The sequence below is a fragment of the Streptomyces sp. NPDC049837 genome, from assembly GCF_040674455.1.
Taxonomy (GTDB): Bacteria; Actinomycetota; Actinomycetes; order Streptomycetales; family Streptomycetaceae; genus Streptomyces.
In genome coordinates this window covers 506,610-562,245 of sequence record NZ_JBFAMP010000004.1, presented here as the reverse complement: position 1 = coordinate 562,245, position 55,636 = coordinate 506,610, and the positions used below count along the sequence as shown (strand labels likewise).

The 55,636-nt window shown below is 71.8% G+C and carries 55 protein-coding genes (2 of these 55 only partly in view); 17 read left to right on the top strand and 38 right to left on the bottom strand.

The features are described from left to right. The 4 genes from AB0J57_RS14075 to AB0J57_RS14060 all read right to left on the bottom strand — a co-directional run. On the bottom strand, positions 1-592 hold the 5' portion of the coding sequence (locus tag AB0J57_RS14075; protein WP_366128524.1) for a SigE family RNA polymerase sigma factor. Its footprint begins 38 nt before the window's first position; 592 of the gene's 630 nt are visible here — the first part of the coding sequence; its start codon is at positions 590-592; the stop codon falls past the left edge of the window. 394 nt (positions 593-986) lie between these two features. After that, positions 987-2,060, bottom strand: a complete 1,074-nt coding sequence (locus tag AB0J57_RS14070; RefSeq protein ID WP_366128337.1) for an aspartate-semialdehyde dehydrogenase — start codon at positions 2,058-2,060, stop codon at positions 987-989. 7 nt (positions 2,061-2,067) lie between these two features. After that, positions 2,068-3,339, bottom strand: coding sequence for an aspartate kinase (locus AB0J57_RS14065; RefSeq protein WP_126887848.1), 1,272 nt, complete (start codon positions 3,337-3,339; stop codon positions 2,068-2,070). 201 nt (positions 3,340-3,540) lie between these two features. After that, positions 3,541-4,566, bottom strand: a complete 1,026-nt coding sequence (locus AB0J57_RS14060; protein ID WP_366128336.1) for a YncE family protein — start codon at positions 4,564-4,566, stop codon at positions 3,541-3,543. A gap of 125 nt (positions 4,567-4,691) precedes the next feature. Between AB0J57_RS14060 and AB0J57_RS14055 the strand changes: the two genes are divergently transcribed. Continuing rightward, positions 4,692-5,603 carry a LysR family transcriptional regulator gene (locus AB0J57_RS14055; RefSeq protein WP_366128335.1) on the top strand — a complete coding sequence of 304 codons (912 nt, stop codon included), beginning with the start codon at positions 4,692-4,694 and terminating at the stop codon, positions 5,601-5,603. On the opposite strand, the gene AB0J57_RS14050 is transcribed toward AB0J57_RS14055, so the two are convergent. The 3 genes from AB0J57_RS14050 to AB0J57_RS14040 form a co-directional block, all read right to left on the bottom strand. Then, complete coding sequence (locus tag AB0J57_RS14050; RefSeq protein WP_366128334.1) at positions 5,596-6,255, bottom strand: DUF5063 domain-containing protein; 660 nt, start codon at positions 6,253-6,255, stop codon at positions 5,596-5,598. The two genes, AB0J57_RS14055 and AB0J57_RS14050, sit on opposite strands and share 8 nt — an antisense overlap. Then, the gene (gene recR / locus AB0J57_RS14045; RefSeq protein ID WP_064067261.1) at positions 6,248-6,847 is read right to left on the bottom strand and encodes a recombination mediator RecR; all 600 of its coding nucleotides are present in this window, start codon (positions 6,845-6,847) and stop codon (positions 6,248-6,250) included. Before recR ends, AB0J57_RS14050 begins: the two co-directional genes overlap by 8 nt. A gap of 146 nt (positions 6,848-6,993) precedes the next feature. After that, positions 6,994-7,335 carry a YbaB/EbfC family nucleoid-associated protein gene (locus tag AB0J57_RS14040; RefSeq protein WP_079136718.1) on the bottom strand — a complete coding sequence of 114 codons (342 nt, stop codon included), beginning with the start codon at positions 7,333-7,335 and terminating at the stop codon, positions 6,994-6,996. A 273-nt stretch (positions 7,336-7,608) separates the two neighbouring features. On the opposite strand from AB0J57_RS14040, the gene AB0J57_RS14035 reads away from it, so the two are divergent. After that, the gene (locus AB0J57_RS14035; protein WP_366128333.1) at positions 7,609-8,361 is read left to right on the top strand and encodes an SLATT domain-containing protein; all 753 of its coding nucleotides are present in this window, start codon (positions 7,609-7,611) and stop codon (positions 8,359-8,361) included. Positions 8,362-8,491: 130 nt separating this feature from the next. Here AB0J57_RS14035 and AB0J57_RS14030 read toward each other — a convergent pair whose 3' ends face one another. The 3 genes from AB0J57_RS14030 to AB0J57_RS14020 all read right to left on the bottom strand — a co-directional run bounded on the left by AB0J57_RS14030 (position 8,492) and on the right by AB0J57_RS14020 (position 11,398). Further along, on the bottom strand, positions 8,492-9,142 hold the full coding sequence (locus AB0J57_RS14030) for a hypothetical protein (protein WP_366128332.1): 651 nt from the start codon (positions 9,140-9,142) through the stop codon (positions 8,492-8,494). A 126-nt stretch (positions 9,143-9,268) separates the two neighbouring features. Continuing rightward, positions 9,269-9,967: a GntR family transcriptional regulator gene (locus tag AB0J57_RS14025; RefSeq protein WP_366128331.1), complete on the bottom strand. Its 699-nt coding sequence runs from the start codon at positions 9,965-9,967 to the stop codon at positions 9,269-9,271. Between the two features lie 66 nt (positions 9,968-10,033). Continuing rightward, positions 10,034-11,398, bottom strand: a complete 1,365-nt coding sequence (locus AB0J57_RS14020) for an aspartate aminotransferase family protein (protein ID WP_366128330.1) — start codon at positions 11,396-11,398, stop codon at positions 10,034-10,036. Positions 11,399-11,616: 218 nt separating this feature from the next. Between AB0J57_RS14020 and AB0J57_RS14015 the strand changes: the two genes are divergently transcribed. The 4 genes from AB0J57_RS14015 (at position 11,617) to AB0J57_RS14000 (ending at position 14,196) form a co-directional block, all read left to right on the top strand. Then, on the top strand, positions 11,617-12,222 hold the full coding sequence (locus AB0J57_RS14015; protein WP_366128329.1) for a type 1 glutamine amidotransferase family protein: 606 nt from the start codon (positions 11,617-11,619) through the stop codon (positions 12,220-12,222). Continuing rightward, positions 12,219-12,701: a MarR family transcriptional regulator gene (locus AB0J57_RS14010; RefSeq protein WP_366128328.1), complete on the top strand. Its 483-nt coding sequence runs from the start codon at positions 12,219-12,221 to the stop codon at positions 12,699-12,701. Before AB0J57_RS14015 ends, AB0J57_RS14010 begins: the two co-directional genes overlap by 4 nt. Positions 12,702-12,889: 188 nt before the next feature. Beyond that, positions 12,890-13,690 carry a putative protein N(5)-glutamine methyltransferase gene (locus AB0J57_RS14005; protein WP_366128327.1) on the top strand — a complete coding sequence of 267 codons (801 nt, stop codon included), beginning with the start codon at positions 12,890-12,892 and terminating at the stop codon, positions 13,688-13,690. A 59-nt stretch (positions 13,691-13,749) separates the two neighbouring features. Continuing rightward, complete coding sequence (locus AB0J57_RS14000; RefSeq protein WP_366128326.1) at positions 13,750-14,196, top strand: SRPBCC family protein; 447 nt, start codon at positions 13,750-13,752, stop codon at positions 14,194-14,196. Between the two features lie 77 nt (positions 14,197-14,273). On the opposite strand, the gene AB0J57_RS13995 is transcribed toward AB0J57_RS14000, so the two are convergent. Beyond that, positions 14,274-14,942, bottom strand: a complete 669-nt coding sequence (locus AB0J57_RS13995) for a DUF1326 domain-containing protein (protein WP_366128324.1) — start codon at positions 14,940-14,942, stop codon at positions 14,274-14,276. Between the two features lie 154 nt (positions 14,943-15,096). Here AB0J57_RS13995 and AB0J57_RS13990 point away from each other — a divergent pair, with 154 nt between their 5' ends. Continuing rightward, a complete protein-coding gene (locus tag AB0J57_RS13990) occupies positions 15,097-15,897 on the top strand; it encodes a DUF2182 domain-containing protein (protein WP_366128523.1) in 801 nt (266 codons plus the stop codon). Between the two features lie 71 nt (positions 15,898-15,968). Here the strand turns inward: AB0J57_RS13990 and AB0J57_RS13985 are convergent, their stop codons facing one another. Both AB0J57_RS13985 and AB0J57_RS13980 read right to left on the bottom strand, forming a co-directional pair. Further along, positions 15,969-18,977 carry an FG-GAP-like repeat-containing protein gene (locus AB0J57_RS13985; RefSeq protein ID WP_366128323.1) on the bottom strand — a complete coding sequence of 1,003 codons (3,009 nt, stop codon included), beginning with the start codon at positions 18,975-18,977 and terminating at the stop codon, positions 15,969-15,971. 207 nt (positions 18,978-19,184) lie between these two features. Continuing rightward, a complete protein-coding gene (locus tag AB0J57_RS13980; RefSeq protein ID WP_366128322.1) occupies positions 19,185-20,072 on the bottom strand; it encodes a glycoside hydrolase family 19 protein in 888 nt (295 codons plus the stop codon). A gap of 152 nt (positions 20,073-20,224) precedes the next feature. Between AB0J57_RS13980 and AB0J57_RS13975 the strand changes: the two genes are divergently transcribed. Then, on the top strand, positions 20,225-21,754 hold the full coding sequence (locus AB0J57_RS13975) for a substrate-binding domain-containing protein (RefSeq protein ID WP_366128321.1): 1,530 nt from the start codon (positions 20,225-20,227) through the stop codon (positions 21,752-21,754). 31 nt (positions 21,755-21,785) lie between these two features. Further along, positions 21,786-23,597 (top strand): serine/threonine-protein kinase, encoded by a 1,812-nt coding sequence (locus AB0J57_RS13970; protein WP_366128320.1) that lies wholly within the window; start codon positions 21,786-21,788, stop codon positions 23,595-23,597. A gap of 34 nt (positions 23,598-23,631) precedes the next feature. On the opposite strand, the gene AB0J57_RS13965 is transcribed toward AB0J57_RS13970, so the two are convergent. Further along, the gene (locus AB0J57_RS13965) at positions 23,632-24,915 is read right to left on the bottom strand and encodes an adenylosuccinate synthase (RefSeq protein ID WP_366128319.1); all 1,284 of its coding nucleotides are present in this window, start codon (positions 24,913-24,915) and stop codon (positions 23,632-23,634) included. A 175-nt stretch (positions 24,916-25,090) separates the two neighbouring features. Between AB0J57_RS13965 and AB0J57_RS13960 the strand changes: the two genes are divergently transcribed. Further along, positions 25,091-25,906 carry a diacylglycerol kinase gene (locus tag AB0J57_RS13960; RefSeq protein ID WP_366128318.1) on the top strand — a complete coding sequence of 272 codons (816 nt, stop codon included), beginning with the start codon at positions 25,091-25,093 and terminating at the stop codon, positions 25,904-25,906. Between the two features lie 243 nt (positions 25,907-26,149). On the opposite strand, the gene AB0J57_RS13955 is transcribed toward AB0J57_RS13960, so the two are convergent. The 16 genes from AB0J57_RS13955 to AB0J57_RS13880 form a co-directional block, all read right to left on the bottom strand. Further along, positions 26,150-26,401: a hypothetical protein gene (locus AB0J57_RS13955; RefSeq protein ID WP_366128317.1), complete on the bottom strand. Its 252-nt coding sequence runs from the start codon at positions 26,399-26,401 to the stop codon at positions 26,150-26,152. Positions 26,402-26,417: 16 nt separating this feature from the next. Then, positions 26,418-27,617 carry a cytochrome P450 gene (locus AB0J57_RS13950; protein ID WP_366128316.1) on the bottom strand — a complete coding sequence of 400 codons (1,200 nt, stop codon included), beginning with the start codon at positions 27,615-27,617 and terminating at the stop codon, positions 26,418-26,420. A 20-nt stretch (positions 27,618-27,637) separates the two neighbouring features. Continuing rightward, a complete protein-coding gene (locus tag AB0J57_RS13945; RefSeq protein WP_366128315.1) occupies positions 27,638-28,297 on the bottom strand; it encodes a response regulator transcription factor in 660 nt (219 codons plus the stop codon). Then, positions 28,294-29,532, bottom strand: a complete 1,239-nt coding sequence (locus AB0J57_RS13940; RefSeq protein WP_366128522.1) for a histidine kinase — start codon at positions 29,530-29,532, stop codon at positions 28,294-28,296. The genes AB0J57_RS13945 and AB0J57_RS13940 overlap by 4 nt, the downstream gene beginning before the upstream one ends. A gap of 134 nt (positions 29,533-29,666) precedes the next feature. Continuing rightward, the gene (locus AB0J57_RS13935; RefSeq protein ID WP_366128314.1) at positions 29,667-30,509 is read right to left on the bottom strand and encodes an NAD(P)H-binding protein; all 843 of its coding nucleotides are present in this window, start codon (positions 30,507-30,509) and stop codon (positions 29,667-29,669) included. 43 nt (positions 30,510-30,552) lie between these two features. Continuing rightward, complete coding sequence (locus tag AB0J57_RS13930; RefSeq protein ID WP_366128313.1) at positions 30,553-31,428, bottom strand: alpha/beta hydrolase; 876 nt, start codon at positions 31,426-31,428, stop codon at positions 30,553-30,555. Positions 31,429-31,516: 88 nt separating this feature from the next. Beyond that, positions 31,517-32,713 (bottom strand): kynureninase, encoded by a 1,197-nt coding sequence (gene kynU, locus AB0J57_RS13925; protein ID WP_366128312.1) that lies wholly within the window; start codon positions 32,711-32,713, stop codon positions 31,517-31,519. Beyond that, complete coding sequence (locus tag AB0J57_RS13920; RefSeq protein ID WP_366128311.1) at positions 32,706-33,554, bottom strand: tryptophan 2,3-dioxygenase family protein; 849 nt, start codon at positions 33,552-33,554, stop codon at positions 32,706-32,708. Before AB0J57_RS13920 ends, kynU begins: the two co-directional genes overlap by 8 nt. Before the next feature lie 137 nt (positions 33,555-33,691). Next, complete coding sequence (locus AB0J57_RS13915; RefSeq protein WP_366128310.1) at positions 33,692-34,498, bottom strand: DUF3152 domain-containing protein; 807 nt, start codon at positions 34,496-34,498, stop codon at positions 33,692-33,694. Positions 34,499-34,701: 203 nt separating this feature from the next. Then, positions 34,702-35,115 (bottom strand): DUF3151 domain-containing protein, encoded by a 414-nt coding sequence (locus tag AB0J57_RS13910; RefSeq protein ID WP_366128309.1) that lies wholly within the window; start codon positions 35,113-35,115, stop codon positions 34,702-34,704. Between the two features lie 66 nt (positions 35,116-35,181). Then, on the bottom strand, positions 35,182-36,222 hold the full coding sequence (gene fbaA / locus AB0J57_RS13905; RefSeq protein WP_366128521.1) for a class II fructose-bisphosphate aldolase: 1,041 nt from the start codon (positions 36,220-36,222) through the stop codon (positions 35,182-35,184). A 177-nt stretch (positions 36,223-36,399) separates the two neighbouring features. Further along, positions 36,400-36,948 (bottom strand): orotate phosphoribosyltransferase, encoded by a 549-nt coding sequence (pyrE, locus tag AB0J57_RS13900; RefSeq protein ID WP_366128308.1) that lies wholly within the window; start codon positions 36,946-36,948, stop codon positions 36,400-36,402. Positions 36,949-36,982: 34 nt separating this feature from the next. Then, complete coding sequence (locus AB0J57_RS13895; RefSeq protein ID WP_366128307.1) at positions 36,983-37,777, bottom strand: aldose 1-epimerase; 795 nt, start codon at positions 37,775-37,777, stop codon at positions 36,983-36,985. 10 nt (positions 37,778-37,787) lie between these two features. After that, on the bottom strand, positions 37,788-38,711 hold the full coding sequence (locus AB0J57_RS13890; protein ID WP_366128306.1) for an SRPBCC domain-containing protein: 924 nt from the start codon (positions 38,709-38,711) through the stop codon (positions 37,788-37,790). A gap of 61 nt (positions 38,712-38,772) precedes the next feature. Next, positions 38,773-40,329, bottom strand: coding sequence for a polyamine aminopropyltransferase (locus tag AB0J57_RS13885; RefSeq protein ID WP_366128520.1), 1,557 nt, complete (start codon positions 40,327-40,329; stop codon positions 38,773-38,775). 84 nt (positions 40,330-40,413) lie between these two features. Continuing rightward, positions 40,414-40,932 (bottom strand): DUF2617 family protein, encoded by a 519-nt coding sequence (locus AB0J57_RS13880; RefSeq protein WP_366128304.1) that lies wholly within the window; start codon positions 40,930-40,932, stop codon positions 40,414-40,416. Between the two features lie 978 nt (positions 40,933-41,910). Here AB0J57_RS13880 and AB0J57_RS13875 point away from each other — a divergent pair. Together AB0J57_RS13875 and AB0J57_RS13870 are read left to right on the top strand one after the other, a co-directional pair. Continuing rightward, positions 41,911-43,086, top strand: coding sequence for a pyridoxal phosphate-dependent aminotransferase (locus tag AB0J57_RS13875; RefSeq protein WP_366128303.1), 1,176 nt, complete (start codon positions 41,911-41,913; stop codon positions 43,084-43,086). 194 nt (positions 43,087-43,280) lie between these two features. After that, positions 43,281-44,414: a hypothetical protein gene (locus tag AB0J57_RS13870; RefSeq protein WP_366128519.1), complete on the top strand. Its 1,134-nt coding sequence runs from the start codon at positions 43,281-43,283 to the stop codon at positions 44,412-44,414. A gap of 13 nt (positions 44,415-44,427) precedes the next feature. On the opposite strand, the gene AB0J57_RS13865 is transcribed toward AB0J57_RS13870, so the two are convergent. Further along, positions 44,428-44,964, bottom strand: coding sequence for a YbjN domain-containing protein (locus AB0J57_RS13865; protein WP_366128300.1), 537 nt, complete (start codon positions 44,962-44,964; stop codon positions 44,428-44,430). A 104-nt stretch (positions 44,965-45,068) separates the two neighbouring features. On the opposite strand from AB0J57_RS13865, the gene AB0J57_RS13860 reads away from it, so the two are divergent. Continuing rightward, positions 45,069-45,500 (top strand): hypothetical protein, encoded by a 432-nt coding sequence (locus AB0J57_RS13860; protein ID WP_366128298.1) that lies wholly within the window; start codon positions 45,069-45,071, stop codon positions 45,498-45,500. A 26-nt stretch (positions 45,501-45,526) separates the two neighbouring features. Here AB0J57_RS13860 and clpB read toward each other — a convergent pair whose 3' ends face one another. Continuing rightward, positions 45,527-48,112: an ATP-dependent chaperone ClpB gene (gene clpB, locus AB0J57_RS13855; protein ID WP_366128297.1), complete on the bottom strand. Its 2,586-nt coding sequence runs from the start codon at positions 48,110-48,112 to the stop codon at positions 45,527-45,529. Positions 48,113-48,232: 120 nt separating this feature from the next. Here clpB and AB0J57_RS13850 point away from each other — a divergent pair, with 120 nt between their 5' ends. After that, positions 48,233-48,646 carry a pyridoxamine 5'-phosphate oxidase family protein gene (locus tag AB0J57_RS13850; protein ID WP_366128296.1) on the top strand — a complete coding sequence of 138 codons (414 nt, stop codon included), beginning with the start codon at positions 48,233-48,235 and terminating at the stop codon, positions 48,644-48,646. 109 nt (positions 48,647-48,755) lie between these two features. Here the strand turns inward: AB0J57_RS13850 and AB0J57_RS13845 are convergent, their stop codons facing one another. Together AB0J57_RS13845 and AB0J57_RS13840 are read right to left on the bottom strand one after the other, a co-directional pair. Continuing rightward, the gene (locus AB0J57_RS13845; protein ID WP_366128295.1) at positions 48,756-49,073 is read right to left on the bottom strand and encodes a (2Fe-2S)-binding protein; all 318 of its coding nucleotides are present in this window, start codon (positions 49,071-49,073) and stop codon (positions 48,756-48,758) included. Further along, positions 49,070-49,372, bottom strand: a complete 303-nt coding sequence (locus AB0J57_RS13840; protein WP_366128293.1) for a hypothetical protein — start codon at positions 49,370-49,372, stop codon at positions 49,070-49,072. The genes AB0J57_RS13845 and AB0J57_RS13840 overlap by 4 nt, the downstream gene beginning before the upstream one ends. Before the next feature lie 132 nt (positions 49,373-49,504). On the opposite strand from AB0J57_RS13840, the gene AB0J57_RS13835 reads away from it, so the two are divergent. After that, positions 49,505-50,485, top strand: a complete 981-nt coding sequence (locus AB0J57_RS13835) for a helix-turn-helix transcriptional regulator (protein ID WP_126885621.1) — start codon at positions 49,505-49,507, stop codon at positions 50,483-50,485. A gap of 2 nt (positions 50,486-50,487) precedes the next feature. Beyond that, entirely contained in the window at positions 50,488-50,958 is a 471-nt protein-coding gene (locus AB0J57_RS13830) for a hypothetical protein (protein WP_366128292.1), read from the top strand. 82 nt (positions 50,959-51,040) lie between these two features. On the opposite strand, the gene AB0J57_RS13825 is transcribed toward AB0J57_RS13830, so the two are convergent. The 4 genes from AB0J57_RS13825 to dnaK form a co-directional block, all read right to left on the bottom strand. After that, entirely contained in the window at positions 51,041-51,487 is a 447-nt protein-coding gene (locus AB0J57_RS13825) for a helix-turn-helix domain-containing protein (protein WP_366128291.1), read from the bottom strand. A gap of 1 nt (position 51,488) precedes the next feature. Further along, a complete protein-coding gene (gene dnaJ / locus AB0J57_RS13820) occupies positions 51,489-52,664 on the bottom strand; it encodes a molecular chaperone DnaJ (RefSeq protein WP_366128289.1) in 1,176 nt (391 codons plus the stop codon). Positions 52,665-52,751: 87 nt separating this feature from the next. After that, entirely contained in the window at positions 52,752-53,432 is a 681-nt protein-coding gene (grpE, locus tag AB0J57_RS13815; protein ID WP_366128288.1) for a nucleotide exchange factor GrpE, read from the bottom strand. After that, a complete protein-coding gene (gene dnaK / locus AB0J57_RS13810) occupies positions 53,429-55,282 on the bottom strand; it encodes a molecular chaperone DnaK (protein ID WP_366128287.1) in 1,854 nt (617 codons plus the stop codon). The genes grpE and dnaK overlap by 4 nt, the downstream gene beginning before the upstream one ends. Positions 55,283-55,514: 232 nt before the next feature. Here dnaK and AB0J57_RS13805 point away from each other — a divergent pair, with 232 nt between their 5' ends. Then, positions 55,515-55,636, top strand: the beginning of a protein-coding gene (locus tag AB0J57_RS13805; protein ID WP_366128286.1) for a sugar transferase. 472 nt of this gene lie beyond the right edge of the window; 122 of the gene's 594 nt are visible here — the first part of the coding sequence; its start codon is at positions 55,515-55,517; its stop codon lies beyond the right edge, outside the window.

Sequence of the window (55,636 nt, the reverse complement as noted above, 5' to 3'; positions counted from 1 at the left end):
TGCCACGTGACCCGTACGCCTTGACCGAGCCGAGCGAGATGCCGAGCGTCTCCGCGACCTGTGCCTCGGTCATGTCGGCGAAGTACCGCAGCACCAGCACCTCGCGCTGGCGGCGCTGAAGGCCCCGCATGGCCTTGATCAGCGCGTCGCGCTCGAGCTGGTCGTAGGCGCCTTCCTCCGCGCTCGCCATGTCGGGCATCGGCTTGGAGAGCAGCTTCAGGCCGAGTATCCGGCGGCGCAGGGCGGACCGGGACAGGTTGACCACGGTCTGACGCAGGTACGCCAGGGTCTTCTCGGGGTCACGCACGCGGCTCCGCGCGGAGTGGACGCGAATGAACGCCTCCTGGACGACGTCCTCGCACGAGGCGGTGTCGTCCAGCAGCAGCGCGGCGAGACCCAGCAGCGACCGGTAGTGGGCGCGGTAGGTCTCGGTGAGGTGGTCGACGGTGGTACCCGCGGTCGTCACCGTCTCGGCGCCCTCGACGGCGCGCTGGGACGGGATGCGGGTCGTACGCCTAGCGGCGGGCACGGGCGCGATCACCGGCATGCCGCCGGGCTGACGGGGCCGCCGGAGCGGGCGCACCGCGCCCATGCCCACGCCGACCCCGGCTCCGACCCCTGCCCCGGCCCTGCGGGCGCGGAGCGGAGCCACCGCTGTGATGTCGAGTACCTCTGCCACGCCTGTTGGACACGCTTCCCCCCGCCAGGGTTGTACGCGCACGCAGCCGCTTTCGACGGTGCGTCGTTTGCCCTCATGCGTACCCGCTCTTCCCCAATGCCCCGATATAGCAGCCGCCATGAAGGGGCGACCGCATAGACGCTTCCCGCCCGACTACCGGTTGCAGCAAGGGGGACAGCATCGTCGAACACGCCATCGCCCCAGTTCAAGTGGCACAGACCGAAGACTTGCTCACAGGGCGTTCACAGATCCTACAAAGATCCACCGGCCCGTTCACCGGGGTTTGGGCCCGGATCAGGCCGGACGATCAGGCCGAGAGTTCGGCGGCGATCGCCTCCGCGATCTGAGCGACGTTCAAAGCGGCGCCTTTGCGTAGATTGTCGCCGCAGACGAACAGTTCCAGCGCCCGGTCGTCGTCGAGCGACCGCCGCACCCGCCCCACCCACGTCGGGTCGGTGCCGACGACGTCGGCCGGCGTCGGGAAGTCCCCGGCCGCCGGGTCGTCGTACAGCACCACACCGGGCGAGGTCGCCAGGATCTCGTGCGCCCGCGCGACCGTCACCTCGTGCTCGAAGCGCGCGTGTACGGAGACGGAGTGGGCGCTCACCACCGGCACGCGCACGCACGTCGCCGCCACGCGAAGGCCGGGCAGGGCCAGGATCTTCCGGGCCTCGTCCCGCACCCGCAGCTCCTCCGAGGACCAGCCGCCCTCCTGGACGGAACCGGACCACGGCACCACGTTCAGCGCGAGCGGGGCGGGGAAGGGGCCCGTGTCGTCGCCGACGGCCCGGCGCACATCGCCGGGGCAGGTGCCCAGCTCCGTACCGGCGACCAGCGAGAGCTGCTCGCGCAGCGCGGTGACGCCGCCCTGCCCGGCACCGCTCGCGGCCTGGTACGCCGAGACGACGAGCTCGCTCAGCCCGAACTCGGCGTGCAGCGCGCCCACCGCGACGATCAGTGCCAGCGTGGTGTCGCCGGGGCACGCGACGATCCCGCGCGGGCGTACGCGTACGCAGTGCGGGTTGATCTCGGGAACGACCAGCGGGACGTCCGGGTCCATCCGGAACGCCGGCGAGGCGTCCACCACCACCACGCCCTTGGCGGCCGCGATCGGCGCCCACTGGGCGGCGACGGCTTCGGGCACCAGGAACAGCGCCACGTCGGCGCCCTCCAGGGCCTCCTCGCAGAGCGCGAGGACCTCGACCTCCTCCCCGCGCACGGCCAGCTTGCGGCCGGCCGAGCGCGGGGAGGCGATCAGGCGTATGTCACCCCAGACGTCGGCGTGCTGCGACAGGATCTGGAGCATCACCGCACCGACGGCCCCGGTCGCTCCCACGACCGCGAGCGTCGGCTTGCGGCTCACCGGGCCCACCGGGCCCATCGCGAGGTCACCGCCCGGTGCCTCCGTACACCACGGCCTCGTCGGAGTCGGAGTCGAGACCGAAGGCGGTGTGGACGGCACGGACGGCCTCGTTGACGTCGTCGGCGCGCGTCACGACCGAGATGCGGATCTCGGAGGTCGAGATCAGCTCGATGTTCACGCCCGCGTCGGACAGGGCCTCGAAGAAGCCGGCCGTGACGCCCGGGTTGGTCTTCATACCGGCGCCGACCAGGGAGATCTTGGCGATCTGGTCGTCGTAGCGCAGCGACTCGAAGCCGATGAGGGCCTTCTGCTTCTCCAGCGCGTCGATGGCCTTGCGGCCCTCCGACTTGGGCAGCGTGAAGGAGATGTCGGTCAGCCCGGTCGACGCGGCGGAGACGTTCTGCACCACCATGTCGATGTTGATCTCGTTGTCCGCGATGGTGCGGAAGATCGCGGCGGCCTCGCCCGGCTTGTCCGGCACTCCGACGACCGTGATCTTCGCCTCGGACGTGTCGTGGGCGACACCGGAGATGATGGCCTGCTCCACCTTGCGGTCCCCTCGCGGTTCGTTGCTGACCCACGTGCCCTGGAGGCCCGAGAAGGACGACCGGACGTGGATCGGGATGTTGTAACGGCGTGCGTACTCGACGCAGCGGTGCAGCAGCACCTTGGAGCCGGAGCTGGCGAGCTCCAGCATGTCCTCGAACGAGATCCAGTCGATCTTCCGGGCCTTCTTCACGACCCGGGGGTCGGCGGTGAAGACGCCGTCGACGTCGGTGTAGATCTCGCACACCTCGGCGTCGAGCGCCGCGGCGAGCGCGACGGCGGTCGTGTCCGACCCGCCGCGCCCGAGGGTGGTGATGTCCTTCTTGTCCTGGGACACGCCCTGGAAGCCCGCGACGATGGCGATGTTGCCCTCGTCCAGCGCCGTACGGATCCGGCCCGGCGTGACATCGATGATGCGCGCTTTGTTGTGGACCGAGTCGGTGATGACGCCTGCCTGGCTGCCGGTGAAGCTCTGGGCCTCATGACCCAGGTTTTTGATCGCCATGGCCAGCAGCGCCATGGAGATCCGCTCTCCGGCGGTCAGCAGCATGTCGAACTCACGCCCGGCAGGGATCGGCGATACCTGCTCGGCGAGATCGATCAACTCGTCCGTCGTGTCGCCCATCGCCGAAACCACGACGACCACCTGGTGGCCGTTCTTCTTGGCATCGACGATTCGCTTGGCGACGCGCTTGATGCCTTCGGCATCGGCAACGGAGGAGCCTCCGTACTTCTGCACGACAAGGCCCACGTGCGCTCCTCGCTCAGTCCGTTTGCGGTCAGCTCAGTCTAACGAGCGGCCGGGAAACGCCCCCGCCATACCACATCGTGAGATGTCCCGCTCACGAAGTGATCATCGCGGGGCGCCTCCCGGCCGCTCGGACTGTGCCTGCCCGGGGTCCGGCGAGGTACGCGGAATGTGGGCCGGGTCACCTCGACCGGGCCCCCTCGCTCATGCTGACGGTACGTAGGCCAGCCCGTGAGCGCCCGGTTCGCCGGACCGGCCCACCTCCAGGGTCGCGACGGCCGCCCCGGCCTCCAGGTCCACCACCGTCACGGTGCTGGACGAGACGGCGGCGACGTACCCGTACCGCCCGTCCGGCGACGAGGTGATCGTCAGCGGGAAGGCACCCACGTCCAGGCGGGCCCGCTCCCGGAAGTCGCCGTCGTACACGTGCAGCACGCCCGGCTCCTGGCCGCCCAGCGCCGACCCCCCGGCCGTCATGCGCAGCTCGCCGGCCAGCAGCAGGCCCGTCGACGTCACGTGCACCGGGAAGACGACGCCCTCGGTCGGCAGCGTGCGGACGACCGTGCCGGTCGCCGTGTCGACGACCCGCACGCCCGCGTCCCGCACCGGGCCGCCGCCGAAGTCGCCCTTGGGGGCGGCCACGTACACCTGGCTCCCGTCCCGCGACACGGCGATGCCCTCACTCCCGGGGACCCCGATACGGTCCACGAGCGCGCCCGACCCGACGTCCACGACCGACACGAACGGCGCCTCCTTGTTCGCCGTGTACGCGCGCGTGCCGTCCGGTGTGAGCGTGAACCAGTGCGGCCCGGGCGCCCCGACGTCCACCCGGCGCACGGGGCGCAGCGACTCGGCGTCCAGGGCCACCAGCGCCCCGTCCTCGCCGTCGGACGCCCCCTCGACGCTCACCCACAGCAGCTCCCCCGACGGGTCGAGCGCGATCCCGTGCGGCGCCCACTCGGGCGCCAGGTCGACGACGTCGGTGACCCGGCGCTCGTCGGGGTCGAGGACGACCAGCTCCCGCGCCCGGCCGCTGTTGGCGTGGTAGTAGCCGGAGCGGTACGTGACCGTGCAGTACAGCCGCCGCCGTGCCGCGTCGAAGTGCAGCTCGTGCGGCTCGTGCGGTACGACGGCCTCGCCGAGCCGGTCGTACGTCACCGCGTCGAAGAAGGTGACCGTGGGGCCGCTCTGGCTCACCACCGCCAGGACATCGTTGTACGTCTTCGTCATGCGCCCAGCTTTCGGACCACGCCCGATTGACTCCAATGCAATGCTGGCAAGGTGTCTTTGCGGCGTACGCAAACGGTGTGGTCGGGTCGCGGATGGACGCGCCCGCCTGTGAGGAGAGTCACCCGGTGGAACCGCTCGGCCCGAAGCTCGACCTGAACCTGCTGGTCGCCCTCGACGCTCTCCTCGAAGAGGAGAGCGTCACCGGCGCCGCCGCCCGCCTCCACGTCTCCGCCCCCGCCATGAGCCGCACCCTCGGCCGCATCCGTGCCGCTCTCGGCGACCCCGTCCTCGTCCGCGCCGGTCGCCACCTCGTCCCCACGCCCCGCGCCGTCGAGCTGCGCCCACGGGTCCACGCGGTGGTCGCCCGGGCACGGGAGCTGCTCGCCCCCGAGCCGGTCACCGACCCGGCCGCCCTCACCCGCGAGTTCACCGTCCAGGCGAGCGACCTGGTCCTCGCGGAACTCGCCGCCCCGCTGATCAGCGCCGTCGCCCGCGAGGCTCCTGGTGTCACCCTCCGCTTCCTCCCCGAGAGCCTGGAAGGCACACCGGCACTGCGCGACGGGCGCCTCGACCTGGAGATCGGGGTCATCGGCCACCCGGACCCGGAAACCCGGACCGAGGCGCTGGGCGAGACCGGCCTCCTGGGGGCCGTACGCCCGCAGCACCCCCTCACGCGTACGAAGGTCACCGCACGGGCCTTCGCGTCCGCCGGACACATCGGAGTCTCCCGGCAGGGCCGGGTGCGGGGCCCGGTCGACGACGCGCTCGCCGCGCGGGGACTGCGGCGCCGGGTCGTCACCGTCGTACCGAGCTGGTCCGCCGCCCTCTTCCTGTGCCGCGAGACCGACCTGGTCTGCCTCGCGCCGGCCCGCGCCGCCGACGCGCTCGGCCTGCACACCTTCGAGGTGCCCCTGGAGCTCCCGCCGCTCGCCCTCGGCATGGCGTGGCACCCCCGCAACGACGCGGACCCGGCGCACAGATGGCTGCGCGACCGGGTCCGTGAGGCCTGGAACCCCGACGACGGGGGTGCTACTTGACCGTGCGCATCCCCAGCGGGCCGAGGATCTCCTGGGCCATCACGCGGCCCGCCTCCTCCGCGAGGGCCTCCTCGGTCACGTCCTCGTCCGTGTCGAGCCCGTCCAGCTCCTCCAGCGGCTGGTCGAGCCGGACGTGCGAGACCAGGGACTGGAGGGCCCGCAGGGTCGCCGAGGCGGTGGGGCCCCAGTTGGAGAAGTACGAGAACTGCCACCACCACAGGGCCTCCGTGGTGCGGCCCGCCCGGTAGTGGGCCAGGCCGTGGCGCAGGTCCATGATGATGTCGGCCAGGTTGTCGGAGATCCGGCACGGCACGGGCGCCTTGCGGGGCTCGTAGGGGTCGAAGACCTCCGAGAAGACGTCCACCGGGTCGAGCATGGTCGCGAACCGCATCCGCAGCTCGTCGACGTCCACGTCCGGACCGGTGTCCGGCTCGTACCGCTCCTCCGGGATGATGTCCTCGTGCGCGCCCAGCCGGCCGCCGGTCAGCAGGAGCTGGGAGACCTCCAGGAGCAGGAACGGGACGGCGCTGTCGGGCTCGTCGCCCTTGGCCACTTCCGTGGTGGCGACGATGAAGGACTCGATCGAGTCGGCGATCTGGACCGCGAAGCTGTCGGGGTCCAGCGAGTGCGCGTGCAGTGTGGCGTCAGACATCGAGGAGTCGTCTCCCTTCGAACGCACGCCCGAGCGTGACCTCGTCGGCGTATTCCAGGTCTCCGCCAACGGGGAGTCCGCTGGCGAGGCGCGTCACCTTCAGGCCCATGGGCTTGACCATGCGCGCCAGGTACGTCGCGGTGGCCTCCCCCTCCAGGTTGGGGTCGGTCGCCAGGATCAGCTCGGTGACCGTTCCGTCCGCGAGACGGGCCAGCAGCTCGCGGATCCGCAGGTCGTCGGGGCCGACGCCCTCGATCGGGCTGATCGCGCCACCGAGCACGTGGTACCGCCCACGGAACTCGCGCGTCCGCTCGATCGCGACGACGTCCTTCGGCTCCTCGACCACACAGATGACCGCCTCGTCACGGCGCGGGTCCCGGCAGATGCCGCACCGTTCCTCCTGCGCGACGTTGCCGCACACGGCGCAGAACCGCACCTTGTCCTTGACCTCCAGGAGGGCATGGGCGAGGCGGCGTACGTCGGTGGGCTCGGCCTGGAGGATGTGGAAGGCGATCCGCTGGGCGCTCTTGGGACCGACGCCTGGCAGCCTGCCCAGCTCGTCGATGAGGTCCTGAACCACGCCTTCGTACAACGGAACGCCTCTCGTGGAGTGCTGTGATGCTTACGGTAGTTGCTGTGCCGACGGGTTAGAAGGGCGGGCGCCGGGCCCGTCCCTCCCGGCCCGGACGGCGCCTGGAAATTCAGGCCCGGGATGCCCAGGCCCGGGATGCCCGGGCTCTAGAACCCCAGGCCCGGGATGCCGCCGCCGCCCAGGCCCTGGGCGAGCGGGCCGAGCTTGGCCTGCTGGAGCGCCTGCGCGTTCTCGTTCGCGGCCTGGACGGCGGCGACGACGAGGTCGGCGAGGGTCTCGGTGTCCTCCGGGTCGACCGCCTTGGGGTCGATGACCAGGGAGCGCAGCTCGCCCGCGCCGGTCACCGTGGCCTTCACCAGGCCGCCGCCCGCCTGCCCGTCGACCTCGGTCTGCGCGAGCTCCTCCTGGGCGCGGGCGAGGTCCTGCTGCATCTTCTGGGCCTGCTGGAGGATCTGCTGCATGTTGGGCTGGCCACCACCGGGAATCACGGTCACTCCTGGCATTTCGACGATGAGTATTCGGTATGCCGAGCCTACGTGGTCGCCGGACGGTGTGCCCCATCCACACGGCTTCACTCTTTCGTGTGAGAAACGGGCGTGCCCCCTAGCTGATCAAGCCCCTCTTGCGGGCGGAAATACCGGGATTTCGCGCTTCCGGCCCACCATTCGGCGGTAGGAAAGGGCATGCGCACCAGTACGCACACGCGCATCGCACCGCCCGCACGTTACGGATTGTCACGCAGAGCGCAGAGGAGTGCCCCGGTGAGCCAGCCGGAGATGCAGCCCGGGGGCCCCGCCCGGGGGGAGGGCGACAGCCACGACCGGTACGGCGGCCACGGCGGCGATCTGACCGGGCGGCCGTTCCCGCTCGGCGACTGGGGCGAGCCGGCGGAGCGGCTGGACGAGCTCTACCGGTGGGTCGAGGGCCAGGCGCTGCGGACGGCCGAGTGGTACCTGGAGGACCGCACCTGGAAGCGGCGCGGCGCCCGTACCTTGCGGATCGGTACGGCGCTGGGCGCGATCGCCGGCGCCGGGCTGCCCCTGCTGGACCTGACGGGCGCGCTGGACGGGGCGTCGGGGTGGGGGTACGTGTCGCTGCTGCTGGGCGCCGCGTGCCTGGCCTGCGACCGGTACTTCGGCTTCACGTCCGGGTGGATGCGGGACGTGGCGACGGCGCAGGCGGTGCAGCGGCGCCTCCAGGCGCTCCAGTTCGACTGGGCGGCGGAGAGCATCCGGGAGGTGCTGGGCCCGACGGAGGGCACGGCGAGCGAGGCGGCGGAGCGGTGCCTGGGGGTGCTGCGGCGGTTCTCGGAGGACGTGACGGAGCTGGTGCGGGCGGAGACGGCGGACTGGATGGTGGAGTTCCGGTCGGGCCCGGCGCCGCTGGTGATGCAGTCGACGCTGTCGTGCGCGCCGCCCCGCGCGGAGGGCGGCGCCCATCCCTCCGGGCGCTTCCCGCTCCCGCCGGGCACCCGCCCCAACATGCCGCGCCAGCGCCCGCCGGAGCCCCGCTGAGCCCGTCCCTGGGGCAGGGCCTGGGCCTGGGGCTGGGGGTCGGGCCCGGGGGCCGGGGGCCAGGACGCGGGGTCGGGGACGGGGGTCGGGGACGGGGGTCGGGGATCGCGGCCGGGCCCGGAGGCTGGGGTCAACTGAAGATGATCATCGAGCCCTGGCCCAGGCTGCGGGTGGCCGCCGCGTGCAGCCCCAGCCACACGTGCCGTTCACGGGCGAAGGGGCTCTCGTCGTACGGGATCGGCCCGGCGGGCTCCTCCAGGGCCGTGGGGTGGTCCGGCGGGTGCGGCGCGGCCGGGGGGTTCGCGGGGTCGATGCCGATCGACGGGGCGACGTACTCCAGCTCGCGCAGCAGGCCCTGGGCGGAGCCCAGCGGGCCGCCGCCGGCCAGCAACTCCTCGTTGGACAGCGGCGTGGGGAAGTCGACGGGCACGTACGCGCCCGCGTGGTCGTAGTGCCACACCAGGTGGGACTGCTGGGCCGTCGACTCGAACATCTCCAGGAGCTGCTCGTAGTCGCCGCCCAGTTCGTCGACCGGGGTGACGGCGAGGCCGCAGATCTGAAGCAGGTAGGCGCGGCGGAGGAAGTGCAGGGCGTCGTAGTCGAACCCGGCGACCGGCGCGACGTCGCCCGACAGGCCCGGCATGTAGGCGAAGACGGGCACGGTCGGCAGGCCCGACTCGGTGAGGGCCTTGTCGTACGCGGCGATCTCTTCCGCGAAGGGGTTGTCGGGGCTGTGGCACAGCACGTCGACGAGGGGGACCAACCACAGGTCACAGGCCAAGGGAGACTCGCTCTCCTTCAGTCAGTCGGGCAGCTACGGCGGGCGGTCGGGACAGGCGGTCGGGACAGATTAGTGCCCGGCTCGGGTGCACATCCCATACCCATACGGGATGGGCGGTAAGAGCCGTCAGCGCGGCCCGTCGGGCCCGTTCAGCTCGTCGAGGTGGTCGGCCCAGCGCATCGAGTGGGCGTTGTACGCGTCGATGGCGGCCATCACCGCGTCGGGGTCGCCGAGCGTGACCGCGTCGACGAGCGCCTCGTGGCCGTTCCACAGCCACGCGCCCGGCTCGCGGGCGGCCCGCAGGTGCGGCACGGCGAACACCCAGGCCTGGACGCGCAGCCGGTGCAGGAAGTCGGCGATGTAGCGGTTGGCGACGAAGCCGCTGAGCTCGCGCCAGAAGCGCAGGTCGTAGCCGATCAGGATGTCCAGGTCCCCGGCGCGCGCCGCCCGCGCCGCCTCCTCCGCCCGCCGCCGTACCGACACCAGCGGCGCCCCGTGCGCCTGGAGGGCGCCGGCCCGGTCGCACAGGCGGCGGAAGATGCCGTCCACGATGAGCGCGCGGGCCTCGACCATGCCCCGGTAGTCCTCGACCGAGAACTGGTGGACGCGGAAGCCCTTGTGCTGGTCGGAGTCGAGCAGGCCCTGTGCCGTGAGGTCGACCAGCGCTTCCCGCACGGGCGTCGCCGACACTCCGTACTGCTCGGCGATGTGCTTGACCGTGAACTCCTGCCCCGGCTGGAGACGCCCCGCGAGCACCTCGTCACGCAGCGCGTCCGCGATCTGCTGCCGCAGGGTGTTGCGGGTCACAGCTCCGCTCGCGGGCATGGCTTCTGGCCCCCTCCGTCCGGTTCCGGACACCTTAAGCCAGCCGGAGGGGGCGTACGGAGCCGGTTACGCGGTGCGCTCGTCGGCGACCGAGAGGGCGGCGTCGAGGGCGGCGAGGCCCTCCTTGGCCTCGGCCTCGGTGATGTTGCAGGCGGGCACGGCGTGGGTGCGGTTCATGTTGATGAAGGGCCACAGGCCGTTCTTCTTGCAGGCCGCGCCGAAGGCCGCCATGGGGGCGTTCGCCTCGCCCGCCGCGTTGTACGGGACGAGGGGTTCGCGCGTCTCCCGGTCGCGCACGAGGTCCAGCGCCCAGAAGGCGCCGAGACCGCGCACCTCGCCGACGGACGGGTGGCGCTCGGCGAGTTCGCGGAGGCCCGGGCCGAGGACGTTCTCGCCGAGGTGGGCGGCCTGTTCGACGACCTGCTCGTCGGCCATGACCTGGATGGTCGCGACGGCGGCGGCGCAGGCGAGGGGGTGCCCGGAGTAGGTGAGTCCGCCGGGGTAGGGGCGCTTGTCGAACGTCGCGGCGATCTCCGCCGAGATGGCGACGCCGCCGAGGGGCACGTACCCGGAGTTGACGCCCTTGGCGAAGGTCAGCAGGTCGGGTACGACGTCGAAGTGGTCGGCCGCGAACCACTTCCCGGTCCGCCCGAAGCCCGCCATGACCTCGTCGAGGATGAAGACGATCCCGTACCGGTCGCAGATCTCGCGGACGCCGGCGAGGTAGCCGGGCGGCGGGGTCATGATGCCGGCGGTGCCGGGGACGGTCTCCAGGATGATCGCGGCGATGGACTGCGGCCCCTCGAAGGCGATCGTGCCCTCCAGGTGCGCCAGGGCGCGCTCGCACTCCTGCGCCTCGGTCTCGGCGTAGAACGGCGAGCGGTAGAGGAACGGCGCCCAGAAGCGCACGACGCCGGCGGAGGCGGTGTCGGAGGCCCAGCGGCGCGGGTCGCCGGTGAGGTTGATCGCGGTGGAGGTGGCGCCGTGGTACGAGCGGTAGGCGCTGAGGATCTTGGGGCGGCCCGTGTGCAGCCGGGCCATGCGGGCGGCGTTCTCGACCGCCTCGGCGCCGCCGTTGGTGAAGAAGATCTTGTCGAGGTCGCCCGGCGTGCGCTCGGCGATGAGGCGTGCGGCCTCGGAGCGTACGTCGATGGCGAAGGCGGGCGCGAAGGTGGCGAGCTTGCCGGCCTGTTCCTGGATCGCGGCGACGACCTTGGGGTGCTGGTAGCCGATGTTGGTGTAGACGAGGCCGCTGGTGAAGTCGAGGTAGCGGTTTCCGTCGTAGTCCCAGAAGTACGCGCCCTCGGCGCCGCCGACGGCGAGCGGGTCGATCAGGCCCTGGGCGGACCAGGAGTGGAAGACGTGCGCGCGGTCGGCGGCCTTGACGGCGGCGCCGGCCCGGGGATCGGCGAGATCGGCATGAGGGGTCATGCCGCCCAGGGTAAGGACGCGCAGGTGGGCGCCGGTATGGCCATCTTGTATGCCGGAAGGCGCGGGGGTCGGCAGGGTGTCGGGCGTCGGGGGCACCGAAGCGGTGTTGACAGCATTCTGTCGTTGTGACAGCATTCTGTCATCAGCTCGAATGGTTGAACGGAATCCGCAGCTCCAGCCAGCACCCAGCCGCTGACGCGCCCACACAGGAGGCCACCATGTCCGGCACCAACCCCCGCAAGACCGTTCATCTCGCCGTCTACGACACGCTGGCCGACTGGGAGACCGGGCACGCCACCGCCTGGCTGGCGCGCAGCGGGTACGAAATCCGCACGGTCGGCCCCACCACCGAGCCGGTGACCAGCATCGGCGGGCTGCGCATCACCCCGGACCTCGCCCTGAGCGACCTGCGCCCCGAGGACAGCGCGCTGCTGATCCTCCCCGGTGGCGACCTGTGGGACACCGGCGACGACCTGGCGCCGTTCGCCGCCAAGGCGCGGACCTTCCTCGACGCGGGCGTGCCGGTGGCCGCGATATGCGGTGCCACCGCAGGGCTGGCGCGGGAGGGGCTGCTGGACGACCGGCGGCACACCAGCGCGGTCTCCTACTACCTCGCGGCCACCGGTTACAAGGGCGGCGAGCACTACGTGGACACGGACGCGGTCACCGACGGGGACCTCATCACGGCCGGGCCCACCGAGCCGGTCGCCTTCGCCCGGGAGGTCCTCGGGAAGATGGGGGCGTTCGAGGGTGCCCAACTGGACGCCTGGTACCGGCTGTTCCACGACTCCGACCCGGCCGCCTTCGAGGAACTGAACTCGTGACCCGCGTCGAACGTGACCTCCAGGACCTGCTCAGCCGCACCGCACTCGGTGTGTTCCGGCTGAACGGCCAGTTCCTCGCCGTCTCGGAGCACATGGCGAGGCCGGCCGGGCTCACCGCCGCGTGGTGGCAGGTGCTCGGGGCCGTGCTGTCCGAGCCGTTGCCGGTCTCCGGGGTCGCCCGCGTCATGGGCATCACCCGGCAGAGCGTGCAGCGGATCGCGGACCTGCTGGTCCACGAGGGCCTGGCCGAGTACCTGCCGAACCCGGCCCACCGGCGCGCCAAGCTCCTCGCGCCGACGCACCTGGGCCGGGTGACGGTCGCCCGTATAGACCCGGCTCACGCCGAACTGGCGACCCGTCTCGCCGCCGAACTGGGCGAGGAGGCGTTCGCCGAGACGGCGCGGGTGCTGGAGCGGCTTTCGGAGGCGATGGACGCGGTCACGGCCTCGCCGATCACCCCGGCGGACGCGGCGAACTGAGGATCGGCGCGGTGCGAACCGGTAGGGTGGCGGTCTCCCCAGCCGTCCGGCCGGGGACCGATTGCGAGGAGGTGAGACCCATCAACGCCAGGTCAGGCTGGGTGCTCTCTTCTCACCGCGGTGCGGTCGACCCGACATAGGGCAAAGGGACCGAGGGAGCACCCCAACGGCTCCCGAAAGGTTCTCCCATGTCTGTATCCAGCGACTCCACCGCCGGTTCCACCACCAGCTCCGCCGTCGTCAGCACCCTTCGCGCCGCCGGGTGCGTCTTCGCCGAGGACGAGGCGCGGTTGCTCCTGTCGACGGCCCGCACATCGCACGAGCTCGATGCCATGGTCGGGCGCCGGGTCGCCGGCCATCCCCTCGAACACGTCCTGGGCTGGGCCGAGTTCCGCGGCTTGCGCGTCGCCGTGGACGCGGGGGTGTTCGTGCCGCGCCGCCGCACCGAGTTCCTCGTCACGCGGGCGGAGGCCCTCGCCCCACCCGGGGCCGTGGTCGTCGACCTGTGCTGCGGCTCCGGCGCACTGGGCGCCGCGCTCGTATCGGCGCTGCCCGGTGCGGAGTTGTACGCGGCCGACATCGACCCGGCCGCGGTGCGCTGCGCCCGCCGGAACGTCGCGGCCGCCGGGGGCCGGGTGTACGAGGGCGACTTGTACGAGCCGCTCCCGGTGGCGCTGCGTGGGCGGGTCGACATACTGCTCGCCAACGTGCCCTACGTCCCGACCGGGGAGGTGGAGTTCCTGCCCGCCGAGGCCCGCGTGCACGAGGCGCGCGTGGCGCTGGACGGCGGCGCGGACGGGCTGGACGTCCTGCGGCGCGTCGCCGCCGAGGCGCCCGCCTGGCTGGCCCCGGGCGGCAGCCTGCTGTTCGAGACGAGCGAGCGCCAGGCGCCCGCCGCCACGGCCATCGTCGCGGCCGCCGGCCTGGCCCCGCGCGTCACGGCCTGCGAGGAGCTGTACGCGACGGTCGTCATCGCCACACGGCGCTGAACGGGCGTCTCCACGGCCGAGTAGGGTGATTCATAGGAAACCACCCGAAAGGGGGCGACATGTCCGCGATCAAGGAAACCATCGAAATCTCGCGTCGTCCCGAAGACGTGTTCGCCTACATGACCGACTCTTCCCACCTACCCGAATGGCAGGAGAGCGCCGTATCGGCACGCCACGTGCTCGACACCCCCGAGGGCGTGGGCTCACGCGTCGCGGTGACCCGGCGGATCGGTCGCCGGGAGATTCCGATGACCATGGAATGGAGCGAGCTCGACCCGCCGAGGAGCTGGCGTATCGACGGTGTCGACGGCCCGGTCAGGGGCCACGCGCACGGCACGATCGAGCCGGTCGGCGATGGGGAACGGTCGCGCGTGACCATCGAGCTCGACTTCGAAGGGCACGGGGTCGGCAAGGTCCTGGTGCCGCTCGTCGTGCGTCCTCAGGCCCGCAAGGAAATACGGAGGAACGAGCAGCACCTCAAGGACGTGCTGGAGCGGCAGGCATGACCGCATGACCGGTGTGGGGCCCTGGGATGTGGGCCCCATGTCGCTTACTGGCCTCGCTTGTCGCTTACTGGCCTCGCCTACTGGTCGGGTCCCGTCCAGTCGAAGGTGATGTGCTTGCTGGACTGGCCTTCCCGGCTCCAGGTGAATCCGTACGCGTCCGCCCGGTCGGCCGTCGCGCGGCCCCAGGTGGCGACCTGTCCCGGTCCCGTTTCGGAGCCCGGCAGGTTGGTGCTCTGGACGCGGGCGCCCTCCGGGGTCGTCGGACCGGTGAGAGCCTCGGCCCGGGCCTCGACCCGGCCGGGGACGGCAGCGCTCCAGGAACCCAGGTCGTCGTCGATCCGGAATTCGATGGGGGCGAATTCCATGCCCCGCATCTCGAAGTTGCCGATCTGCGCGAATTCGGCGGGCCAGCTTCCGGCCTGACCACCGAAGATCATCTGGATGGCCTCGCGCTGCGCGTCATCGGCTCGCTCGTCGATGAAGATGGCGGCGTAGGCGTCGGTGTGTTCGCCCGCCCAGACGTGGCCGGTGAACGAAGCGACTATCAGCACGTTGAGGTCATCGAGGACAACGTCTCCATAGCTGCCCTCACGTATGTGCCACACCATGACGCCCTCGCAGTCACCGAACGTGGGCGGCTGCGCGAAGGTGCATGGGCACGGGACATTGCACTTGCAGGTGTCGAACCAGTCCCCGGCCACGTGCCAGCGGGGAACGGTCTGTGGTGTCTGGGCCGTGTCAGTCATGTTCGGACCTCCTCCACCTCGCTTTCCATCCTGCACCCGCCACCGATCACGGGGCCAGGGCCACCGGGTGGTGCGGGGCATGCCGGGACGTGCTGTCCTGGAGGGGAGGAGCGCCGTGAACCACTCCCGGACCACCGCCGCGTACCACCGCCGGATGGCCACCGAGCCCCCGCTGCGGCGGGGCAACCTGCTCCCGGCGCGGGTGCTCGTGACCGCCTGGTCGCTGCTCGTGCTGATCGCCGTTCTCGCGTGGGTACTGACCGTCGGACAGGCCCGGCACATGGGGGTCGAGCCGGGAACCATGGGGATGGGCGTCCCCCTGTTCCTGCTGCTGTGGCTGGCGATGATGGCCGCCATGATGCTGCCGTCGGTCGCGCCGGTGGCGATCACCTGGGCGCGGGGAATCGGCCGGCGGTCGACGGGCGTGACACGGGCGGCCCGGATGGCGTCGTTCGTCGCGGGCTACCTCCTGGTCTGGACGACGTTCGGGCTCCTGGCATACGCGGCCCTGGCGGCCACCGGAGACCTCGTCCACGATCACCCCGACGCGGGGCGCTGGATCGGCTTCACCGCCTTCCTGCTGGCCGGGCTCCAGCAGCTCGGGCCGCTGAAGAACGTCTGCCTGCGCCACTGCCGCAGCCCCCTGAGCCAGCTCATGCGGTACGCGGGGTTCCGGCACTGGGCCCGGGACTTCCGGGTGGGGGCGCACCACGGGCTGTACTGCGTCGGCTGCTGCTGGGGGCTGATGATCGTCTTCATCCCGCTGGGGGTCATGAACATCGCGGCGATGGCGGGGGTGGCGGCGGTGATCTTCGCCGAGAAGCTGTGGCGGCTGGGGCCGGTGTTCTCCACGGCGGTGGGCATCGTCTTCCTGGCGCTCGCCGGCCTGGCACCCTTCCACGACTGGCTGCTACCGGGCCTGACACCGCCCGGCGCGCCGATGCCCATGCACTGACCGGGGCGGCCACTCCTGCCGAAGTGACCGCCCCTGGGTCCTGCGCCGTGGTCACCCCCACGGCATGAAGCTCAGTACAGCGAGCCGTAGGCGCCCCATCCCGAGCCGATCTGGACCGTGGGGCCGAAGGAGCCCTTGCCGTCGCCGCTGTTGCGCAGCAGCTTGCCGTTGGTGTCCCGGGAGATCAGGTCGTACTTGTGGTCCCCGTCGACGTCACCCGTGCCGATGATGGCGTCCCGCCCGGTCCCCCAGTCGCTGAAGACCAGGGTCCGCGCCAGGAAGGCGCCCGTCCCGGTGCTCTTGTACCGCCACAGCTCGCCGCCCGCGTCGCGGGCGAGCAGGTAGGGGTGGCCGTCGCGGTCGAGGTCACCGGCGCCGATGAGCGTGAGACCGTTCCACTTGCCGGCGAGCTTGACGCCCGCCTTGATGCCGCCCGCCGCGTTGTCCGCGTACAGGTAGAGGTCACCGGTGGAGCGCTGGCGGGCCAGCAAGTCGGGGCGGCCGTCGCCGGTCATGTCGCCGGAGTTGAGCAGCGCGTCGAAGGTGCTGAAGCCCGCGCCGATCTTCGCCTTGGGGCTCGTGGGCGTGGGGACCCCGGCGCACTTGGCGCTGTGGCGGTAGAGGTCGCCGGTGGTGGTGCGGGTGAGGACGTCGTTGCAGCCGTCGTTGTCGAGGTCGCCGAACGGCACGACGTGGTTGACGCCGGTCCAGCCGCTGGACGTCGTCGAGGTGCCCTTCACGGGCTCGTGGGCTCTCATCGTGTCCCCGTTGAGGGAGAAGAGCTCGCCGATACCGTCGCCGTCGTAGCCCCGGAAGGGCAGGTACACGTCGGCGACCTGGATGGTCCCGGTGCGTACGGCCCGGGGGCCGCTGCCGTCGCCGGGGTCGGCGTGCAGCGTCCAGGTGTAGTGGGCGGCGGGCACGAAGGCACCGTCCGCACCCCTGCCGTCCCAAGCGAGCGTGAACTCCGCGCCCTCGCGGCTGGTTTGGATGTGGGTGGCCACAGTCGCACCGGCCGGGTTCTTGATCTCGATGGTGGCGCGGACGGCGGGCCGCGACAGTTGCCAGGAGCCGTACCAGCCGCTGTCCCCGCCGTTCGCGACATTCAGCACCGCGGTGTCCAGGCGCTCCTCGATGACGCCGATCGGGGAGCGCGGCACGGTCACCGGCTTGATGTGGATGCGTTCCTCGGCGTCCGTGAACGCCACGTGCCCGCCGAACTTGTCGACGGACCAGTCGGCGTCGGCCGGTACGGAGGCGAAGTCGGTCGTCGTGACGGCCGCCGGGTCGCCCGTGTGGAAGTCGGTGAGCGTGAGCTTCCCGGCCGCCTTGTCCTTGCGGACCAGGAAGCCGTCGCCGAGCTGCGTCTCGCCGAAGGGCACGGGGGTGCTCACCCGGGTCTTCTGGTCCCAGACACCCGCCTTGGCGCCCTGGGCGCAACTCCAGTGGATCCAGCGGCCCACGGCCTGGAGCTGGTTGGGGGTGCAGCCGGAACCGATGGCGAGGGCGGGCGAGGCCGCCTTCGTCTTCACGTCGTACCAGGAGATGGTGGACGGCGCGCCGGGGTCGGACGTCCAGAAGGTGGTGCCCCAGATCGTCGACGCGGCCTTGCCGTCGAACCGGCGGGTGCTGAACTGCCTCTTGAGGTCGCCCACGTACTGGGTGTCGGCGGTGCCCGAGACGACGTACCGGCCGGACCCGCCGGTCAGCCGTCCGTACATCCCGTCCGCGTGCTGCCCTTCGATGCCCCCGATGACATCACTGCCCGTCTGGTGCGCCGCCTCGCCGTTGCCGAGCGGAACCAGGGCGTCGACGCTGCTGGGCATGCCCCGGACCCTGATCCGCTTGTCCGCCGTGGGCGTGCCGGTGATGGACAGGAGGTGCTCGTAGAGCCCCGGGTAGGGGGACACGTCGGAGGTGGCCTGGTAGTGCAGCGCGCCGGCGCCCAGGGTGAGGCCGTCCACGGTCGCCGACGCGGGCGGTACGTCCTTGACCTTGGCGATCCTCGGGGCGCCGTCCGCACCGAGGCTGATCCGGCGCACGGCCCAGTCCGTGGCGCTGGTGCCGCCGGTGACGAGCAGGCTGCCGTCGGGAGCGACCCGCGGCTGCGCGGCGGAGTGCGCCAGCAGGAAGCGGGGCTGACCACCGCCCACGGGGATGGCGTGCATCTGCACACCGGGCAGCTTGGTCACCCAGCTCTCGGGCGACCAGCCGAAGACGATCCAGTCGCCGATCACGGTCGGCCAGACGGGGGAGGTCTTGTATCCGTTCGGCGGCTTCGGGAGCTGCGTCACCACGGGCGTAGCCAGCGGGTTTTCGCGCGGCACGGTGCGGATCTCGTTCGGGGCGGCGCCGCCGTTCCCGTCGAGCAGGTGGCGGTCGCCGAAGTGGATGACGTCCACGTCGGCGGGGTCGGGCATGCCACGCAGCTCGGCCGTGGCGTAGTCAACCAGGTACTCCTTCCCGGCCGTGCCGCCCGGGGCGGTCAGGAACAGCACCGCGCCCTTGGTCGTCCGGTGGTAGGCGGCGTCGCCTTTCCGCAGCACCAGGCCCTCGGGCACACCCGTCACCGGCCGCTCGACGGCCTTGCCGTCCTGCATCCGGACGATGCCCAGACCGGTCAGCGAACCGTCCGCCGCCGACCGGGACACCAGCACCGAGTCGGCGGTGAAGCCCTGGGTCCAGCTCGCGCCCTCCGGCACCTCCACCTTCCGGACCCCGGTGGACCCCAGCGCGGTGATGCTCACCGTGCGCGGCGCACCCGGGGTCTCGGGGTCGAGCGTCGCGCGCATGCCGCCGTATCCGCTGCCGGTGGCCGTCAGCGGGGTGGTCGCACCGGTGGCGTGGTCCGTCCAGAGGGTTCCGGTGGTGCCCTCCTGCTGGTGCAGGAAGCCGTCGGCGCCCGCCTCCAGCACCGTGTCGGCGCGCGGCTGGTAGCGGATGGGCGCGGGCACCACGACCTCGGCCGCCGGGTCGTCCGCCGCGTAAGCCGCGCCCGGGAACAGGGGCACGAGGGTGCCCGCCAGGGCGACGGACAGGACGACGGACGCACCGGAGCGCGTCAGGGCATGACGTTGCAAGGATCCCTCCCCAGGAACCACAGAGGCGAGGGAGATGGCGCGGCAGCTCACCGCCGCTGAGAAATCCCGCCCGGCCCCCCTGGCGCGCGCTCCCCCGCAAGACGGGGGGATCGTAACAGTGGCCACACGCGCCACGACGGGACAATTCGAACGCGTTCAACGCAGAGGGCGGCCACCCGCCGGTGGCCGCCCCCCGAATGAGGTGTCTCAACAGCTCAGGTTGGAGCCCGTCGGGACGCCCAGGATCTGGGTGAAGCGCTGGTAGTTGTTGATCCGGCTCTGCACCTGCGCCGGGTTCTTGCCGTCGCACTCCAGGGAGCCGTTGATGGAGCGGATGGTCTGGCCGAAGCCGGCGCCGTTGACCATGGCGTTGTGGGGGGTCATCGTGCCGGGGCCGTTCTGGGTGTTCCAGTACCAGAGGCCGGTCTTCCAGGCGATGGGGGCCTCCCGCTCCACGCGGTAGGGGTTGTTGAGCAGGTCGATGCCGAGGGCGTCGCCCGCCGCCTTGTAGTTGAAGTTCCAGCTCAGTTGGATCGGGCCGCGGCCGTAGTACGCCGCCTGGCCGGCCGGGCAGCCGTAGGGCTGGTTGCGGTCGCAGTAGTGCGGGTAGTTGGCGGTGTTCTGCTCGACGATGTGGACCAGGCCGCCCGTCTCGTGCGAGACGTTCGCCAGGAACGCGGCGGCCTCCTGCTTCTTCACCGTGTCACTGCCGGTGTTGGCGAAGGCGGGGTACGCGCTGAGCGCGGCGGTCAGGCCGCTGTACGTGTAGAAGGAATTCCGGTTCGGGAACATCTGGTTGAACTGGGCCTCGCTCACCACGAAGCCCGACGGGGAGGGGGCCGGCGTCCCGCCGCCTCCCCCGCACGCGCCCTGGTCGGACCAGACGTCGGCGGAGCCGGGGCGCTCGTTCTGCGTCCACCACTTCGCCAGCCAGTTGCGGCCGTTGTACGAGGCGGCCTTGCCGCCCGTGTAGACGGTGGCGGAACTCCACGGCGCCGCGCACTCGGCGGCGGACGCGGTGGCGGCGGGGAGGACGACGGCCAGGCCGACGGCCGTGACGAGAGCGGCGAACAGGGTCAAAAGGCGTCGCAGCATAGGGCTTGCCCTTTCGGTGGGGGGTGGCCCTACGGAAGCGCGAATGGTCTGTACCTGTCAAGGTCTAGACCAGACCTCGTTACGGTTGAACTTTGGGCGAACTACTGACCGCCGGAGGTGAGTTCGAGACACGGCCTCCCTACCGTGAAGCCGTGGACTGGCTGAATCCCGAGAATGTCATCGCCGTCGCCACGGCCCTGCTCGGCGTCCTCGTCTCGGCCGCCATGCTCTGGTACGAGCGCCGCGTCCCGCCCCGCCGCAAGCGCATCGGTTACCGCGTCCAGCTCGACACCCCCATCGGCAGCGACGCCCGCAACGGCGGCCGGGCCAACGTACGGCTCGGGCTGTTCAACGAGACGCCCGACATGTCCGACGCCAGCCTCGTACTGCTCCGCGTCGAGAACGACGGCGCCCAGTCCATCGCCGGCGACGACTACACCGCACGCGGGCCGCACGGTCTCACCGTGGAGTTCACCGACCGGACCGTACGGGCCATCGCCGTCACCCAGTCCCCCGGCGCCGACCACCTCATGGAGCACTTCACGGCCGCCGCCGGGCTCCAGCACCGCGACGGCACCATCCACCTCCCCCGCGTCCCCCTCAACCGCGGCGAGCACTTCAAGCTCCTCGTGCTGCTGACCGGCGCCGGTGTCGGCAGCCCGGTCACCGTCACCGGCGGCATCCGGGACGGCAAGGTGCGGCCCAACCGCGCCGCCACCCCCGACGAGAAACCCCCGCTCTTCAGCCGGGCCGCCCGTACCGTCACCGTCGTCCTCACCGCCTGCGTGATCACGCTCGCCGCGATCATCGTGCGCGAGGACCCTCCGCCGCCCATGGGCTGCGCCAGGGGCACCCTGACCGTCACCGGCTCGACGGCCTTCGCACCCGTCGTACGGGAACTGGCGACGAAGTACGAGAAGGACTGCCCCGGCGCCACCGTCCACGTCGAGGCGCACGGCAGCACCGCCGGGATCCGCCGGCTCGCCGACGAAGGGGCGAAGAGCAAGGACGGCGCGCCGGCCCTCATCGCCCTGTCCGACGGGCCCAAGCCCGGCGGGTACCCGCAACTGCGCGAAAGCCGTGTCGCCGTCTCCCTCTTCACCCTCGTCGTCAACGACGAGGTACCGGTGAAGAACCTCTCCCTCGCCGACATCAGGCGGATCTACCGCGGCGACATCACCGACTGGAAGCGGCTCGGCGGACCCGCCCTGCCCGTCCTCCTCGTCAGCCGGAACGCCAACTCCGGTACGCGGGAGGTCTTCCAGCGCCGCGTCCTCGGCCGCAACGAGTCCGCCCAGTCCTCACGCGACTGCGCGACGAAGGACTACCCGGAAGCGCCCGTCGTACGGTGCGAGCTGGACAGCACCGAGCAAGTGCTGAACACCGTCGCCCGGCTGCCCGGTGCCATCGGGTACAGCGAGGTGCGGGCAGGCAGCGACCTCGGCGGGCTGCACCGGCTCGCCATCGACGGACGCAGCCCGGACGTCGACCGGATCCGCGAAAGCGGCTACCCGTACCGTGAGCTGGAGTACGCGTACACCTATGGCCAGCCACCCGCCGACTCGCTCACCTCCTCCTTCCTCACCTACCTCAGCCGTGGCAGCGGCCAGGACGTCATCCGTACGCACGGACATCTGCCGTGCATGACGCCGGAGGGGCTGCGGGTCTGCGGCGATGAGTAACAGCCACCAGGCTCTGGCATGCTCTGTTCACGTGGAGCCTCTCAGTGGTGACGACCCCGTCCAGATCGGCCCGTTCCGCCTGCTCGGCAGACTCGGGTCCGGCGGCATGGGCCGCGTGTACCTGGCCCGGTCGGCCGGCGGCCGGACCGTCGCGGTCAAGGTCGTGCACGCCGAACTCGCCGCGGAGGACGAGTTCCGGCGCCGCTTCGCCCGCGAGGTCGCCGCGCTGGAGAAGGTCGGGGGCGCCGGCACCGCGCCCGTGCTCGGTGCGGACACCGCCGCCGAGGCGCCCTGGGTGGCCATCGGTTACGTCGCCGGGCCGTCCCTGCGCACCGTGGTCGGGGACGAGTACGGGCCGCTGCCCGCGGCGTCCGTGCGGTCGCTGGCCGTCGGGCTGGCCCGCGCGCTGGAGCACATCCACGCCGCCGGACTGGTCCACCGGGACCTGAAGCCCGCCAACATCCTGCTCACCGTCGACGGGCCCCGCATCATCGACTTCGGGATCGCCCGGGCCGTCGACACGGTCACCGACGGCGGCCTGACCAGTACGGGAGCGGTCGTCGGATCGCCCGGCTTCATGTCACCCGAGCAGGTGCGGGGCGAGCGGCTCACTCCCGCGTCGGACGTCTTCTGCCTCGGCTCGGTCCTCGCGTACGCGGCGACCGGCCGCGCCCCGTTCGGCACCGCCGACAGCGGCGTCCACGCCATGATGTTCCGCATCGCCCACGACGAGCCGGACCTCACCGGGCTGCCCGCCGAGCTGGACGACCTGGTCCGGGGCTGCCTCGCCAAGGACCCGGCCGCCCGCCCCACCGCCGCCCACCTGGCCGCGCACATCGAGGCCGGCGAGCCATGGCTGCCCGCCGGGCTGCTCGCCCAGCTCGGCAGGATGGCCGCCCGCCTCCTGGACGAGGACGGCGACCCCACCCCCGTAACCCCCGCACCGGAGCCCGCCCGCACGAAGAAGCGGCGCCCGCTCCTCATCGGAGGCGTCGCCCTCGCCCTCACCGCCGCGGTGGCCGTCGCGTACGGGCTGACGGACCGCTTCGGACAGCCGGGGGCCACGGCCGGGGACCCCAAGGCGGACAAGCCCCGCGACATCGTCCCCGCCGCCTTCCTCGGCGCCTGGGAAGGGGTCCTCCGGGGCACCGACACCGTCCCGTACGAGACCGCCCGCATCGAGATCACCCAGGGGGCGCCGGGCGACAAGGCGGGGATCTACGTCCACGTCGGCGGCGAACGGCTCTGCATGGGCCGGTCGACCCTCGTCTCGGCGGACGAGGACAAGATCGTGTTCGGTGAGAGCGACGTGACGACGAGCGTGCCGGCCCGGCGCTGCACGCCGGCCGCCCACCAGAAGCTGACCGTCCGATCGCCGGAGGTCCTGGAGTGGTCGTCGGGCGCGGCGACCGCCACCTTCCGCAAGGCGCGGTCCGGGCCGAGTGTCGTGCCCAAGGAGTTCCTCGGGCACTGGAAGGACGTCCCGAACCCCGACGTGTCCGACCCGCACCAGGACCTCTACAGCCACGAGGTGATCATCACCCAGGGCCCGGTCGGCGCGCCGCTCGTCCGGTTCGAGCAGAGCTTCCCGCAGACCGACGAGGAGACCGGCGAGCCGCTGTCCGGCACGGTCAACTGCGCCGAGACGGCAGTCCTCGGCGGCGCGGGCAACCTGCTGGTGCTGGGCCCGGCCACGGTCGACGCCGCCGCGTCCGACCGGGAGTGCACGGCCTCCGGCGCGTCGGTGAACCTGCGCGTCCAGCGGGTCGACGGCAAGGACCGGCTGCTGGTGTACGGGATGGACGCGGACGGGGAGCCCGGCGAGTTCTCCAAGGAGAACTGACCGGGCTCCCCGTCACGGGTGCCCCTGGAGAGGACTACAGGAACGAGTTGATCTCGATCGTCTCGGTGCGGCCGGGGCCGACGCCGATCGCGGAGATCGGCGCGCCCGACATCTCCTCCAGCGCCTTCACGTACGCCTGCGCGTTCTTCGGCAGGTCCGAGAAGGTCTTCGCCTTGCTGATGTCCTCGGACCATCCCGGCAGGTACTCGTAGATCGGCTTCGCGTGGTGGAAGTCGGTCTGCGAGTACGGCAGCTCCTCGACGCGCTTGCCGTCGATCTCGTACGCGACGCAGACCGGGATCTGCTCCCAGCCGGTGAGCACGTCCAGCTTGGTGAGGAAGAAGTCGGTCAGGCCGTTGACGCGGGTGGCGTAGCGGGCGATGACCGCGTCGAACCAGCCGCAGCGGCGGTCACGGCCGGTGGTGACACCCCGCTCGCCGCCGATACGGCGCAGCGCCTCGCCGTCCTCGTCGAACAGCTCGGTCGGGAACGGGCCGGCGCCGACACGGGTGGTGTACGCCTTGAGGATGCCGATGACCCGGCTGATCTTCGTGGGGCCCACGCCCGCGCCGGTGCAGGCACCGCCGGAGGTCGGGTTGGAGGAGGTCACGAAGGGGTACGTGCCATGGTCGACGTCCAGGAGGGTGCCCTGGCCGCCCTCGAAGAGGACGACCTTGCCCTCGTCGATGGCGTTGTTGAGGATCAGCGTCGTGTCGGCGACGTACGGCTCGATCTGCTCCGCGTACTGGAGCATCTCCTCGACGATCCGGCCCGGCTCGATGGCGCGGCGGTTGAAGACCTTGGCGAGGAGCTGGTTCTTCTGCTCCAGCGCGGCCTCGACCTTCTGCGTCAGGATCGACTCGTCGTAGAGGTCCTGGACACGGATGCCGACACGGTTGATCTTGTCGGCGTACGTCGGGCCGATGCCGCGCCCGGTCGTACCGATCTTGCGCTTACCGAGGAACCGTTCCGTCACCTTGTCGAGGGTGACGTTGTACGGAGTGATCAGGTGAGCGTTACCGCTGATCAGCAGCTTCGACGTGTCGACGCCGCGCTCGTTCAGCCCGCTCAGCTCGGAGAGCAGGACCGCCGGGTCGACGACGACACCGTTTCCGATCACCGGGGTGCATCCCGGCGAGAGGATTCCGGAAGGGAGAAGGTGCAGCGCGTACTTCTGGTCGCCTACGACAACCGTGTGGCCGGCGTTGTTGCCGCCCTGGTAGCGCACCACGTAATCAACGGATCCACCGAGGAGGTCGGTGGCCTTTCCCTTGCCCTCGTCACCCCACTGAGCACCGAGCAGCACAAGTGCGGGCACAGGCGTACACCCCTTCCGGGCGGGGCATGTCCAAGGCCAGGGGCAGTACAAACGTCGTACGACGCTGTACGACACAACCTGAGCCGTCGGACCGGGTGCCCCGGAATAGACGAAGCCCCTGGCGCAATAGCGCAAGGGGCTCTTGCACAAAGATGCTACCCGAGGAAGGACCGAGGTGTCGGCTCCCGACCAGTTGCTGGTCGTCATCGACGCGGTCGCGCGCCGGAACGACGGCGAGTCCGTACGGATCGCGAAGGACGTGCTCTGCGCCGGGGCGAGCGCGAAGATCTGCCTCCCGGACACCCCGGCGGAGTTCGCCCGGGCCCTCGCGCGGCGGGGTTCGCGCCGGCCGGTGGTCATCGGTGACGACCGGGCGCTGCTGCGGGCGGTGGCGCTGCTGCACCGGGGGCGGGAGCTGGCCGACGGGGCGTTGTCGCTGGTCCCGGTGGGGCCGCGCGGCTCGGTAGAGCTGGCCGGGGCGCTGGGCGTGCCGCTGGGGGCGGTGGCCGCCGCGCGGGCCGTGCTGGACGGGGCGGCGCGGCGGCTGGACCTGCTGGTCGACGACAGCGACGGCGTGGTGGTGCGGGGGCTGAGGATCCCGGCGGGGCCCGCGGGGCTGTCGGTGGTCGAGCCCCCGTCGGTGTGGGACGCGTGCCGCTCGCTGGTGCGGACGCTGGTGCGCCCGGCGCCCTCCGTGCCGGCGATACGTCCGGCGACGCGGACACACCGGCTGCGGGTCGAGGCCGACGGACGGCTCCTGAGCGACCTGGACGACCCGGTGGAGGGCGTGACGGTGCTGTCCCGGGACGGGATCGCCGAGGTGGTGGTCCGCCCCCGGTCGGCCGAGCCGGTACGGGCGGAGGCGACCGCGGTGACCATCTCCGGCGCCTCGTTCCGCTACCGCGCGGACGCGCTGGTCACCGGCCCGGTCTGGACCCGCACCTGGACGCTCCGCCCGTCGGCGTGGTCCCTGACCCTGCCGACGCGGTAACGCGGGCGCCGGGGCGTCGGGCGGCGCCCTTCGGCGGCGGCGGGGACGCGACGGGGTAGCGCGGCGCACCGCGGAACGGCCGGGACGCGGCACGCGCCCACCCGACCGGGCAAACGGCCCGAGCACGGGCGGCGCACGGCGCCGGGGCGGTGCGGGGCGGCGCCCGTCGTCGGCGGGGGCGCGCGGCGAGGGCGCGGGCGCGGGCCCGGCGCGGGCAGGGCGGGCGCGGGGCCGGCGCCGGGCCTACAGCGCGTCGAGAGGGCCGGTTATGGGCGGGGTCGACGTGTCGTCGTCGTCATCGTCGTCCGGGCTGCCGGGGAACATCAGCCACGCGCTGGCGCTGATCATGGCCAGCGAGGTCAGGCCCAGGCCGAGCTTGAGCAACCGCATGCCTCCCGTCCAGTCGTGCGGGGATCCGAAGACGATCCAGAATCCGAGGGCTGCTCCGGCGAGCAGGACGATGACGGCGGCGGTGCGGCGCAAGGCGGTCGACATCCGTCCATGATCGCATTCAGACCTCGACGAGCAGCCCCTCCAGCCCCCGGATCACGAAGTTCGGCTTGCGCTCCGGCTCCTTCACGAGCCGGAGCGCCGGCGCGCGCTCCAGCAGTGCGCTCATCGACGCGGCCAGCTCGATGCGGGCCAGCGGGGCGCCGATGCAGTAGTGGATGCCCGCGCTGAAGGAGATGTGGGGGTTGTCCCGGCGGGACAGGTCCAGCGTGCCGGGGCGGTCGAAGACGTCCGCGTCACGGTTGGCCGAGCCGAAGAGCAGGGCGATCTCCGAGCCGCGCGGGATCGTGGTGCCGTCGATCTCCATGTCGTCCAGCACCCAGCGCTCGAAGAGCTGGAGCGGGGTGTCGTAGCGGAGCAGTTCCTCCACGGCCGTGGACACCTCGACGCGTCCGGCGCGCAGCGCGGCGAGCTGCTCCGGGTGCCGGAAGAGGGTCCACCAGCCGCCCACCGTGGCGTTGACCGTCGCCTCGTGGCCGGCGTTCAGCAGCAGGACGCAGGTGGAGATCATCTCCTGCTCGGTGAGCCGGTCGCCCTCGTCGTGTGCCGCGATCAGCGCGCTGATCAGGTCCTCGCCCGGGGACCTGCGCCGCTCGGCGATCAGCTCCCGCAGGTACGCGGAGAACTCGACCGACGCCCGGACCGCGCGGGCGGCCGTCTCCTCGTCCGGGTTCAGCTCGTACATCCCGCAGATGTCCGCCGACCAGGGCCGCAGCGGCGCCCGGTCGGACTCCGGGATGCCGAGCATCTCCGCGATGACGGCGACGGGCAGGGGCTCGGCGACGGCGGCCAGCAGATCGCCCCCGCCCCCGGCGACCAGGGAGTCGGCCAGCTCGCCCGCCAGCCGGTGGACGTAGGGCCGCAGCCGCTCGACCGTACGCGGGGTGAACGCCTTCGACACCAGGCGCCGGATGCGGGTGTGGTCCGGCGGTTCCAGGTCCAGCATCCCGTGGTCGTTCAGGACGTGGAACGGCTCGTGTTCCACCGGATGAGGGGTCCGGCCGAAGTCCTCGTCCGTGAAGCGGTGCCGGTACGTCCGCCCCAGCCGCCGGTCACGCAGCAGCGCGGACACATCGGCGTGGCGCGGCACCAGCCACTGGCGCGTCGGCTCGAACCAGTGCACCCGGCCACGGGCGCGCAGCTCGGCGTACACGGGGTAGGGGTCGGCGACGAACGCGGGCGACCACGGGTCGAAGTCCATGGGCAGACCCTATGCAGGGCTCAGCCCGGAGTCACCAGCCTCGCCTCGTACGCGAACACCGCCGCCTGCGTACGGTCGCGCAGGCCCAGCTTCACCAGGATGCGGCTCACATGCGTCTTGATCGTGGATTCGGCGACCACCAGGTGGGAGGCGATCTCGCCGTTCGACAGGCCCTGGGCGATCAGCACCAGGACCTCCGTCTCCCGTTCCGTCAGGTCGCCCACCCGTGCCAGGGCCGGCGGGCGCGCCGTCTCGGCGGTCTTGGCGAACTCGGTGATCAGCCGCTTGGTGACCGTGGGCGCCAGCAGTGCCTCGCCGGACGCCACCACCCGTACCCCCTCCGCGAGCTGCCGCGCCGAGGCGTCCTTCAGCAGGAAGCCCGACGCTCCGGCGCGCAGCGCCTGGTACACGTACTCGTCCAGGTCGAACGTCGTCAGCACCAGCACCTTCGCGTCGCCGTCCGCCGCGACGATCTCGCGGGTGGCGTCGATGCCGTTCATCTCCGGCATGCGGATGTCCATCAGGACGACGTCCGGGCGGAGCGCCTCCACCTGCCGGACCGCCTCCCGGCCGTTGACGGCCTCGCCCACGACCTCGATGTCGGGCATCGCGTTCAGCAGGACGGAGAAGCCCTCCCGGACCATGATCTGGTCGTCGACGATCAGTACGCGGATGGTCATGCCACCTCCTCCCGCGCCACCGGCAGGAACACCGCGACCTCGTAGCCGCCGTCCTCCGTCGCCTCGGCCGTCATCTCGCCGTCCAGCATCGCCACCCGCTCCCGCATGCCCGTGATCCCGTGCCCGGCACCCGGTGAGGGCTTCACCAGGCCGCGCGCCGGGCCGTTGACCACCCTGAGGCCCAGCCCGCCGAGCACGTACGACACCTCCACCTTCGCGGACGCGCCGGGCGCGTGCCGCAGCACGTTGCTGAGCGCCTCCTGCACGATCCGGTACGCCGACAGCTCCACGCCCTGCGGCAGCTCGCGCGCCGCGCCGGTGACGGTGGCGTCCACCGTGAGGCCCGCGTCGCGGACGTTGGCGATCAGGCCGTCGAGGTCGGCGAGCGTCGGCTGGGGCGCGTCGGGCGCCTCGTAGTCCTCGGCCCGTACGACGCCGAGGATGCGGCGCAGCTCGGTCAGCGCGGCGACCGCGTTCTCGCGGATCGTGGCGAACGCCTGCTCCAGCTCGGGCGGCGGGTTCTCCACCCGGTAGGGGGCGGCCTCCGCCTGGATGGCGACGACCGACATGTGGTGGGCGACCACGTCGTGCAGCTCGCGCGCGATGGTGGTGCGCTCCTCCAGGAGGGTGCGCCTGGACCGCTCCTGGGCGGTGACGGTCTGCTGTGCGGTGACCTCCTCCCGCGCCTCGCGGCGGGTGTGCAGGACGGTGACGAAGAGCAGGGCGAGCGCGGAGACGACCAGCAGCGGGGCGGTGTGGGCTCCGCCCCGGCTGAGGACGGCCTCGCAGAAGAAGCCGAAGACGCCGGTGAGCGCCCACATCCACGCGGCGGTGCGCGGCCTGGTCCGGGCCGCCACCACGGTCAGCACCACGAGGTGGGCGCCGAAGCTCGTCGGGGGCCACGGCCAGCCGTCCCAGAAGTCGGAGAGCACGCTCACGAACGGCGCGCTCACCAGCGACAGCCAGAAGGCGGCGACGGGCCGGACCAGGGTCAGCAGCACCGCCGCCGCCGGGATGAGCCCGGTCAGCGGCTGGCCGTCCTGGTACCCCACCGACAGCACCAGCAGGGCGGCGCCGGCCACCAGGGCGTGCGGGAACCAGCCCATGTACCTGCGTATGGACCGTGGCAGCCGCCTGGTCACCGGGCCGTCGGTCCTCATGGGCGGGAGCATCCGGTAGGCGAGGGCGTCGTCGAGGAGCTCACGGCGCATGCCCATGAACATGTCGTGCGCCATCCGGTACTCCGGGCTGCGGGTCTTGGTGTCGGTCACGTCAGCAACGGTAAGCAAGCGCGGGGACGCGGTCGTCACCTTGGATGCGGATCCTTCCGCGTCCCCCTGGAGTACTACGGCGCTGATCAAGCCACTGATCAGGCGCGGAACACCCCGGCGTGATCCCGCGCCCACTCCGCGAACGTCCGGGCCGGCCGCCCTGTGACCCGCTCCACGGTGTCGACGACGGTACGGCCCACCGGCGGGGTGTTCCCGTACGCCTCCAGCAGGAAGTCGATCACCTCCTGCGGATGGCCCGCCGCCCGCCACTGCTCGACGGCCTCCTCGGGGGACATCTCCACGAGCTCGATCTTCCGCCCCCGAGCGTCGGCGATCGCGTCGACCTTGTCCCGGACCGTGAGCGCTTCCGGCCCGGTGATCACGTACTCGCGGCCTCCGTGCCCGTCCCGCGTCAGCGCGACGGCCGCGACCGCGCCGATGTCGCCCTCGTGGACCATGGCGCTGAGCCGCCCCACGAACGGCTCGCGCACCTCGTCGGCCGTACGGATGCCCTCCGCCCACTCCAGGGCGTTGCCCATGAACTCGACGGGCATCAGCACCGTCCAGTCGAAGCCCGAGCCGGCCCGCACGGCGTCCTCCAGCAGGCTGGGCCCACCGCCGTGCAGCACGGTGATCCGCCGGACGCCCGCCTCGCGGGCCAGCTCCAGGATGCGCGGGCCGGTCTCCAGCGGCGCGAAGTACGCCCCGCCGAACGTGATCAGGTGCAGGCCGGTGACCCCGTCGAGGGCGGCGGTGAGGGTGTCGGGCTCGGTGAGGTCGCCGCGTACGACCTCGACGCCCTCGGGGAAGTCCGCCTTGGCGGGGTCGCGGGTCAGGGCGCGGACGGGCTCGCCGAGGCGCAGCAGTTCGGCGACGACCTGGCGGCCGACGGTTCCGGTGGCTCCGGTCACGAGGTTCATGGCGTGCGTGTTCTTCGTCATGGAGCCGACGCTACGAGCCCTTGCGGACAGGTTCTGTCCTTGATTACCACGCCAGTTGGGCGATCTCCTCCGCGACCACCGCGCACGCGTCCGCCGCCGGGTCGATCAGCGGGAAGTGCCCCACCTCGTCCAGCAGCGTCAGCCCGACCATCTCGCCCGCCTTCGCCGCCGCGTCCACGTACGCCTCGGCCACGGCCTGCGGTACGACGGTGTCCTCGCGGCCCTGGACGACCGCCGTGGCGATCCCGGTCGGCAGCAGCGCGGCCGGGTCGGCGTACCCGGCACGCGACTCGAAGTCCCCTTCTCCGCCGAGCAGTTGGGACACCGCTCCCCCGCACACGTCCAGCTCCACGGCCCGCTCGAAGTGCGCGATGGGCGCCAGGGCGACCACCCCGCGCAGCGCGGGCGGGGCGTCCAGCCGCCACCGCGCGCCGGCCGGACCCGCCGGCAGGACGTGCCGGGCGGCCGCCCACAGCGCCAGGTGCCCGCCCGCCGAGTGGCCGGTGACGACCGTGCGGCGCGGGTCGGCCTGCGGCAGATGCGTGCGCACCAGGCCGGGCAGGGCGTCCAGGGCGGCGGCGACGTCGTCGAACGTCTCGGGCCAGCGCCCCGCGACCGGACCGCTGCCGCCCTGCGCGGGGATGTCCCTGCCGCGCCGGTACTCGACGTTGGCGACGGCGAAACCCCGGCGTGCCAGGTAGTCCACGAACGGGGTGATGTGCCGCCGGTCGTACGGCGCCCGCCACGCCCCGCCGTGCAGCACGACGACGAGCGGCGCGCGGTCGCCCCCGCGAGGGGCGTAGAAGTCCACGATCTGGTCCGGGTGTTCACCGTACGAGGCGGTGGAGTCCGGGTCGACGGCCGGATGCGACAGGGCCGACGCTTCCTCGGCGGCGTCGCGCGCGGCGGGGTCGGGCATGCTGCTCAACCTTTCGGTGACGGGGCCGAATTGGCCTGACCTGCGGGGACGGTACCAGGACTGACGCCCCCGCAGATCAGGTCGAACGTCAGCCCAATTCCTCCGCCACCTCCGCGAGAACGCGAGCCGCGCGCTCGGCGTCCGCGAAGGAGACGTACAGCGGAGTGAAGCCGAACCGCAGCACGTCAGGGCGGCGCAGGTCGCCGACCACGCCCCGGGCGATGAGCTCCTTCATCACGGCGGGCGCGTCCGGGCAGCTCAGCGCCACCTGGCTGCCGCGCTCGTCGTGCGCCTCGGGCGTGACGGACGCGACCCGGCCGTCCGGGACGTACGCCCGTACGCACTCCAGGAAGAAGTCCGTCAGGGCCAGGCTCTTGGCCCGTACCGCCTCGACGGGCACCCCGTCCCACACGTCCAGCGCCGCCTCCAGCGCCAGCATGGAGAGGATGTCGGGCGTGCCGACGCGCCCGCGCACCGCGCCCTCGGCCGCCGCGTACCCGGGGGTCATCGCGAACGGGTCGGCGTGCGAGTTCCAGCCGGGCAGCGGGGAGTCGAAGCGCGGCTGGTGGCGCTCGGCGACGTACAGGTAGGCGGGCGCGCCGGGGCCGCCGTTGAGGTACTTGTACGTGCAGCCGACGGCCAGGTCCACGCCGTGCGCGTCCAGGCCGACGGGCAGGGCGCCCGCGCTGTGGCACAGGTCCCACACGGCCAGGGCGCCCGCCTCGTGGACGGCCGCCGTGATGCCCGGCAGGTCGTGCAGCCGGCCCGTGCGGTAGTCGACGTGGTTGACGAGCGCGGCGGCCGTGCGCGGCCCGACCGTGCCGGCCACGTCCCCGGGGGCGGCGGCGACCAGCCGCTTGCCGGTCAGCTTCGCGGCCGACTCGGCGATGTACCCGTCCGTGGGGAACGTGGTGGCGTCCACGACGATCTCGTCGCGGTCCTCGCCGGCCAGCCGTACGGCTCCGACCAGCGCCTTGAAGACGTTGACGCTCGTCGAGTCGCCGACCACCACCTGGCCGGGCGCCGCACCGACGAGCGGCGCGATCCGGTCGCCGATCCGCTCCGGCGCGGTCCACCAGCCGCTCTCGTCCCAGGAGCGGATGCGCAGCTCGCCCCACTCGCGGGTGATGACGTCGGCCATGCGGCCCGGCACGTGGCGGGGCAGCGCGCCGAGCGAGTTGCCGTCGAGGTAGACGACACCGTCGTCGAGCGCGAACAGTTCGCGGTGCTTGGCGAGTTGGTCCCGGGCGTCCAGCGACGCCGCCTTCGCTATGAGGTCAGACATGGCTGCGCGCCGTCCACACCTCGGGAAAAACGTTCTTTCGGGCCCGCTTCTCCAGCCAGGCCACGCCTGCCGAGCCGGCGGTGCCCGTCTTGGAGCCCATCGCGCGCCGCGTCGCGACCAGGTGGTCGTTGCGCCAGCGCCACACCAGCTCGCCGACGTCCGTCAACGCCTCGCCCAGCCGCACCAGTTCATCGTTTTCGTCCGGATTGGCGTAGATACGCGCCCAGATGTCCTCGACCACCTGCGAGGGCTCGTACTTCTGCGACAGGTCACGGCGCAGAACGCTGTCCGGCACCGGATGCCCGCGCCGCGCGAGGAGCCGCAGCACCTCGTCGTACAGGCTCGGCTCGTGCAGCGCCTTCTCCAGCTCCGCGTGGACGCGCGGCGCGCCCCGGTGCGGCACCAGCATCGACGCGGACTTCTCGCCCAGCAGGAACTCCAGCCGCCGGTACATCGCCGACTGGAACCCGGAGCCCTCGCCGAGAGCGCCCCGGTAGGAATTGAACTGGGCGGGCGTGAGCCGGGCCAGCGGCTTCCAGGAGGCGTTCAGCGCCTCCAGCTCGCGCACGGAACGCTCCAGCGCGTCCATCGCCACCGGGATCCTGTCCTCGCGCAGCGCGCGGCTCGCGGTCTCCCACTCGTGGACGATCACGGTGAACCACAACTCCATGACCTGGGTCGTCACCAGGAAGACCATTTCTCCCGGATCGTCCGAGAGCGGGTGCTGGAGGTGGGTGAGGACGTCCGCCTGGACGTAGTCCTCGTACGGCGTCGTGCCTGTGTACTCCAGGTTCGGGGTGTCGTCCGAACCGGTCACGGAGGCATCGGGGGAAGTAGACATCGCTGTCTCCATCAATGCGTGCTACCGGGTAGCGGTCTGCCCCCCTTTTTTCGGGCGCTCGGTTCGCGAGCAGCCGACCGGGGAGCCCCGGTCCCCTCGGGACCGCACCCGTGTGCGTACGGGTGGTCCCAGTCGCATCATGACACGAGCGGCCCCTCGATGTACCGGCCGGATGCGTCGTACGGCCAGGCATTGGACGTGCAGCCGTCCAGGCCCTTGATCTGCTGCATCATCACCGGCGCGGGCCTGCCCGGGCCGCCGCAGCCCATGTGCTCGCGGATGCCGATCTCATGCCCGACCTCATGGTTGATGATCAGGTGGCGGTACTCGGCCGGCGTTCCGGTGAAGGTCGGCGAGCCCAGCATCCAGCGCTTGAGGTTCACGACGACCCCGTCGGTCGTCTCGCAGTTCAACTCACCGCGGGTGTCAAGCCCCTGGGCCCGGCACAGCGCGTCCGCGGTGGCGGGCGTGGCGATACGGATGACGAAGTCGGCGTCCTCGGCGACGAGCTGGAACGAGCCCCGGCCGTGGGCGGCCCAGCTCCGCGGGTGGGCGAGGATCCGCTCGATCTCCTCCGCCGCCTGTGCGGCCGAGAGGCCGGTGCCGTCCTCCACCTGGACGCGGTAGCGGCGCGGGGTCCCCGAGCCGGTCTTGGCGCCGGTGGACCGGGCGGTGGTGAAGGTGCCGGGCCCGGAGGACGGGACGGTCACGGGAGGGCCGGGCTCGTCACGCCGGGGCGGGGCGTCGCGGCCGGCGCGCGGGGAGGCGGAGGCGTCGCGGCCGGCGGCGGGCGGCTCGTGCGGCGGTGGGAGCGGGCGAGCGGTGCTGCCGGGGCCCGCGGCGGACGGGGCGCCGTCGCCGTTGCCCTGCCAGTGGGCGAAGGCGGCGCCGCCGCCCAGGCAGACGGCGACCAGGCCGAGGGACAGCAGGACTATCCGGCCCACCGGGGCGCGGCCACCGCCGCCGCCTCGCGTGCTCCGGCGGCGACGACGTCCTCGCGGTGCGGCAGCGCGCTTCCCCACAACAGGTCTCCGTTCGATGGTGCGTGCGATCGTAACGGTCACGCATCGATAACGGTGCGACCCGCCTCACCCCGACTGGAGGGAACCAGTCCGGATGGGCGGGCCTCAGCGTGGGGGAACCCGGGTCAGCCGAGCGTGTCGGCGGCCAGGGGCGACGAGTCACGGAGGAAGGTCGAGCACCGCTCGTACTCCTCCTGCTCACCGATCACCTGCGCCGCACGCGCCAGGGCGTTCAGGGCACGGAGGAAGCCGCGGTTGGGCTCGTGCTCCCACGGCACCGGGCCGTGGCCCTTCCAGCCGCTGCGGCGCAGGGCGTCCAGGCCCCGGTGGTAGCCGGTCCTGGCGTACGCGTACGACTCGACGACCCGGCCGGCCTCGAACGCGTCGTCGGCGAGCTGGGCCCAGGCCAGGGAGGAGGCGGGGTACTTCGCGGCGACGTCCGCCGGTGCGGCGCCGCTCGCGAGCAGCTCGCGCGGCTCGGGGTCGTCGGGCAGGTGAGTGGGGGGCGGTCCCCCCAGCAGGTTTTCGTGGATGACCATGCCACCAGTGTCACAGGCCCGGCACCGCGGAGGCGATGCCGGGCCCGTGCGTGGCGCTGGAAGGTGTTACTTCAGCTTCGTGCCGGTCGAGCGCAGCGCGGCGCACGCCTCGGTCACACGCTTGGCCATGCTGGCCTCGGCCAGCTTGCCCCAGGTGCGCGGGTCGTAGGTCTTCTTGGAGCCGACCTCGCCGTCGACCTTCAGCACACCGTCGTAGTTCTTGAACATGTGGTCCGCGACCGGACGGGTGAAGGCGTACTGGGTGTCGGTGTCGAGGTTCATCTTCACGACGCCGTTCTCCAGCGCGGTGGAGATCTCCTCGGCCGTGGAGCCGGAGCCGCCGTGGAAGACGAAGTCGAACGGGTTCGCCTTGCCGAAGCGCTCGGCGACGCCCTCCTGGAGGTCCTTGAGCAGCTCGGGGCGGAGCACGACGTTGCCCGGCTTGTAGACGCCGTGGACGTTGCCGAAGGAGGCGGCCAGCAGGTAGCGGCCCTTCTCGCCCAGGCCGAGCGCCTCGGCGGTGCGGATGGCGTCGTCGACGGTGGTGTACAGCTCGTCGTTGATCTCGTGGCTGACGCCGTCCTCCTCGCCACCGGTCGGGGTGATCTCGACCTCAAGGATGATCTTGGCGGCGGCAGCCTTGGCGAGCAGCTCCTGGCCGATGGCCAGGTTGTCGGCGAGGGTCTCGGCCGAGCCGTCCCACATGTGGGACTGGAACAGCGGGTTCTCACCCTTGGCGACCCGCTCGGCGGAGATGTCGAGCAGCGGACGGACGTAGCCGTCCAGCTTGTCCTTCGGGCAGTGGTCGGTGTGCAGGGCGATGGTGACGTCGTACTTCGCGGCGACGATGTGCGCGAACTCGGCCAGGGCGACCGCGCCGGTCACCATGTCCTTGCTGTACTGGCCGCCCAGGAACTCCGCGCCACCCGTCGAGATCTGGATGATGCCGTCGCTCTCTGCCTCCGCGAAACCACGCAGCGCGGCGTGCAGAGTCTGCGACGAGGTGACGTTGATGGCCGGGTAGGCGAACTTGCCTGCCTTCGCCCGGTCGAGCATCTCGTTGTAGATCTCGGGGGTTGCGATGGGCATCTGTCCGCTCCTTGTGATCTGCGGTTGCGTTGCGTTGCTGATCCCTGACCTGGGGGCGACGTCATCGTCGCACCTATCTTTCCAGACTCCGCCGTGGGCTCCACCCCGCGTGCCACAAGGGGTGGACGGTTTCACGTGAAACCGTCCACCCCTTGAGAAAACCGCAGCTCAAGCCCCTTATGAGCGCTGTTTGGCTCAGGCGAGGCCCAGCTCGTCGAGCGCGTACGCGTACAGGTAGGGCACCCCGGCCGTCTGGCTGATCTTCTCGGCCGCACCGGTCGCGCGGTCCACGATCGTGGCCACCGCGACGACCTCCGCGCCGGCCTCGCGGACCGCCTCGACGGCGGTCAGCGGCGACCCGCCGGTGGTGGAGGTGTCCTCCACCACCAGGACCCGGCGGCCCTTGATGTCCGGGCCCTCGACGCGGCGCTGCATACCGTGCGCCTTGGCGGCCTTGCGGACGACGAAGGCGTCGAGCTTCCGGCCGCGCGCGGCGGCCGCGTGCAGCATCGACGTGGCGACCGGGTCGGCACCGAGGGTGAGACCGCCCACCGCGTCGTAATCGAGGTCGGCGGTCAGATCGAGCATGACCTGACCGACGAGCGGCGCGGCGGCGCCGTCCAGGGTGATCCGGCGCAGGTCGACGTAGTAGTCGGCCTCCAGACCCGAGGAGAGGGTCACCTTGCCGTGCACCACGGCCTTGTCCTTGATCTGCTGGAGCAGATCGGCTCGTACGTCAGTCATGGACACGAGCTTAAGCCGCCCCGTCAGAGCCGTCTCACAGCCGCCGCCAGGCGAAGGTCGCGGCGATCTCCAGCGGCTCGATGGGCGTCACCAGGCGTGGAGCGGTGTTGAGGCCGTTCGGCGGACCCGACTGGGGCTCCACGCAGATCGCCGCCTCCTGCTCGTCGTACACCACGACCCACGGGGCACGGCTGGTCACCTTCAGCTCCAGTTGCCCGGGCCAGGTGAGGGTGACGTCCACCCCGTCCGGCATCCCGAAGCAGTCGTCCCAGGGGCCGGGCGTGGGCGCGATGCGGCGACCGGTGGGGAGGTGGTCGTCGCCCCGCTCCTCCTGCCACTCGGGCGTGAAGTCCAGCGTGACGTCCTCGCCGCCGAGGTTCCGGTTGAACCACGGGTGCCAGCCGGCCTGGGCCGGGAAGGAGTCGCCATGCGTCTCGACGCCGAGCTGGAGGGTGAGCGCGTCCTCGGTGAGCTGGAACGCCTGGGTGACCCGGCCGGGGTACGGCCAGGGCTCGGCGAGGTCGTAGGTGAAGACCGCCTCGGCCTTGTCGGCGACGGCGGTGCGCCACGCGGTGTCGCGCCCGGTGCCGTGGATGGCGTGCGGCGGGGAGTTGAGCGGCAGTTGGTGCCACGTCGCCCCGCTGAGGAACCGGCCGTTCGCGATCCGCCCGCACCAGGGCACCATCGGGAAACAGCCGTACCGGTCGCCCTGCCGCAGCAGTTCGGTCCCGCCGATCCGCAGGCTCTCGATGCGGCATCCGTTGTCCGGACGCACCGTCAACTCGACGTCTCCGGCCGCGAGCCGGACGCTCTGTTCGCTACTGGTCACGTCCCCGACACTACTTGCGGCGCCGCAGCGCGCGCCCGACCACCACCGCGGAGGCGAGGGCGAGCGCCGCGGCGGGGGCCAGCCACCGCAGCGTGGCGGTCGTCGACGCGGTCTCCGGCCCGGGCGTGGGCGCGTACCGGCCGCGCGGCGGGGCGTGGTCGACCTCCTCCGCACTGCGCCCGATCATGGTGCGCCGTGCGTGGGCGGCCTCGACGCCCGGGTCGGGCAGCGCGCCGTCCGGGATGTCGGGCACCTCGAACTCCGCGTCGGCCAGCGGATCCAGCGACGGCGGCGGCACGGGTGCGTCGAACACGGACCCGGCGCTCTCGGCACCCTGGTCCACCCCGTCGTCGTCGACGTCCAGGTCGTCGTCGTCCAGGTCGCCGGCGTCCACGTCGTAGGCGGGCTGATCCGCGGCCGGCTGACCCTCGGCGTGCTGACCCTCGGCGTCCTGGTCACCGGAGCCCGTCGCGTCCGCACGGGAGACACCGGACGCGGTCGTCGCCGTCGCCGTCGCCGTGAGCGACTCGGCGAAACGGTCCAGCAGGCGGTGCGCCGCCGAGAGAGCCGCGTCGTCCGGCAGCTCCGCCAGCCGGCCCTCCGCGCTGGTCGTGCCCGTGAAGCGCAGCGTCGTACCGCCGTCCACCGGGGAGAGCCGTACCGTCAGGGCGAGCTTCGCCGAGCCGGGGCCGCGCACCTCCGTGCCCTCGCCCTCCACGGCGTACGCGCCGTCCTCCTGGGCGGCGATACGCAGGGCGCCCCGGTAGGTGATCGAGTGGCCGCCGGCGCGCACCTTGAGGCGGCCCGACAGCGGGCCGGCCGACTCGTCCGCGTCCTGCTGGAGCCCCGGTACGCACGGGGCGACCCGGGCGGGGTCCGCCAGCACGGCCCGGAGAGTCTCTACGTCAACCGGAACGAACACCTCATGCTCCATGGAGCCCGAGCCTACCCACGCCCGGCGCTCACGTCTGCCATGTGCGCAAGGCCAAAAGGGGTCACTCGCCGTACCGCGGGTGCACCAATGTCGACGGCGGCAGGCCCCTGAGCGGCGCCCCCGCCACCTGGCGCACCCCCTCCACCGCACCCGGGTCCGGCGGCGCCTCGCCCCTCGCGGCGAGGAAGAAGCCCCAGTCGTAGGGCGCCGCCCCGCCGCCCGTGGACCGGTCGGGGCCCGCGGCGAAGCCGGAGAGCCGCCCGGTCGCGCGGTAGGGCCGGGTGGTGAAGCCGGCCGACCGCAGCGTGGCGTCCACCGTCCAGTACGTGTGCGGCCGGGACGCCATCGGCCCGGCGTGCACCGCGAGCCGCCCACCGTCGGTGAGGACCCGGGCGGCCAGGCCGTAGAACTCCGCCGAGTACAGCTTCGTGCTGGCGGTGATGCCCGGGTCCGGCAGGTCGGAGATCACCACGTCGTACGACGCGCCCTCCGCCACCGCCTCCCGGAGCCGGGCGAACGCGTCCCCGTACACCACCCGCACCCTCGGCTCCCCGTACGCGTACCCGTTCAGCCGGGCGAGGCCCTCATCGTGCCGGGCCAGCCGCACCACGCCGGGGTCCAGCTCGACGACCGTCACCGACTCCACGTCGCCGTACCGGAGCACCTCCCGCGCCGCCAGCCCGTCGCCGCCGCCCAGGACCAGCACGCGCGCGTGCGGCCCGTGCATCGCGGGGTGCACCAGCGCCCGGTGGTAGCGGTGCTCGTCCCGCCCGCTGACCCGCAGCCGCCCGTCCAGGAACAGCTCCGGAGGCTCGCCCCGCCCGCCCGTGAGGACCACCTCCTGCACGTCCGTCTGGACGGCGACGCGCACCCGCTCCCCGTACACCGCCCGCCGCGCCGCCCGCTCGAAGTCGTCGACCAGCACGGTCGCCGTCGCGAGCACCCCCAGCACCGCCACATTGCTGACCAGGAGGAGCCGCCGCGCACGGGTGGTCAGGTCCCGCCCGAACAGCCACAGCACCAGCGCCCCGCCCGCCACCGCGTTGACCGCCCCGGTGAGCAGCGCGCTCGTGAGCTGCCCCAGCCACGGCAGCAGCAGGAACGGGAACGCCAGCCCGCCGACGAGCGCCCCCACGTAGTCGGCGGCGAACAGGTCCGCGACCGTCCCGCCCGCGTCCTGCTCGGCCCGCCGCGAGATGCGCTGGATCAGCGTCATCAGCAGCGGCATCTCCGCCCCGATGAGCATCCCGATGGCCAGGGAGAACCCCACCAGCGCGTACCGCGACTCGCCGATCCACGCGAACGTGGCGTACAGGACGAGGGCCGAGCAGCCGCCGACCAGCGCCAGCAAGGCCTCCAGCAGCCCGAAGCCGACGGCCGCCCGGCAGCGCAGCCGCTTGGCGAGCAGCGAACCGACGCCCATCGCGAAGACCATCACCGACAGGACGACGGACGCCTGCTTGACGGAGTCCCCGATCAAATAGGAAGCAAGCGCGACCAGTTCCAGCTCGTACACCAATCCGCACGCCGCGCAGATGAAGACCGTGGCCAGCACCAGGACGCGTCCCGCCCGCTGCCGCGCGGGCGGCGCTGCCGGACCGCCCTGGGCGGGCGGCACGGCGACGGAGACGTGCGGCGCTTCGATCACGCAAATAACGCTACGTCACGCCCCGATACCCCTTGGTCACCCACACGAGTGCAACTAGAGCGAGGCGTGCATACGAACGCCCACGCTGGTCCGGGTAACCACCAACTGCCCTTCCTGTGGGTAGGCGTGCCACGTGCGCCACCGCACCTGACCCTCGTGCCGTTGCGCGAGCATGGCGGTGAAGGCGTGCGGCGAGCCCGGGAACGTACCGGCGAGGCCGTTCGGATGGTCGGCGACGAGCGCCAGCAGCTCTTGCGCGCGGCCGGCGAACGATCCCTTGGACAACGTCTCGACGCGCGCGGCGAACTCGTACTCCCACTCGCCGATCCGCTTCGCCACTCCCAGCGGCAGTGGCGTGCTGCTGCCCGGCATGCAGGCGACGGTCTCCGAACAGCGGCCCCGCTCCTCCTCCAGCAGGACCTGGTGGGAGGCACCGAGGAGTCTGAGCTGAAGCGTGGCGCCGGACAGTTCGAGGTCGAGTACGGCGAGGGCGGGCAGCGCCTCCCGGCCCAGCGCCCACGCCAGGTCGGCGGCGCGCGTGTCGGTGTAGGAGGTCTTGAGCGTCGTGAGCATGGGTCGGCTCCGCAAACACGGTTTGACGGTGGACCGGGGCGTCCCGGAAGACGTTCGGGGGGACTGGGGGATCTCCGTCTCGAAATCCACGCACGAGGTCCAAGGACTGGATGTTCTCGACAGCGAGCGAATCATGAACTGCGGCGAACTCACAGCGTTTTTACCCAACTTGGCGTGGTTTCCATCCCCTGGGGGGCCAGCCGGTTCAACTGTTCAACAGGAACCGACCGATAACCTCTACAAAAATTGCCAACGGCAAGGCGCCCGGCGGGAGTTCACTGCCGGGCGCCTTCCCCGTGGTCGCGGACCGGCTGCCCCGTGTCAGCTGCCTCCGCCACCACATCCACCGCCGCCCCCGGAGGACCCGCCTCCGCAGGACGACCCCCCTCCGCAGGACGATCCGCCCCCGTCACCGGCCCACCAACTGCCGCTGGTGGAAGCCCCGGAGGAGTTTCCGTAGTGCGAGCGGCGCCGGGTCTTGCCACCGCCCGCCACACCGACCGCGATGAGGAAACCCACCACGACGATCAAACCGGCGGCGATCAGGCCCATCTCCACGCGAATCACCATCCCCCGTGTCGTACGTGAGAGGGGGATGCCCCCGCCCACACCCGTCCTAATCCGAATTGAGCAAGTCCAGAGGTTCAGCTACAGGACGATCCGCCTCCGCCTCCGCACGAGGAACTGGAGCCACCGCCGCACGACGACCAGCTCGAACACGACGAGGACGAGGAGGAGGACGAGCCGCCGCCGTCCGCCCACCAGCTCCGGCGCCTCGGGCGACCGCCGCCGATCGCCGACCGGACCGCGCCCACCACGATGGCGACGGCCACCAGAATGAACATCACCTCGAAGACCCCTGCGTCCACCATGGCCCTCACCTGCCTCTTCCCTTGCGTTCCGGCTGTGTGGCAGGGAGATCCCCCCGGTGATCACGCGCCAAAGCACACTTGAGCAACTCCAGAGCTTCGGCCCAGGATGGCCGCCATGACACGACCGCCGCTCAACCGCCGCCTCGCCGAGTTCGGAACGACGATCTTCGCGGAGATGTCCGCCCTCGCCGTCTCCACCGGCTCGGTCAACCTCGGCCAGGGCTTCCCCGACACCGACGGCCCCGAGGCCATCGCCGAGGCCGCCGTCCGCGCCATCCGGGACGGCAGGGGCAACCAGTACCCGCCCGGCCCCGGCGTCCCCGAGCTGCGCACCGCCGTCGCCGACCACCAGCGCGAGCGGTACGGCCTGGCGTACGACCCCGACACCGAGGTCCTCGTCACGGCGGGCGCCACGGAGGCGATCGCCGCCGCCCTGCTGGGGCTGGTCGAGCCCGGCGACGAGGTCATCGCGCTGGAGCCGTACTACGACTCCTACGCCGCGTGCGTCGCCATGGCGGGCGGCACCCGCGTCCCGGTCACGCTGCGCCCGCACGGCGACAGGTTCGTCCTCGACCTGGACGAGCTGCGGGCCGCCGTCACCGACCGCACCCGCCTCATCCTGCTCAACACCCCGCACAACCCCACCGGGACCGTCCTCACCCGCGACGAGCTGGCCGCCATCGCCGCGCTCGCCGTCGAGCGCGACCTGCTCGTCGTCACCGACGAGGTGTACGAGCACCTCGTCTTCGACGACGCCGAGCACATCCCCATCGCCACGTTCCCCGGCATGCGCGAGCGCACGGTCACCATTTCGAGTGCCGGGAAGACGTTCTCGTTCACCGGCTGGAAGGTCGGCTGGGTCACCGCCGCGCCCGCGCTGGTCACGGCCGTGCGCTCGGCGAAGCAGTACCTGACCTACGTCTCCGCCGGCCCCTTCCAGTACGCGATCGCCGAGGCGCTGCGCCTGCCGGGGGAGTACTTCACCGGGCTGCGCGACGACCTGCGCGCCAAGCGCGACCTGCTCGCCGACGGGCTGGCACAGGCGGGCTTCGGGGTGTTCCGGCCGCGGGGGACCTACTTCATCACCACCGACATCCGCCCGCTGGGCGAGCGCGACGGCATCGAGTTCTGCCGCGCGCTGCCCGGCCGCTGCGGGGTCGTCGCCATCCCCCACGCGGTCTTCTACGACCACCGCGAACAGGGTGCGCCCTTCGTACGGTTCGCCTTCTGCAAGCGGACCGAGGTCCTCCAGGACGCGGTGAAGCGACTGGCGACCCTTTAGCGCGCGGCGGGCCCCCTGTCACGGCGACACGCACGCGTGCGGGGGCCCGGCGGAGGGGACCACCCGGGCGGGCTCCCAGCGGTCGCGCCCGGGGCGGGCGGCGCCCAAGGTCGGGGTGACCGCTCACGCGCGCACGGAGGTGCACCCTGTCCGCCGAGACCTTCGACCACGTGACAGCCTCCGGCGCCCGCCCGGTGCCGCGCCGGCTCGCCGCCCTGCACCGCGCGGCACCGGCACTGGGGCTGTTCGCCGCGGCCCGGCTCACCGGGATGACGGTGATGGCGCTGTGGGCGTGGCACACCGGCCGCTCGCCGCGCGCCCTGCTGGCCCTGTCCTGGGACTCCGACTGGTACCTGGCGATCGCCGCGTACGGCTACGGCACGACCCTGTACTGGCCGGACGGCGCCGTCCAGTCGGACCTGGCGTTCTTCCCCCTGTACCCCGGTCTCGTACGCGCGGTGACGACCCTGGTGCCGGTGGCGGGCGGGACGGCGGGGCTGCTGGTCGCCTGGGCGGCGGCGGGCGCGGCCGCGTGGGGCATCTTCCTGATCGGCGAGCGGCTGTACGGGCGGGGCGTCGCCACCACGCTGGTGCTGCTGTGGGGCCTGCTGCCGCACTCGATCGTGCTGTGCATGGCGTACACGGAGCCGCTGCTCACGGCGTTCGCGGCCTGGTCGCTGTACGCGGTGCTCACCCGCCGCTGGCTGTGGGCGGGCGCGCTCGCGGCGCTGGCCGGGGCGGCGCGGCCGAACGGGATCGCGGTGGCGGCGGCGGTCGGCGCGGCGGCGGCGTACGAGGCGTACCGCCTGTTCCGGAGCGAGCGGCGCACCGACTGGCGGCTGTGGGCCGGGGCGGCGGTGGCACCTGTGGGCTGGGTGGGCTACCTGCTGTGGGTGGGGGTGCGCAAGGGCGATCCGCTGGGCGGGTACTTCGCCGTGCAGGCGGGCTGGACGTCGCGGTTCGACTTCGGGGTGGGGACCTTCGGCTTCGTCCGCACGGTGATGACCAGGCCGATGGACCTCGGCTTCACGGTGGCGCTGCTGCTCACCGGTGTGGGGGTCGTGCTGTGCGCGCTGCTGGTGCTGGAGCGGCCACCGCTGCCGCTGCTGGTGTACACGGCGGTGCTGGTGGTCATCGCGGTGGGCGGGTCCGGGTTCTTCGAGTCCAAGCCGCGCTTCCTGCTCCCGGCCTTCCCGCTTCTGCTGCCGGTGGCGTGCGCGCTGCGCCGGGCCCGGCCGAGGGCGGCGGCCGTGGTGGTCACCGCCCTCGCCGGGGTGTCGTTCGGCTACGGGACGTACCTGCTGACGCTCGCCCCGATGGCGCTGTAGGTCCCGGTGGGGCTCAGGCCTCGTCGCCGGGCTCGGCGTCGCCCTCGGACTCAAGGCCGAACTGCTCCACGAGCCACTTGTCGAACTCGATCGACGCGCGCACCCAGCTCACCGTCGACTGCACGAAGTGCTCCAGGCTGACGCCGGTGCCGATCAGCATCTGCGCCTCGCCGATGAGCCGCACGGTCGCGCCGCCCTGCTCGTCCTCGTGGAGGTGCGTGTAGACCTTCGGCCACAGGGTGCGGCGGTTCCAGTCGTCGATCGTCTCCAGGATCTGCGCGCGGTTCTCGACCGGGTGCGGGCGGTCGTAGAAGGTCCGCACCGAGAAGACCTGCTGCTCGCCCTCGCCGCGGAACATGAAGTACGTGCGGAACTCCTCCCACGGAGCCGCGAGGTCGCCCTCGTCGTCGATGACGTACTTGAGCTCCATCTGCTCCAGGAGCTGCTTGACGAGGTCCTGGTCGGGGACGACGGGGCCCGCCGGTCCTGTGGCCTGTTCAGGCTGGGGCTGGCCACCGAAATTCGGAATGGAGGCCGGGTCGATGCTCACCGTGAATTTCCCTTCGAACGATTGCAGCCATCCTCTCCCATGCCGGGCCGGGACTGGCAACCCCGGACACGGCGATCCGCTGCGAGCTGACAGGATCGGCGCCCATGGGGAGGAGATCGTTGCGCGCGCGGCGGTGGACCTGGATCGGCCTGGCAGTGGTGCTGCTCGGGCTGCCGGGCGGCTGCGTCATCTGGGGCGCGTACGCCTGGAGCGAGGCGGGGAGGACACAGCAGGTGCCCTGCACCGACGCGCTGGCCTTCGCGCGCGCCACCCTGCCGGACACCGCCCGGGACGCCCGGTGCACGGCCGCCCACTGGCAGGACACGTACGTCACGGCCGATTTCCGGATGCCCCGCGCTGAGGCGAAGCGCTGGCTGTCGGCGACCTACCCGGCGGCGGAGCGCTCCGTGTCCTGCGAGACGGACCTGTGCCTGCGCGCGGAGTGGGACGACGCCGACCTCGCGGCGGTGGACGTGGAGATGACGTACGAGGACGGGGACACCGCCCTCGTACGCCTGCGCGCGTTTGACCTGTAGCGCCTTAGCCTTCGACCTGTAGCGCCTTACTGCGCCGCGCCCACGATCAGCCCCTCCCCGGCCCGGTCCACCCGGACCGTGTCGCCGTCGCTGACCTCGCCCGCGAGGATCTCCTTGGCGAGCCGGTCGCCGATGGCCGTCTGGACCAGGCGGCGCAGCGGGCGGGCGCCGTACGCCGGGTCGAAGCCCTCGGCGGCGAGCCAGTCCAGGGCCGCCGGGGTGACGTCCAGGGTGAGCCGGCGCTCGGCGAGGCGGGCCGCCAGGCGGTCGATCTGGAGCCGGGCGATGTGGGCGAGCTGGTCCCGGTCGAGGGCCGAGAAGACGACGATGTCGTCGAGGCGGTTGAGGAACTCCGGCTTGAAGGAGGCCCTCACCGTCTCCAGCACCTGCTCCTTCTTCTGCTCCTCCGGGGTGACCGGGTCCATCAGGAAGTGGCTGCCCAGGTTGGACGTGAGGATCAGGATGGTGTTGCGGAAGTCGACCGTGCGGCCCTGACCGTCGGTCAGCCGGCCGTCGTCCAGCACCTGGAGCAGGATGTCGAAGACCTCCGGGTGGGCCTTCTCCACCTCGTCGAGCAGGACGACGCTGTACGGGCGGCGGCGCACCGCCTCCGTGAGCTGGCCGCCCTCCTCGTACCCGACGTAGCCGGGGGGCGCGCCGACGAGGCGGGCGACGCTGTGCTTCTCGCCGTACTCGCTCATGTCGACGCGGACCATCGCCCGCTCGTCGTCGAAGAGGAAGTCCGCGAGCGCCTTGGCCAGCTCGGTCTTGCCGACACCGGTCGGGCCGAGGAAGAGGAACGAGCCGGTGGGCCGGTCGGGGTCGGAGATCCCGGCGCGGGTGCGGCGCACCGCGTCGGACACCGCCCGTACGGCCTCGGTCTGGCCGATCAGCCGGCGGCCGATCTCGTCCTCCATGCGCAGCAGCTTCTGCGTCTCGCCCTCCAGCAGCCGGCCCGCCGGGATGCCGGTCCAGGAGCCGACGACGTCGGCGATGTCGTCGGCGCCGACCTCGTCCTTGACCATCGTGTCCTTGGCGGCCTCCTGCTCGGCCGCGCTGGCCGCCTCCAGCTCCCGCTCCACGGCCGGGATCTCGCCGTACAGCAGCTTGGAGGCGGTGTCGAAGTCGCCGTCGCGCTGGGCGCGCTCGGCCTGGCCGCGCAGGTCGTCGAGCTGCCCCTTGAGCTCACCGACGCGGTTGAGGCCCTGCTTCTCCTTCTCCCAGCGGGCGGTCAGGCCGCGCAGCTCCTCCTCCTTGTCGGCGAGGTCGCGGCGCAGCTTCTCCAGGCGCTGCACGGAGGCGGGGTCGGACTCGTTCTTCAGCGCCAGTTCCTCCATGCGGAGGCGGTCGACGGCGCGCTGGAGCTCGTCGATCTCGACGGGCGAGGAGTCGATCTCCATCCGCAGCCGGGACGCGGCCTCGTCGACGAGGTCGATGGCCTTGTCCGGCAGGAAGCGGGAGGTGATGTACCGGTCGGAGAGCGTGGCGGCGGCGACCAGGGCCGAGTCGGCGATCTGGACCTTGTGGTGGGCCTCGTACCGGCCCTTGAGGCCGCGGAGGATCGCGATGGTGTCCTCGACGGTCGGCTCGGCGACCAGGACCTGCTGGAAGCGGCGCTCCAGGGCGGGGTCCTTCTCGATGCGCTCGCGGTACTCGTCGAGGGTCGTCGCGCCGACCATGCGCAGCTCACCGCGGGCGAGCATGGGCTTGAGCATGTTGCCCGCGTCCATGGCGGAGTCCCCGCCGGCGCCCGCGCCGACGACGGTGTGCAGCTCGTCGATGAAGGTGATGATCTGGCCGTCGCTGGCCTTGATCTCGGACAGGACGGTCTTCAGGCGCTCCTCGAACTCGCCCCGGTACTTGGCACCGGCCACCATCGCACCGAGGTCGAGGGCGACCAGGCGCTTGTTCTTCAGGCTCTCGGGGACGTCGCCCTTGACGATGCGCTGGGCGAGGCCCTCGACGACGGCGGTCTTGCCGACGCCGGGCTCGCCGATGAGCACCGGGTTGTTCTTGGTACGCCGGGACAGCACCTGCACGACGCGGCGGATCTCCTGGTCCCGGCCGATGACGGGGTCGAGCTTGCCGTCCCGGGCGGCGGCCGTGAAATCCGTACCGAACTTCTCCAGGGCCTTGTACTGGCCCTCCGGGTCGGGGGTCGTCACCCGGCGCCCTCCCCTCGCCTTCTCGAACGCGTCCAGCAGCTTCCTGGCACTGGCTCCCTGCTCGGTCAGCACCTCGCCGGCCCGGCCGCCCTTGGCCGCGATGCCGATGAGCAGGTGCTCGGTCGACAGGTATTCGTCGCCGAGGTCCTTGGCGCGCTGCGAGGCGTCGGCGATGACGGCGAGCAGCTCGCGGTTGGGCTGCGGCGGCGCCACGGTGGAGCCGGTGACGCTGGGCTGGGCGGCGAGCGCGCGCTCGGCACCGGAGCGCACGGCGGCCTGGTCGGCGTCGACGGCGGCGAGCAGGTCGACGATGTTCTCGTTGTCCTGGCCCGCGAGCAGCGCGAGCAGCAGGTGCGCGGGGGTCAGGTCCGGGTGCCCTTCGGACACGGCACGGCTGGTCGCGGCGTTCAGCGCATCCCGGCTCTTGTTGGTCAGCTCGGCGTCCACGGGCGGTCTCTCCTCCTCGTACCACGGGTCTGACGACTATGACTCATCGAACGTACGTAAAGTTGAGTCTATTCCACTCAAGGGTGGTTCGGGACACCGGTCGCCGGTAGGTTCGCGGGCATGGCCATCGACCCCCGCGACCCCGGCGATTCGTACCTCGGCTTCTGGCGCGAGTACCACATGTCCACCCTGACCACGCCCCGGCCGGACGGCACGCCGCACGTCGTGGCGGTGGGCGTGACGTACGACCCCGAGGGCGGCGAGAAGGGCATCGCCCGGGTGATCACCAACAAGCACAGCCGCAAGGTCGCCAACGTCCTGGCGGCGGGCCCCGACGGCGCGCGGGTGGCGGTGTGCCAGGTCGACAAGGGGCGCTGGGCGACCCTGGAGGGCGTCGCGAGGATCCGTACGGAGCCGGAGGTCGTCGCCGACGCGGTGGAGCGTTACGCGGCCCGCTACGGCCGCACACCGTCGCCCAACCCGGACCGGGTCGTCATCGAGATCGCCCTGACGCGGGCGATGGGGCGCGCCTAGCGTCCGCGGGCCTACGCGCACAGCACAGCGGCGCCATCGTGTTCAGGTCCACGATGGCGCCGCTGTGTGGGGGAAGCACCTGAGCGATTTACAACGACGGGGGAACCGCTCAGGCGCTGCGGGGGGTGGCGGTGGTGGTCTCCGACTCGACGAGCTGGTGGTCACGCTGGTCGAGGTTGACGAAAATCATGCCGTACCGGATGGCACATCGGACGGGCTGCGGAGCTCCGCGGGGCCGCCGAAGGCATCGGTAGGCTCGGATGTCCTCGTCTTCTCCGCGCGTGATGACGATCGGCTCCCCGAAGAGGGTGACCATCAACGAATCGCCACTGTGCGGCACAGCCGTGACGAGGTCGATGAAATGCCACCCGGAACGGTAAGCGGATGCCATCTCGCGCCGGAAGCGCGAGTCGTCGGGAACGTTCATGCGCCGACGAGGGTCCAGCCGGGGTCGTTCGCCGCCCGCCCCGACCCCGCGGGTGACGCGGCGGTCCAGCCGGGGTCGAGCGCGGCCGTACCCGACCTGACGGGTTCGGCGGTCCACGAGGGGTCGTTCACGGTCAGGCCCGACTTGGCGGGCGCGGCGGTCCAGCCGGGGTCCTGCGTCGTGGTTCCGGTGCCGGGAGCCGCCTGCGAGTCCTGACCCTCGGCCGCCCCCAGAACCCCTACCGCGCCGGCAGCGATGAACGCACTGGCAACCACTGCGCGTATGAGTCTCTTCGTCATCACCGAGCAACCTCACTTGAAGGCAACGTCTCTTTCCAACCCCCGCGGCTACGACGATTGCTCACTCTCCACGCTTCCACCACCTACGACAGGCATCATGTTCCTGAGATGCAGGAGCCTGGGGGTGTACAGATGAGCGTAAAACCGGACAAGCCTGGCCACCCCCATTCCCACACGGAGCTGTGCGAGGCGGGTTCCGAGCTCTACGCGAACGCCTTGCGCAGCGGACGAATACCCCGGTCAGAGGCGGATGAGGTGCCCTGTCTCCTCGACCTGGCGCTGCTGCACCCCGACCCGGACGACGCCCAGTGGCTCCGTCCCGTGCCGCCCTCCTCCGCGCTGGCGCAACTGCTCCAGCCCATCGAGCGCGAGATCCTGGAGCGTAGACGTCTTACAGTCGAACTGTCCGACGCGTTCGAGCCATTCATGGCCATCAGCGCCCAGAACGCGCCCACCACGCACGCCATCACCGTGCTGGAGGGCCTGAGCCGCATCAACGCCACGCTGGACCGCGTGGTCGCCGGCTGCGAGAAGGAGCTGCTGACCGTCCAGCCCGGCGGCGGACGCCCCGCCCACGGGCTGAGCGAGGCCCTGCGCCGGGTGCGGCCCCTGCTCGGCCGGGGCATCCGGATGCGCACGCTCTACCAGCACACCGCCCGGCACACCGAGTTGACGCTCACGTACCTGGAGCACGTGGGTCCGGAGGTGCAGGTGCGCACCCTGGAGCAGATCATCGACCGGCTGATCATCGTCGACCGCGAAGTCGCCTTCGTACCGGCGCGCAGCGACCGCCAAGTCGCCCTGGAACTGCGCCACCCCGGCCTGGTGGCCTACCTCGCCGGGGTCTTCGACCAGTTCTGGCAGCTCGCCGTGCCCATCAACGAGGAGATCCCCTACGACCTGAAGTCGGACGGCATCAGCGGCGTCCAGCGCTCCATCGCCAAGCTCCTCGTCGAGGGCCATGTCGACGAGGCCATCGCCCGCCGCCTCGGCATGAACGTACGGACCTGCCGCGCCCACATCGCCAAGCTCGCCTCCGTCCTCGGCAGCGGGAGCCGGGCCCAACTGGGATACCTGATCGCCAAGTCCGGCATCCTGGAGCAAGATCACTGACCATGCCGAACATCACGCTGGACACCGGCGCCGGCACGCTCGACGTCACCGGCCCCGGCCTGCCCCACGTACGCCTCGTCCGTGAGCCCGGCACGGAACGCCACCCGCACATCCCCATCGGCACCCGCGACCCCGCCCTGCTGACGCTCACCGTCGACGGCCGCCCGGCCCGGATCTCCCCCGCCAAGGGCCGGCTGTCCCGGCGCTCCTACCGCGTCGACGCGCGTGTCGGTGACACCCGCTACCGGCTCGTGCCGTGCTCGTACGGGGAGAGCCGGCTGCTGCGCGACGGCCGTCGGCTCGGCGAGCTGGAGTCCTCCGGCGATGGCCGCGTCACCGCCGACTGGCGCGAGGACGCCAAGGTCCTGGCCCAGGACGTCGCCCTCGGCACCGCCCTCGCGGCGGCCTTCGGGACGGGCGCCCAGCCGATGTGGGAGACGGCCCTCGACGTCGTGACGGAACTGATCCCCTAGCGGCGCGGGCGCGCGGCCGGCCGCGTGCGAAAGGCCCCCTCCGCCGGAACGGAAGGGGCCTGTCGGGCATGTGAACGCCGTGTCACTCGCCGCGCTTGGGCGGACGCCACACCACCAGCGCGCCCGCCTGCTGCACGTCCTGGTAGGGCACCAGGTCGCGCCGGTACGAGGCGTGCACCTGGGCCTCGCGCTGCCGCATCGCCGCCGCCGCGCCCTCGACCGCCGCGCTCAGCTCGGCGACCCTGGCCTGGAGGGCGGCGACCTGGTTCTCCAGCTCGATGATCCGCTTGATGCCCGCCAGGTTGATGCCCTCGTCCTGCGACAACTGCTGCACCTGACGCAGCAGCTCGATGTCGCGGGCCGAGTAGCGCCTGCCCCGCCCCGCCGTACGGTCCGGCGAGACCAGGCCCAGCCGGTCGTACTGGCGCAGCGTCTGCGGGTGCAGCCCGCTCAACTGGGCCGCCACCGAGATGACGTACACCGGTGTCTCGTCGGTCAGCTCGTACGGATTGCGACGGCGTCCGTCCATCTCAAGCCCCCTTCGCGGCCTGGAACAGCTCGGCCCGCGGGTCCTCACCCGCCGTGGCCTCCCGGTACGTTTCGAGCGCCTCGCGCGCCTTGTCGCTCAGGTCCTTGGGCACGGCCACCTCGACGGTGACGAGCAGGTCCCCGCGCGTGCCGTCCTTGCGGACGGCGCCCTTGCCGCGGGCACGCATGGTGCGGCCGTTGGGCGTGCCGGCCGGGATCTTGAGCGTGACCGCGGGCCCGCCGAGGGTCGGCACCCTGATCTCGCCGCCGAGCGCCGCCTCGTCGAAGGTGACGGGCACCGTGACGGTCAGGTTGTCGCCCTTGCGGCCGAAGACCGGGTGGGCGTCGACGTGGACGACCACGTACAGGTCACCGGCCGGGCCGCCCCGCTCGCCGGGCGCGCCCTTGCCGCGCAGCCGGATGCGCTGCCCGTCGGAAACGCCCGCGGGGATGCGGACCTGCATGGTGCGGGACGACTTGGCGCGGCCGCTGCCGTGGCAGACCTCGCACGGGTCCTGGGCGATGAGCCCGCGGCCCTTGCAGTCCACGCACGGGTCGGTCAGCGAGAAGGAGCCGCTGCCGCCGCGCGAGACCTGTCCGGTGCCGACACAGGTCGGGCACACGCGGGGCGTGCCGTTCCTGTCGCCGGTGCCCGAACAGGCCTTGCAGGGCTGCTGGCTGGACATGCGCAGCGGGACCGTGGCCCCGTCGACCGCCTCGGTGAAGCTGAGCGTCACCTCGGACTCGATGTCCTGGCCCCGGCGCGGCTGCGTGCGGGTGCCCGCGCCGCCCCGGTTGAACAGGCCGCCGAACACGTCCCCGAGACCGCCGCCGAAGCCGCCGGCACCGGGTCCGCCCTGGGCGCCGCCGAAGAGGTCGCCCAGGTCGAAGTTGAACGTGCCGCCGGGCCCGCCGCCCGGGCCGGGCCGGAAGCCACCGTTGCCGAACAGGGCGCGGGCGTCGTCGTACTCCTTGCGCTTCTTGGGGTCGCCGAGGATGTCGTTCGCCTCGGAGATCTCCTTGAAGCGCGCCTCCGCGCCCGCGTCACCCTTGTTGGCGTCCGGGTGGAACTCGCGGGCGAGCTTCCGGTACGCCTTCTTGATCTCGGCCTCGGTGGCGTCCTTGGGGACGCCGAGAACCTTGTAGTAGTCCTTCTCCACGAAGTCCTTCGTGCTCATCGACGTCCCTCCTTCCGTTCCTTCCGATCACCGGCCGGCGCGTTACCGGTCAATGCGCTACCGGTCAACGCGCCGCCGGTCAACGCGTCAGCCCTCCTCGGGGCCACCGCTCTCCTCGTCGGCCGGCTTCTGCTGTTCTTCCTTGGGCGCCGCCTGGGCGGCCGGGGCCGCCCCGGGCTGGGGCTCGGCCACCGCGACGCGGGCGGGCCTGATGGTCCGCTCGCCGATGCGATACCCCGGCTGAAGGATCGCGACGCAGGTCGTCTCGGTGACGTCCGGCGCGTACGAGTGCATCAGCGCCTCGTGGATCGTCGGGTCGAAGGGCTCGCCCTCCTTGCCGAACTGCTGGAGGCCCATCTTGGCGGCGACCGTCTCCAGCGATTCGGCCACCGACTTGAAGCCGCCCACCAGCTCGCCGTGCTCACGGGCGCGGCCGATGTCGTCGAGCACCGGCAGGAGCTCGGTCAGGAGGTTCGCCACGGCGATCTCCTTGACCGTGACCCGGTCGCGCTCGACCCGGCGGCGGTAGTTCTGGTACTCGGCCTGGAGCCGCTGCAGGTCCGCGGTGCGCTCGCCGAGCGCGGTGCGGGCCTGGTCGAGCTGGGCCGTCAGGCCGGCGATCTGTGCGGTGGCGTCCCCTGCCGGGGCCGCCGGGCCCTCCTCCGCGGCGTTCGCGGAGGGAGTGGCACCGGCGGCGTCGGCGTCGTCAGGCGCGGCGCCGGAGGGGACGTCGGGCTTCTCCTCGAAGCCCGGGGTCTCCTCCGTCATGCGGCCCCCTTCGGCTTCTCGTCGTCGACGATCTCGGCGTCGACGACATCGTCGTCGGCAGCGGCACCCTGGGCGGCACCCGGAGCCTCACCGGCACCGGCGGCCCCGCCCGCGGCCTGGGCGTCCGCGTACATGGCCTGGCCGAGCTTCTGCGAGACGGCCGCGACCTTCTCCGTGGCGGTGCGGATCTCGGCGGTGTCCTCGCCCTTCAGCTTCTCCTTGAGCTCGTTCACCGCCGTCTCGACCTCGGTCTTGACGTCGCCCGGAACCTTGTCCTCGTTGTCCTTGAGGAACTTCTCCGTCTGGTAGACGAGCTGCTCGCCCTGGTTGCGGGTCTCGGCGGCCTCGCGGCGCTTGTGGTCCTCCTCCGCGTACCGCTCGGCCTCCTCACGCATCCGGTCGACCTCGTCCTTCGGCAGCGAGGAGCCGCCGGTGACGGTCATCTTCTGCTCCTTGCCCGTGCCCAGGTCCTTGGCGGTCACGTGCATGATGCCGTTGGCGTCGATGTCGAAGGAGACCTCGATCTGCGGGACGCCACGCGGGGCCGGCGGAAGGCCGGTCAGCTCGAACATGCCGAGCTTCTTGTTGTACGCCGCGATCTCGCGCTCGCCCTGGTAGACCTGGATCTGCACCGACGGCTGGTTGTCCTCCGCCGTCGTGAAGATCTCCGAGCGCTTGGTCGGGATCGTGGTGTTGCGCTCGATCAGCTTGGTCATGATGCCGCCCTTGGTCTCGATACCGAGGGACAGCGGGGTCACGTCGAGGAGCAGGACGTCCTTGACCTCACCCTTGAGGACACCGGCCTGGAGCGAGGCGCCGATGGCGACGACCTCGTCCGGGTTGACGCCCTTGTTGGCCTCCTTGCCGCCGGTCAGCTCCTTGACGAGCTCGGCGACGGCCGGCATACGGGTGGAGCCACCGACGAGAACGACGTGGTCGATCTCGGAGAGCTGGATGCCCGCGTCCTTGATCACGTTGTGGAACGGCGTCTTGCAGCGCTCCAGCAGGTCCGCGGTGAGCTGCTGGAACTGGGCGCGCGTGAGCTTCTCGTCCAGGTGCAGCGGGCCCTCGGCGGACGCCGTGATGTAGGGCAGGTTGATCGAGGTCTCGGTGGACGAGGACAGCTCGATCTTGGCCTTCTCGGCGGCCTCGCGGAGGCGCTGGAGGGCCATCTTGTCCTTGGACAGGTCGACACCGTGCCCGGACTGGAACTGCTTGACCAGGTAGTCGACGACGCGCTGGTCCCAGTCGTCACCACCGAGGTGGTTGTCACCGTTGGTGGCCTTCACCTCGACGACGCCGTCGCCGATCTCCAGCAGCGAGACGTCGAAGGTGCCGCCACCGAGGTCGAAGACCAGGATGGTCTGGTCGTCCTTGTCCAGGCCGTACGCGAGGGCGGCGGCCGTCGGCTCGTTGACGATGCGCAGGACGTTGAGGCCCGCGATCTCACCGGCCTCCTTGGTGGCCTGGCGCTCGGAGTCGTTGAAGTACGCCGGAACGGTGATCACCGCGTCGGTGACCTTCTCGCCCAGGTACGCCTCGGCGTCGCGCTTCAGCTTCTGCAGGATGAAGGCGCTGATCTGCTGCGGGTTGAAGTTCTTCCCGTCGAGCTCGATCTTCCAGTCGGTGCCCATGTGACGCTTGACGGACCGGATGGTCCGGTCGACGTTCGTGACCGCCTGGCGCTTGGCCACCTCGCCGACGAGCACCTCGCCGTTCTTGGCAAAGGCGACGACGGACGGCGTGGTCCTGGCGCCCTCGGCGTTGGTGATGACGGTGGGCTCGCCGCCTTCCAGAACGCTGACGACGGAGTTAGTCGTGCCCAGGTCGATGCCGACCGCACGTGCCATTTTCGATTCCTCCAACTGACTTGAGTGGAACAGGCTCAAGGATGCACGACGGCCGCACCGGAGTCAACAGAGTTGAGTCACTTACGCTCAACTTATGCGGCTCGGCTCACGCAGCCCGCCGCACGACCCGCCGCGTACCCGCGAACCACTACCACCTCGCACACAACCGTGCGATCGTTCAAAGAACGAACCAAAAGCCGCATAAGTCGCAAAGTTGTCAGGTGGTGTGCCCATGCGCCCCTCCCCGCCGCACCCCTCCCCCGAGCCGCGGTCCCTCCCCGCCCCCGGCCCGCCCCACCCCTCCCCGGACCCGAAGCGCATCCTCGATCTGACCCTCGGCTCGGCGCTGCTCGC

What these genes read in the sequence shown, in the direction of transcription:
- AB0J57_RS14070 (WP_366128337.1), bottom strand. Translation starts at nt 2,060, where the DNA reads ATGGGCCCGGTGGGCCCGGTGAGCCGCAAGCCGACGCTCGCGGTCGTG.
- AB0J57_RS14060 (WP_366128336.1), bottom strand. Translation starts at nt 4,566, where the DNA reads ATGACGAAGACGTACAACGATGTCCTGGCGGTGGTGAGCCAGAGCGGC.
- AB0J57_RS14050 (WP_366128334.1), bottom strand. Translation starts at nt 6,255, where the DNA reads ATGTCTGACGCCACACTGCACGCGCACTCGCTGGACCCCGACAGCTTC.
- AB0J57_RS14025 (WP_366128331.1), bottom strand. Translation starts at nt 9,967, where the DNA reads ATGCCCGCGAGCGGAGCTGTGACCCGCAACACCCTGCGGCAGCAGATC.
- AB0J57_RS14020 (WP_366128330.1), bottom strand. Translation starts at nt 11,398, where the DNA reads ATGACCCCTCATGCCGATCTCGCCGATCCCCGGGCCGGCGCCGCCGTC.
- AB0J57_RS14015 (WP_366128329.1), top strand. Translation starts at nt 11,617, where the DNA reads ATGTCCGGCACCAACCCCCGCAAGACCGTTCATCTCGCCGTCTACGAC.
- AB0J57_RS14005 (WP_366128327.1), top strand. Translation starts at nt 12,890, where the DNA reads ATGTCTGTATCCAGCGACTCCACCGCCGGTTCCACCACCAGCTCCGCC.
- AB0J57_RS14000 (WP_366128326.1), top strand. Translation starts at nt 13,750, where the DNA reads ATGTCCGCGATCAAGGAAACCATCGAAATCTCGCGTCGTCCCGAAGAC.
- AB0J57_RS13995 (WP_366128324.1), bottom strand. Translation starts at nt 14,942, where the DNA reads ATGACTGACACGGCCCAGACACCACAGACCGTTCCCCGCTGGCACGTG.
- AB0J57_RS13990 (WP_366128523.1), top strand. Translation starts at nt 15,097, where the DNA reads ATGGCCACCGAGCCCCCGCTGCGGCGGGGCAACCTGCTCCCGGCGCGG.
- AB0J57_RS13980 (WP_366128322.1), bottom strand. Translation starts at nt 20,072, where the DNA reads ATGCTGCGACGCCTTTTGACCCTGTTCGCCGCTCTCGTCACGGCCGTC.
- AB0J57_RS13955 (WP_366128317.1), bottom strand. Translation starts at nt 26,401, where the DNA reads ATGTCGACCGCCTTGCGCCGCACCGCCGCCGTCATCGTCCTGCTCGCC.
- AB0J57_RS13950 (WP_366128316.1), bottom strand. Translation starts at nt 27,617, where the DNA reads ATGGACTTCGACCCGTGGTCGCCCGCGTTCGTCGCCGACCCCTACCCC.
- AB0J57_RS13945 (WP_366128315.1), bottom strand. Translation starts at nt 28,297, where the DNA reads ATGACCATCCGCGTACTGATCGTCGACGACCAGATCATGGTCCGGGAG.
- AB0J57_RS13940 (WP_366128522.1), bottom strand. Translation starts at nt 29,532, where the DNA reads ATGGCGCACGACATGTTCATGGGCATGCGCCGTGAGCTCCTCGACGAC.
- AB0J57_RS13935 (WP_366128314.1), bottom strand. Translation starts at nt 30,509, where the DNA reads ATGACGAAGAACACGCACGCCATGAACCTCGTGACCGGAGCCACCGGA.
- AB0J57_RS13930 (WP_366128313.1), bottom strand. Translation starts at nt 31,428, where the DNA reads ATGCCCGACCCCGCCGCGCGCGACGCCGCCGAGGAAGCGTCGGCCCTG.
- kynU (WP_366128312.1), bottom strand. Translation starts at nt 32,713, where the DNA reads ATGTCTGACCTCATAGCGAAGGCGGCGTCGCTGGACGCCCGGGACCAA.
- AB0J57_RS13920 (WP_366128311.1), bottom strand. Translation starts at nt 33,554, where the DNA reads ATGTCTACTTCCCCCGATGCCTCCGTGACCGGTTCGGACGACACCCCG.
- AB0J57_RS13910 (WP_366128309.1), bottom strand. Translation starts at nt 35,115, where the DNA reads ATGGTCATCCACGAAAACCTGCTGGGGGGACCGCCCCCCACTCACCTG.
- pyrE (WP_366128308.1), bottom strand. Translation starts at nt 36,948, where the DNA reads ATGACTGACGTACGAGCCGATCTGCTCCAGCAGATCAAGGACAAGGCC.
- AB0J57_RS13890 (WP_366128306.1), bottom strand. Translation starts at nt 38,711, where the DNA reads ATGGAGCATGAGGTGTTCGTTCCGGTTGACGTAGAGACTCTCCGGGCC.
- AB0J57_RS13880 (WP_366128304.1), bottom strand. Translation starts at nt 40,932, where the DNA reads ATGCTCACGACGCTCAAGACCTCCTACACCGACACGCGCGCCGCCGAC.
- AB0J57_RS13875 (WP_366128303.1), top strand. Translation starts at nt 41,911, where the DNA reads ATGGCCGCCATGACACGACCGCCGCTCAACCGCCGCCTCGCCGAGTTC.
- AB0J57_RS13860 (WP_366128298.1), top strand. Translation starts at nt 45,069, where the DNA reads ATGGGGAGGAGATCGTTGCGCGCGCGGCGGTGGACCTGGATCGGCCTG.
- AB0J57_RS13850 (WP_366128296.1), top strand. Translation starts at nt 48,233, where the DNA reads ATGGCCATCGACCCCCGCGACCCCGGCGATTCGTACCTCGGCTTCTGG.
- AB0J57_RS13845 (WP_366128295.1), bottom strand. Translation starts at nt 49,073, where the DNA reads ATGAACGTTCCCGACGACTCGCGCTTCCGGCGCGAGATGGCATCCGCT.
- AB0J57_RS13840 (WP_366128293.1), bottom strand. Translation starts at nt 49,372, where the DNA reads ATGACGAAGAGACTCATACGCGCAGTGGTTGCCAGTGCGTTCATCGCT.
- AB0J57_RS13835 (WP_126885621.1), top strand. Translation starts at nt 49,505, where the DNA reads ATGAGCGTAAAACCGGACAAGCCTGGCCACCCCCATTCCCACACGGAG.
- AB0J57_RS13830 (WP_366128292.1), top strand. Translation starts at nt 50,488, where the DNA reads ATGCCGAACATCACGCTGGACACCGGCGCCGGCACGCTCGACGTCACC.
- AB0J57_RS13825 (WP_366128291.1), bottom strand. Translation starts at nt 51,487, where the DNA reads ATGGACGGACGCCGTCGCAATCCGTACGAGCTGACCGACGAGACACCG.
- dnaJ (WP_366128289.1), bottom strand. Translation starts at nt 52,664, where the DNA reads ATGAGCACGAAGGACTTCGTGGAGAAGGACTACTACAAGGTTCTCGGC.
- grpE (WP_366128288.1), bottom strand. Translation starts at nt 53,432, where the DNA reads ATGACGGAGGAGACCCCGGGCTTCGAGGAGAAGCCCGACGTCCCCTCC.
- dnaK (WP_366128287.1), bottom strand. Translation starts at nt 55,282, where the DNA reads ATGGCACGTGCGGTCGGCATCGACCTGGGCACGACTAACTCCGTCGTC.